Source organism: Methylophaga sp. (genome assembly GCF_030651745.1).
In genome coordinates this window covers 1-55877 of sequence record NZ_JAUSCC010000127.1, presented here as the reverse complement: position 1 = coordinate 55877, position 55877 = coordinate 1, and the positions used below count along the sequence as shown (strand labels likewise).

The following is a 55877-nucleotide window of genomic DNA, read 5'->3' as shown; positions in this document are numbered from 1 at the left end:
CCACTGGCCTGTTTTGTATTATGACTGCCTATTCCCACAGAGGCGTATGGAGTTGGATCCTGGTTTTTCCCTTGTCGGGTAATAATATGAATAACACCCCCGATAGCTTCCGATCCATATAAACCTGAGCGAGGTCCGCGTACGATTTCTATACGTTCAATTTGATTTACTGGGAAGTCTTGAAAGGCTGCTGTTCCTGATGTTGCAGAATGCCATTTCACCCCGTCCACCAGCACTAAAACATGTCCTGCATTGGTGCCACGAAGATAAATACTGCTGGCTTTACCTAGCCCTCCGCTATTGGTCATATCAATGCCAGGAAACCGTGACAGCAAGGTTGGTAAATCATTGATTTGCAATCGATCAATATCCGCACGGGTAATAACAGTATTGGGTGCCAACGCATTTTCGGTGGGCATACGGTTTGCCGTAATGGTTATTGCATCAAGAGATTCCTGTTCAGCCAGAGCTGCCACAGAGAAGGTGGAAGTAGCCAGTGCAGCCAAAGTCAGCCGTGCACAAACACGCAAAGGCATGGCCTTTGTTGAAGATTTCATATTGTCTCCTAGGGATACGCTCACCCGCGATCCGGATTAATAAAGTCACACAACGCGATTCGGTTGTGATTAACTTCAGGCCGGTCTCCGGACTCACGTTGTGGCTTGCGCCAGTACATCCGCCTTCCCACGATTAATCGCAGTGGCTGATTGGATGTATTTTCAACGTTTACCGTTGCGGGGGCAGTGTTGGTTTTGCACCAACTTCCCGTTTAACTCTGATGGATATCAAAGCACCTGAAGAGGCGCGCATCTTAAATCTCTCTTGACTTATCGTCAAACCTGATAAGGGCAATAAATGATTTCCAAATTGACAATATAGCTTGCTAATCCTTATTCTGTCGGCAGTTTCAGGTGTCGCGAAAGTGATGAAACGGGAAGTCGGTGCAGCCACACATTGGATAAACCCGACACTGCCCCCGCAACGGTAAATGAGTTTATGCTGAACGTTTAAGCCACTGTCTTAGGGCTTGTTGCTCTTTCACAACCCGCAGGGCTGGGACTATTTTTCCGCCCTACGGCGTTGGAAATGACTTATGTAGAACAACTACATCGCATCATTTCCGCCTTGTTGGACGAAAAAATAGCCTCCAGCAGTGGTGGCTCTGAAAGATCAACAAGCCCTAGTACGGGAAGGTGTTCAGCGGGTGACAACGCCACTCATGAGTCCGGAGACCGGCCTGAAATGTACTTGCCTTGCGGCGAAAAAATGCAATTAACCATGTTGTGCGGGTGGGCACATCGGAGAACTCAATGTCGTTATTATCTCAACGTCAGCAACTGATCGTGGCTGCGCTTCTGGCTTTACTCATGGTGATGACTCGCGGTCATCATTTTGCCGATATCAATGTATTACCCAGCGCTTCCTGGGCGGTATTCATGCTGGCAGGCTTCTATCTGGCTTCTAAACTATGGTTTCCAGCGTTTTTGGCGCTTGCTGTTACGCTCGATTTGATGTCAGTTTACATAGGTGGTGCGAGTAACTTCTGTGTCTCCCCTGCCTACGGCTTTTTATTACCGGCTTACGGCAGCTTATGGCTGGCAGGTCGCTGGCTTCAATCCAAATACCAATTTAACTGGGCCGCTCTGTTTACGCTTGCACTGACAGTGGTGACCGTTACTGCAGTTGCCGGCCTGTTCAGCGGCGGTGGCTTTTACTGGTTCTCCGGTCGTTATACCGACCCGACTCTGGTAGAACATATGTCACGCTTTGTGCAGTCCTATCCAGGCAACCTGAGTAAATTGAGCTTTTACATTGCCGTTGCCGCGGTGATTCATATCAGCTTCCGTTTTGCTAATTTGAGCCAACGCAGCAACCAGCCACATTAATGTCGATGCAGTCGCATACCTGCGCTGCGCTGATAATTGCTGCACCCGCCTCGGGGCAAGGTAAAACCACTATTACCGCCACTTTGGCATGGCATTACCGGCGTCAGGGTAAACAGGTTCGGATATTCAAAGTGGGTCCAGATTTTCTGGACCCAATGATTCTGTCCTACGCCTCGGGTTTTCCGGTTTATCAAATTGATTTATGGATGGTTGGTGAAAACCACACCAGACAGTTGCTTACTGACGCCGCTGTACAGGCAGATATCATTCTGATTGAAGGCGTGATGGGCTTGTTTGATGGTGCGCCATCCACCGCCGATCTGGCAGCCATTTTGGATATTCCGGTCTTAGCCGTAATCGATGCCAGTGCCATGGCACAGACATTTGCTGCGCTGGCGTTTGGCCTGGCCAACTTTCGTCAGGATGTTCATCTGGCAGGCGTTCTGGCGAACCGTGTCGGCAGCAGCAGACATGCTGAAATGCTCACCGCTGATTTGCCTGTCAACCTGCCTTGCCTGGCAACCATGCCTCGTCAAACCGAGAGTCTGCCAAGCCGATATCTGGGTTTGGTTCAGGCAGATGAACTCCATGATTTAAGTCAACGGCTGGATAGCCTGGCCGATAGTCTGGTCACTAATCCTGATTTTGCTTTACCTCAATGCGAGATTCACATCGAGCCAGCTGAGGCTCTGCCATTACTGTTAAAAGGCATTCGGATTGGCGTGGCAAAGGATGCCGCATTTGCTTTTATCTATCAGGCCAATCTGGATTGTTTAACAGCGATGGGCGCTGAATTGGTGTTTTTTTCACCGTTAACTGATTCAACACTGCCTGATGTAGACAGCCTTTATCTACCCGGCGGCTATCCCGAATTACATCTGGAAACGCTCAGCCATAATCTGTCGATGCGTCAGGCGATCTGTGAGCACATTAGCGCTAACAAACCGGTTCTGGCTGAATGTGGCGGCATGCTTTATTTATGTAAATCATTGACCGATAAACATGGTCATCAAGCGGAAATGTGTGGTGTGCTCGATGCCACTGCCAAATTACAAGCCAGGCTGACCGCACTGGCGTTGCAAGAAGTCAGAATCGATGCACACACCCTGCGTGGCCACACTTATCATCATTCGTTATTGGAAAACCAGCCAGCAGCTGCCGCCTATAGTGAGTGTCCAAACAGCAATAAAGTCAGTGAAGCGGTGTTTCAACAACAACGGCTGACCGCCAGCTATATCCATTTTTATTTCCCATCCAGCCCAGCACTTATCGCCCAATGGTTTAAGCCATGAGCCTTGATAAATATCAGTTTAATAAACAGGATCGGGCAGCGGTGTACCGCGCCATTGGTGAAAGACGCGATATGCGGCATTTTATTGCTGATCCTATCGATCCAGATATGTTGCAACGGCTATTTCATGCGGCCTGGCAAGCACCCAGTGTCGGGCTGATGCAACCGTGGCGGATGATTCGTATTACTGATCAAAATCTACGGCACGCCATTTATCAACTGGTTGAACAAGAACGACTGGAAACGGCAAAAGCGTTGGGTGAACGCGAAACTGAATTTTTGCAGCTGAAAGTTGAAGGCATCAAGGACTGTGCCGAAGTGATTGTTATGTCACTGATGGATAAACGTGAATCGCATATTTTTGGCCGTCGTACGCTACCGGAAATGGATCTGGCCTCTGTGTCCTGTGCTATCCAAAATATGTGGCTGGCCGCACGCGCCGAGGGTTTAGGCATGGGCTGGGTATCCTTGTTTGATCCCAAACAATTAGCGGATTTACTGGCGATTCCTGATGGTGCCTGCCCGGTAGCCATTCTCTGCCTGGGCCATGTTGATAAATTTTATCAACAACCAATGCTGGAGCAAGAAAACTGGCGACAACGTCAGCCGTTGCATGAGCTGATATTTGAGAACCGTTGGGACGTCACAACCAAATCATGAGCTTTATTATCATGTTATCTGCGTTAATTCTGGACTGGCTGGTTGGTGAACCAAAACGCCTGCACCCATTGGTGGGCTTTGGTTTGCTTACAAATAAACTGGAATATCGGTTTAACCAGAGCAATCATCCTGTGTTCAGGCAATTTATTTTTGGTCTGCTGGCCATGTTGCTTTGCGTTGTTCCCTTTGCAGTTATTAGCTTTTTTATCAGCCAGATTGCTGTCTGGGGCACGGTATTTTCCATCGTGGTATTAACCTTGTGTCTTGGCCATCGTAGCCTGTTTGATCATGCGCGGCCTATTCTGCAAGCCATGCAGCAAGGTGATATTGAGCAGGCCAAAACCCTCACCAGCCGCATTGTCAGTCGTGATAAAGAGCATATTGATGTCAACAAAGCGACCATTGAATCAGTACTGGAAAATGGTAATGACGCGGTTTTTGGCACACTTTTCTGGTTTGCAATCGCCGGTGCTGCAGGTGCAGTTACCTATCGTTTGGTTAATACTTTGGATGCTATGTGGGGCTATCGGACACCGCGATTTTTCTACTTTGGCAAAGCAGCTGCCCGACTGGATGATGCTCTCAATTATGTTCCAGCCAGACTCACCGCGCTAAGCTATGCATTGCTGGGCAATAGCCGTAAAGCTTTGGCTTGTTGGCGACAGCAAGCCCCTTTATGGGACAGTCCAAATGCCGGACCGGTGATGGCTAGTGGTGCTGGAGCATTGAATGTACAACTTGGTGGGGCTGCCTGCTATCACGGTGAATGGCATCAACGTCCACAGCTTGGCACATCAAATCCGGCTGAAGCGATCGATATTCAACGTGCTTTAAGTTTAGTGTTTAAAAGTGTGCTGTTGTGGCTGACCGTTACAGGCATTATTACGGGAATCATTTATGCTTAATCATGGTGGTCGAATTCATGCCTATGCCAAACAATATGGCATCGCGACCAATGATTGGCTGGATCTCTCTACCGGCATAAATCCGCATGGCTGGCCGGTACCGGAGTTTATTCCGGCAGCACTGTGGGCCAGACTGCCTGAAAATGAAGATGATTTAGTTGCTAAGGCCATGGCTTATTATCAATGCCAGTCTATTCTGCCGGTTGCCGGCTCTCAGGCTGCCATACAGGCATTACCAAGCTTAAGATCTGCTTGTCGCGTCGCTATTGTCTCACCTGCCTATGAAGAGCATCGCCACTGTTGGCAACAGGCGGGCCACGAAGTCGTGGCACTGGAAAGCATTGAACTGGATCAACAGATCGAGCAGTTTGATGTGGTTATTGTCGTTAATCCCAATAATCCGACAGGAGAAACCTTCAGCTCAGACCGTTTATTGGACTGGCATAAGCGCTTGCAAACGCGTGGAGGCTGGTTGATTGTGGATGAGGCATTTATCGATATCACGCCAGATCAGAGCCTGGCACAGTTTCCGGTTCAGCCGGGATTAATCGTTTTACGTTCATTAGGAAAGTTTTTTGGTCTGGCCGGTTTGCGTGTCGGCTTTGTCATCACCCATCCCGAGTTATTATCCCTAATCGCTGAAAAACTCGGACCATGGCCCATTGCTTCAGCATCTCGATGGATTGCCAGTCAGGCGCTGGCCGATAAAAGCTGGCAGCAGCAATCACGCCAGTACCTGCCCCAAAATGCCCAACGCCTGGAAGAACTGCTGCGTACATATCAACTCCCCCCCACCGGTGGCGGTGCTTTATTTCAATGGGTTAAAACGGATAAGGCTTCGCAAATCCATCATCAGTTAGCTGAACAAGGCATCCTGTGCAGGTTATTTGATAAGCCATCCGCTATACGCTTCGGGCTGCCTGCTACTGAAGTCGACTGGTTACGACTGGAAACTGCTCTGCAACAGGTCATGCACTCATGATAGCTAAAACTCTGATGGTGCAAGGTACAACCTCTGATGCCGGCAAAAGCACCTTGGTCACAGCGCTTTGCCGTTGGCTGGTGAATCAGGATTATTCGGTTGTGCCTTTCAAACCGCAAAATATGGCCTTGAACAGTGCGGTCACGGCTGATGGTGGGGAGATTGGCCGTGCTCAGGCGGTACAGGCACAAGCCTGTCATCTGCCGCCACATATTGATATGAATCCGGTATTACTGAAACCCAACAGTGATACCGGCGCGCAGGTGATTATCCATGGCAAGGCTATCGCTAATATGGATGCGCGGTTTTATCACGACTATAAACAAACCGCGATGGCCGCGGTGCTGGAATCACATACTCGTCTGTCAAAACAATATGATGTGGTCATAGTGGAAGGTGCCGGTTCTCCGGCTGAGATCAATCTGCGGGATCGCGATATTGCTAATATGGGCTTTGCTGAAGCGGTGGATTGTCCGGTGATTTTGGTCGCCGATATCGATCGCGGTGGTGTATTTGCCCATTTGGTCGGCACGTTAGATCTGCTCTCAGCCTCTGAGCAGCAACGGGTTAAAGGCTTTGTAATTAACCGCTTTCGCGGTGATATCAGCCTGTTGCAGTCTGGTCTCGACTGGCTGGAGCAACGCACCGGTAAACCGGTATTGGGCGTTTTACCCTATCTGCATGGCCTGCATCTGGAGGCCGAGGATGCGATTAATACTACACAGGTGAAAAAAGCTGAAAATGTTTTAAACGTTATCGTGCCTGTGCTGCCACGTATCAGTAACCATACCGATCTGGATCCGTTGCGGTTGCACCCCCAAGTGAATTTGCAGTTTATTGGCCCGGATTCGCCAATTCCGCCGGCCGATCTGATTATTCTGCCGGGTAGCAAACATGTCAGTGCTGATCTGCTTTGGCTGGAAAAACAAGGCTGGCCAGAAGCAATTGCAAAACACCTGCGTTATGGCGGCAAGCTACTCGGTATCTGTGGCGGTTTTCAAATGCTGGGGCAACAGATTGACGATCCGCATGGCGTTGAAAGTGCGCCCGGCAGCTCGAAACAAGGATTGGGGTTACTGGATATGCACACTACCCTGCACTCTGAAAAACAACTGCGGCAGAATCAGGGGCAACTGCTATTAAATAATGCGCCCATCAGTGGCTATGAAATTCACGCAGGTGTCAGTGAAGGCAAAGCCTTATTGCGTCCGCTGCTACAGTTGTCACATGGCCTGGATGGGGCGATAAGTGACGACGGGCAGATTATCGGCACCTATCTGCACGGCTTGTTTGAACAACCACAGAGCTGCAATGCCTTGTTGCAATGGGCTGGGCTAAATCATGTCAGCAGCCCGGATTATCATGCCCAGCGTGAAGCAGATATCGAACGGCTGGCAGCAATGGTTGAACAACATATGGATACAACTGAGTTATTGAATATTTTAAAGGCAGACCATGGCTAAAACCCTGATCCTTGGCGGTGTAAAATCCGGAAAAAGCCGGTTGGCCGAACAACGTGCCATTCAAAGCGAATTAGCTGTTTGCTACATAGCCACGGCGCGCGCTGAGGACAAAGAAATGCAGCAACGCATCGCGGTTCACCAACAGCAGCGCCCTGCTCACTGGACCACTGTTGAAGTACCGCTGCATCTGGCCGCTGTCCTACAACAACAGGATGACGAGAATAAATGCATTTTGGTGGATTGTCTGACCTTATGGCTGACTAATTTGCTGCTCGCTGATGACGAAAGTTTATTAACTACTGAAATCCAAAAATTACTTGAAACTCTGCCAACTCTGCAGGCTGACATCATTCTGGTGAGTAATGAAACCAGTATGGGCATTGTGCCGATGGGCGAATTGACCCGCCGTTTTTGTGATGAAGCTGGCCGCCTGCATCAACAGCTCGCTGTGCTGATGGATAATGTCATCCTTACCGTGGCAGGTTTGCCGCACGCTTTGAAAGGAAACTGAATGATCGACTTCACCCAATGGTTAACATTACCTGCCAAAACGATTGACCAAAATGCTGCAGATGCAGCGTTAACTCGCCAAAGCCAGCTGACCAAACCGGCGGGCTCATTAGGTCAACTTGAACATTTGGCTGTGCAGCTTGCAGCCATGCAAGGCACGCCACCACAAGCCGATCATGTACATATCACCGTTTATGCCGCTGATCATGGTGTGATGGCAGAAAATATTTCGGCCTATCCACAATCGGTAACGTCCGCGATGATTCGTAACTTTGCCTCCGGTGGCGCAGCTATCAGCGTATTGGCCAAGCAGTTAACAGCGTCACTTGATGTGATCAATGTCGGCACTGTTACCGAGTTGGAAGCAATCAAAGGCGTGCAGGATCAACGCATTGCCAATGGCACGGCCAATTTTCATCAGCAAGCTGCAATGAGTGAGGCCGAATGCGAACAAGCCTTGCTTATTGGCCAACATAATGTGGAATGCTGTCTGCAGAACGGCACGCAGCTTTATATCGCCGGTGATATGGGCATTGGTAATACCACGGCAGCCAGTGCTATGGCCTGTGCATTATTGAATCTACCCGCAGAACAATTAGCCGGCCCCGGAACAGGTTTAAATGCTGAAGGTGTTTCACATAAAGCCAAAATCATCAGCGAAGCCTTGTTATTACATAAAGACCATTTGGATTCGCCCTTAAGCATATTGCGTTATCTGGGCGGTTTTGAAATTGCTGCAATGGTGGGCAGCTATCTGCACTGTGCCAAATTAGGTTTGCCGGTGATTATTGATGGATTTATCAGTAGCGTCGCCGCTTTATGTGCAGAACGGATTTGTCCGGGAAGCCAGGCGTGGTTTCTGTTCAGTCATCATAGCGCCGAACCAGGCCATGGCGTAGTCTTAAAAGCACTTGAAGCACAACCCTTGCTGAACTTTCAAATGCGGCTTGGCGAGGCCAGTGGCGCAGCGGTGGTGGTGCCGTTATTAAGAATGGCCTGTGCTCTGCACAATCAAATGGCCACTTTTGAAGAAGCCGCGATTGCCGGAGCGATCAGCTGATGTGGACACCGCTGCTGATAGCCATTCAGTTTCTGACTATTGTGCCGGTCAGATTGCAGGATACATTTTCAGAGCAAGATATTGGACGCTCACTACTATTTTATCCAGTGGTTGGCTTGCTGATCGGTATTGTTTTAAGCATTTTGGCATGGAGCCTTAGCTCTCAATCGCCTATGGTCACTGCCATTCTGGTATTAGCAGTCTGGGTAACCATCACTGGAGCCTTACACCTAGATGGCTTGGCTGACAGTGCTGATGCCTGGCTGGGCGGCATTGGTAATAAATCCAGAACCTTAAGCATTATGAAAGATCCGGCAGCAGGCCCGATTGCCGTTGCCACCCTTGTGTTGGTGTTGCTGCTGAAATTTGTCATGTTGACTGTTTTACTCACGCAGCAGAACTGGGCGGCATTAATCTGGTCTGTGATACTGGCTCGCACAGCTCTGCCATTATTGTTTTTGACTACTGATTATGTGCGCCCGCAGGGTCTTGGCAGTATTCTCAAACAACAACAGTCGGCAACGTATACCCGAAGGCTATTACTGGCAGTGAGCCTGATAGCATTCTTTAGCATTGGCTTATACGCCCTGCTGTTTGCCTTGGCCGTGTTTTTACTGCTGCGTTATATGATGGAGCGACGTTTAAACGGTTTTACCGGCGATACCGCAGGTGCAATGGTTGAACTGCTGGAAACCGTCTTGCTGATATTTTTTGTTTTATTTTAGGAAAGTTATGACTGATTCAGAGAAAAGCCAACGCCATAAAGATCGCATGCAGCGCCATAAAGAAGTCGTCGATCAGAAAATTCAGAAAGCCACCAGAGATAAAGGCCTGTTGTTGTGTATAACTGGTAACGGCAAAGGCAAAAGCTCATCCGGTTTTGGCATGATTGCCCGGGCATTAGGCCATGATATGAAGACTGGCATTGTGCAATTTATCAAAGGTGCAATGAGTACCGGTGAAGAAGCCTTTTATCGTCGCTTTCCAGAGCAGGTTAGTTATCACGTAGTCGGTGATGGTTTTACCTGGGACACCCAGAATCTGGAGCAGGACAAAGCCTCTGCTGAAGCCGGCTGGGAGATCGTGAAAACCATGTTACAGGACGATAGTATTAACGTAATTCTGCTGGATGAACTGAATATTGTCCTGAAAATGAAATATCTCGATGCCGACAAAGTGCTGGCCGATATCGCTGCACGTCCCGCGATGCAGCACGTCATTATCACCGGTCGCGGCGCACCCGATAGCGTGATCGAAGCCTCAGATACCGTCAGCCGGATTGACGATGTTAAACATGCGTTTCGCGATGGTATTCGCGCTCAGAAAGGTATTGAACTCTGAAGCATTTACAGTGGTTTTGGCGTGGATTTTGCTGTGTCATCAAACGGTAAAGTTACTCACAATTTCTGTGGATAACTCTGTGTTTAACTTTGGAGTTAGTCGCTAAGCTGTTCATATTTAAGGACTCTGCTCAAAATGGTTAAAAAACAATCAGATCGTTTTATTCGTTAAATTTCAACGAGTTACCAATAGAGCAAACAGAATCAGTTAGTTAGCGACATATGTTATATGTAGATGTGAAGAATTTGTGAAACAAGTGAATAACTTGCATGATTTAATTCACCAAATTTCCGGGATTCTCAAAATTCAGGCATAAAAAAACCCGGTAGCCGTAACTACTGGGCTTCATCGTGGTTTTAGACAGATGCTGTTTCTTTGACAATATCCAACACCAGCTCATCATTTTTCAGAATAACTCGCACATGACCACCGTCGCTTAACTGACCAAACAATAACTCATCAGCCAACGGACGTTTGATTTTTTCCTGTACCAGTCGTGCCATTGGTCTGGCTCCCATCTGTACATCGTAGCCATGCTCCGCCAGCCATTCACGCGCATCATTATCAATTTCAATGGTGACGTTTTTATCCTGCAATAACATCTCCAGTTCAAGCACCGCTTTATCTGCAACCCGCAGAATCGCTTCTTTGGTGAGTGGTTTGAATTGAATAATGCCATCCAGACGATTACGGAACTCTGGCGAGAAAGCACGTTTTAATGCTTCCGTACCATCCATATGATGTTCCTGCTTAGTAAAGCCAATCGAACTACGCCCCATTTCCTGAGCACCGGCATTACTGGTCATCACCAATACCACATGGCGGAAATCGGCTTTACGGCCGTTATTATCCGTTAAGGTTCCGTGATCCATGACCTGCAATAACAGGTTAAACACATCAGGATGGGCTTTTTCAATCTCGTCCAACAGCAATACCGCATGTGGTTGTTTGATAATCGCGTCGGTCAACAATCCGCCCTGATCAAAACCCACATAACCAGGAGGCGCACCAATCAGGCGAGACACCGTATGCGGTTCCATATATTCAGACATATCAAAGCGAATCAGTTCAACGCCAAGAATATGCGCTAACTGACGGGTGACTTCCGTTTTACCCACCCCAGTTGGTCCGGCAAACAGGAACGCACCGGTTGGTTTTTCAGGATGTCCTAAACCGGAACGAGCCATTTTAATGGCTGAGCTTAATGCCGAAATCGCATCATCCTGACCGAAAATAACGTGTTTCAGATTTGGCTCAAGATTACGCAGATTGTCTTTATCGGCATTACTGACCGTTTTGGCAGGAATGCGGGCAATCTTGGCGACGATCTGTTGTACATCACTGACACCAATCATTTTTTTGCGTTTGGACTTTGGCAAAATACGTTGCGCGGCACCAACTTCATCCAATACATCAATCGCTTTGTCCGGCAAATAACGGTCATTGATATGACGGGCAGCCAGTTCTGCAGCCTGTTCAATAGCTGCATTTGAATAACGCACATTGTGATGCAGCTCTAAACCTGGTTTGAGGCCTTTAAGAATTTCAATGGTTTCAGCCACTGATGGTTCAGGCACATCAATTTTCTGAAAACGACGTGCCAAAGCACGGTCATGTTCAAAAATATTGCGATATTCCTGATAAGTGGTAGAGCCAATGCACTTCAACTCACCATTAGCTAATAAAGGTTTCAGCAAGTTGGCTGCATCCATTGCACTGTTGCCGGCACTGCCAGCACCAATCATGGTATGGATTTCATCAATAAACAGAATGGCATGTTCCTGCTGTTTAATTTCACGCAGCAGACCTTTCAGTCGTTTTTCAAAATCACCACGATATTTGGTTCCGGCGACCAGTGCGCCCATATCCAAAGAATAAACAACCGAGTGTTCCAGCACTTCAGGTACTTCACCATCGACAATACGTTTGGCAAGACCTTCCGCCAATGCAGTTTTACCGACACCAGCTTCACCGACAAATAATGGATTGTTTTTACGGCGGCGGCATAACACCTGCAAAGTCCGTTCAATCTCATTGGCACGGCCGATTAACGGATCAATACGACCCAATTTGGCTTCAGCATTAAGGTTTGTAGCGTATAACGCCAACGGGCTTTTACTTTCTGAATTGCCGTCTTCAACTTCAATCTTTTCACTTTTAGTTTCTTCGGCCAGGTTCTCAATGCTGCCATGACTGATGGCATTGACCACATCGAGTCGACTGACATCCTGCTTCTGCAATAAATAAACCGCTTGAGATTGCTGCTCGGAGAAAATTGAAACCAGCACGTTGGCTCCGGTCACTTCTTCGCCACCAGAAGATTGTACGTGCATTACTGCCCGTTGCAGAATCCGTTGGAAAGCCAGAGTTGGCTGAGTTTCACGATCACTGTCTTCAGCCAAGGTTGGCAGGTTATCAGCGAGAAAATCGGTCAGGTCCTGACGCAAGGCGTTGATATCCACCTCACAGGCCTTGAGCACCGCCAGCGCCTGTCCATTTTCCAACAGGGCTAACAATAAATGTTCAACAGTCAGAAATTCATGGGATCTTTGTCGAGCATAGTTGAATGCCTGACTCAGCGTGTGTTCAAGTTCTTTACTCAGCATATTGCTATCCGCCTATTGTCGTTGCAGCCATCTCAATCCTGTTCCATGGTGCACTGTAAAGGATGCCCATGTCTTTGGGCATAACTGTTCACTTGTTCCACTTTGGCCTCAGCAATCTCGAATGTAAAGATACCGCATAAGGCCTGTCCTTCTGTGTGCACTTGTAACATGGTTCGTGTGGCACGTTCACGCCCCATATCGAACAAGGTTTCCAACACTTCCACCACAAAATCCATTGGCGTGTAGTCATCATTCATCATGATCACCCGATATTTGGGTGGCTGTTTTAATTCAGGTTTAGATGGCGCAACCGCAAAATCGTGCTCGGCCTGCCAATCTTGATCACGTTTGTTTGCCATGGCAAAAATCAACTCGCTGCTTCGACCATTTGTTTGAGCTCGCCGTTCTCGTACAGTTCCATAATAATGTCACATCCACCGACTAATTCACCGTTGATATATAGTTGTGGAAAGGTTGGCCAGTCAGCATAACGGTGAAGATTTTCACGTACTTCCGGGTCAGCCAGTACATTGACATAAGCAAATTCTGCGCCACAGGCAGTCAGTGCTTGCGATGAGCGACTGGAAAATCCACATTGTGGAAACTCGGGGGTTCCTTTCATAAACAGGATTACCGGGTTTGATTCAATAGCCTGTTTAATACGCTCCATAATATCCATCGTTGTTACCTCTTCATTGGTTAGTTTTAGCAGATGGGGGCATCTGCAGTTAATTCAAGATTACGCTTTTGATTAAGCTTGTTGCAATAGCCCCAACACTCCGTCAAGACCACAGAAATTTAATGCGGTATCTGCCGCTTCCTGCACTTTGGGTTTGGCATGATAAGCGACACTCAATCCTGCACAGGCCATCATTAACAAGTCATTTGCACCATCACCCATAGCAATCGCTTGCTGAGGACTAATGCCAAGTTCATCGCAACGTGCCAATAAAAAATCGGCTTTGGCTTGTGCGCCACATATAGCACCGGTTATTTCACCAGTAAGGTATCCGTTTGCCTCAGACAATACATTAGCCTGAGTAAAGTCGAGATTCAGCCGTTTTTTAAGCTTATCGGTAAAAAAAGTGAAACCACCCGATACCAACGCTGTTTTAATTCCAGCCTGTTGCACCGTTTTTAACATCAGCTCTGCACCAGGATTGAGCATCAGCCGTTCGTTATAAACTCTATCCAGCATTTCTACAGGCAAACCTTTTAACAACGCTACCCGTTGTTTGAGCGAGGTTTCGAAATCAATTTCGCCTCGCATGGCAGCTTCAGTAATCGCTGCTACTTGTGGCTTTATCGACATAAAGTCAGCAATTTCATCTATGCATTCGATATTGATCAGGGTGGAATCCATATCCATCACGATCAGCCGGCAATCCTCGGCAACAAACTCTGCCGGCAACACATTAATATCTACCGGATACTGCTGCCGTAACATCGTCAAATCGGCATGCTGGGTATTTTCAATCAATGCATAACGATTCTGCCAATGGCATTCACCGGCTAATTTTTCAGCAATTTCAACAGCCAGTTCCCGAGTTAATTGAGGACCCTGAACAATTATCTGTGTCATGTTTTTTCCCAATCGTAAAATGACAAACGGCGAACTGACTTACGTCAGCTCGCCGCATGCAAAAACAGGTTGATCAATTGATTCAATAATCGTTATTTCGCATCATTTTGGTAACGTGTAACACTGTCGAGAATTTCCTGTTTAGCGGCATCAATTCCTGCCCAACCTTCAATTTTGACCCATTTGTTTTTTTCCAGGTCTTTGTAATGTTCAAAGAAATGCGCAATCTGATTCAGCAAAAATTCAGGTACATCGTTGATATCTTTAACATGGTCATACATTTTGTCGTGTGGAACAGCAACGACTTTGGCGTCTTCGCCCTTTTCATCGGTCATTTTCAACATACCAACCGGACGGCATGCAACCACACAACCATTAATCAATGGGAATGGCGTGATGACCAATACATCAACCGGATCTCCATCATCAGACAAAGTATTCGGTACATAGCCATAGTTGGCTGGATAGAACATGGCCGTGTTCATAAAACGATCAACAAACAGCGCACCGGTTGCTTTATCAACTTCATATTTGACCGGATTAGCGTTTGCGGGAATTTCGATGATGACATTGATATCTTCAGGCAGGTTGCTGCCAGGGCCGACTCGGTCGAGGTTCATAAAGCGATTGCTCCAATATAATGATTAGGATAGAAACGAAACCCGGCAATTATAAAAGAAACCACGCCGCCATCAAAGCTGAAGTCACTTTTACTATCGACTGAAAAAATACACGGCCACACTAATCAGCAACAAAGAAAACATACGACGCAGCCAATGTGAAGGTATTTTTTTGGCGATTCTTGCTCCGATTTGGGCAAAAAATATGCTGGTGATAATAATGCCGATAAATGCCTGCCAATGCACAAATCCTGTTTGCCATCCTGCTTGTTGGTTTAGTTCATCGGGAGCAAACACGATAAAACCGATAACCCCTGCAATGGCAATAGGCAAACCACTGCACGCTGCAGAACCAATCGCCTGTTGAATACTGAGACGAGCCATCAGCAGATAAGGGACAATTAATGTTCCGCCGCCAATACCTACCAAGGCACTGATAATGCCACTGAATAAACCACAAACCGTTGCAGGCAGCCTATTCAATAATACGGGATAGGATGCTTTTGAATTTGGCAACCAGATGCGTATCGCCATGAGCAAAGCAAATATGGCAAAGAATGTTTGCAACTTTTCGCCACTGATAACACTAGCCAGTAATGCACCGCTAAATCCGCCAATAATCAGTCCAGGTACTAATCTGCGCACTGCCAGTGGTGAGATATTACCCATCCGCCAGTGAGCAAATATCGACGACATCGAGGTCACGATAATCGTCATCAACGAAGTCGCCACCGCTATATGAATCAGATATTCATTGGGCAAACCCTGTTTGCTGAACAACCAGACCAACACAGGAACAATGACTAGTCCGCCACCAATACCAAAAAGCCCGGCAAGGGTACCTGCCACCATGCCAGCAGCGGCATAACTCAGCCATTCAATCCACATTGGCTTCACATTCATGGGTTATGCTGCTTTTTTTCGCTAAAATCATGCTGCTTTCCAAGCTGAAGATTGTTTAAAGCCTAACCCGACTACACTAAACGGGTCTTTTAACGGATATTAAATTGTCGAATCACACTGTAACCCACCGCCAAGTTTGGCATATTGCCGGCCCAATGATCATTGCCAATATCTCTACCCCGCTGCTGGGCATGGTAGATACCGCCATGGTTGGTCACCTCAGTGCAGCCCATTATCTGGGTGCCGTGGCGATTGGCAGTATGATTTTTACCTTTGTTTTCTGGGGTTTTGGTTTTCTTAGAATGGCCACCACCGGTCTGACTTCACAGGCCTACGGCGAAAATAGTAGTGCAAAAATGCAGGCTGTATTAATGCAGTCCATCTGGCTGGCTTTGATGATTGCTCTGATCTTACTGCTGATACAAGTCCCCATTCGCGATTTGGCTTTGCATCTGGTTAGCAGCAGCGATGATGTCGAATATTTTGCCGCCGTGTATTTTGACATCCGTATCTGGAGCGCCCCAGCGACATTAATTAACTATGCCATTTTAGGCTGGCTTATCGGTCGCGAAGCATCAAAAGCCGCTTTGTTGATGGTGCTGGTGATTAACATTACCAACATTGTGCTGGATGCCTTGTTTGTCATGGGCTTGGGCATGGATGTTGATGGTGTTGCATTGGCATCGGTTATTGCTGAATACACTGGCTTGCTGGTCGGACTGCTTTTACTCAGACATTATGGGCTGAATAAAGCCGGTATTCGGTTATCGCTGACTAAAAAGGTACTGCAACAAAGTCGCCATGGCTTACATGTGCATGGCAATGTGATGATCAGAACTTTTTTATTGATCAGTTGCTTTGCGCTGTTCACCACCCAGGGAGCACGTCAGGGCGATACCGTATTGGCTGCCAACAGCGTATTGCTGAACTTTATAACCTTCATGGCCTTTGTTTTGGATGGGTTTGCCAATGCGACAGAGGCATTGACTGGTAAAGCTATAGGCCGTAAATCACCGGCCATGTTGAAAAGAGCACTTATTTTGACAGCGTTCTGGTCAATATTGATGGCAATACTGTTTTCGCTGGGCTATCTATTGTTCGGTCAATGGATTATTCGACTGTTAACCGGTATTGATGCGGTGATCGAGTTTGCCAGCATGTATCTTGTCTGGGTGATTATCGCGCCGCTGATTGCCGTCTGGTCATATTTACTGGATGGTCTGTTTGTCGGAGCGACCCGCAGTCGGGAAATGCGTAATACCATGCTGTTTGCAGCATTCTGTTGTTATCTACCGGCTTTTTATCTGCTGCAGCCTTATGGCAATCATGGACTTTGGGCAGCTTTAATTATTTTCCTGGCCGCCAGAGGTATCTCTCAAAGTATTTACATTGGCCGCATCATGCGATTAGCTGATCCGTCTTAATGCTATTTCCCTGTTCCGTTCTGCTTACCAGGTATGACTCGGCGATCCTGACCTGATCGTCGTTTAACGTGATTTAAATCAAAACGTATCAGTTCTCGCCGTTCTTTCTTCTGACGACGCTGGTAGCGTCGGCGATCATCATCACCATCAACACAGCCATGCTCGGGCTGCTGGACACGCTGTGGTTCAGAAAAGCTCATCTGAAATCTCCGCTGAAGTCGATAGCAGATCTTTACGCCGCAAAAAAATCACTGTCAACGTAATTAACAACTAAAGCTTTGTTTTTTAAAGGTAACTGGACAGTTAAATGCCAGTCGACAGGCTTTCAGCTGCAACCCATCATCAGTCTTTTTACCATACCGAGTATCACCACTAACCGGATGGCCTATTGAGGCACAATGACGGCGAATTTGATGCATCCGACCCGTTTCTATAGACACATCCAGCAGTGTCCGGTTTCGCCCGGCATCATATGTACGTTTTTCAAAATGGCTGACGGCGTGCTTGCCATCCAGAGGGGTATTCACCATCAGTTTTTGCCATTCAACCTCACCGTCGACCTGAATCTCATAGTGCTTTTCAATCTTTCGCTGTTGAAACAGCGTGGATAGCTGTGCCGCTGCTTTTTGCTGATGAGCGATAATCATCAATCCAAACGCTTCCCGATCCAGACGTTGCACCAGAAAACTTTGTCGAGGTTTATCAAAAGCTAATTCGGAGACACGCAGCAAACTGCAGTGATCGCCCCACTCTGTACCTTGCGCCAGCATGCCTGCCGGTTTAAACCACACACTGTAAACACCAAAATCATGCAACAGCGTTGGCGGCTCAGGAATTTGATCCAATAAACGCTTATCGTAATAAATACTTAACACTTCCCCCGCAGCCAAGGTTTTGGTGGCCCGTCTTAAGCGTTGCGTTCGCTTGCCTTTCTGTAACCAGACGGCACCTTTGCTCATTGCCAGCTTGATTTGCTGTCGCGACAATTCACAGCGTTCCGCCAACAAATCGATGGCATTTGCTGAGCCTTGCTGCACTGGGATTTTCAACTCGAAACGAACAGATTGATCAGACATTTTATGAAATGATGCTTTGGCGTAGAATAATGATTTATTTGATTAGGTATCCGTGATGTTTATACCGCAATTAAGCAGTTGCTGTCTTGCTTTAGTATTTGCCATGGCAGTTCAGGCGGATGCTTACAAATGGATTGATGATGATGGTGAGGTTATCTATTCACAAACCCCTCCTATCGGCAAACCTTATGAAAAGATGGATACCCCGCCTCCTCCATCAATGAATCCTGAAGCGGCGCAAAAAGAAATTGAGTTACTGATCGAACAGCAGCAGGCGACAGATAAAGCCCGTTCTGAAGAGCAACTAAAACAACAACAAGCGCAACAACTGGCCGCCATTGTGGAAGAAAACTGTCGTGTTGCCCGATACAATTTACAGCAGTATCAGGATAACCCCGGCAGACGTGTAATGGACCCACAAGGTAATGTTACCCGTCCTACCGAAGTCGAAAGACAGGAAAAAATAAGCACATTACAACAGCAAGTTAAGCAATTCTGCGAACAGGAGAATTAACCATGCCCTACTTAAATATTGTGACCAATCAGCCTATTAATGATGAAGCAGGCTTATTAAAAGCCGCCAGCAAAACCGTCGCACAGGCCTCTGGCAAACCAGAGAGTTATGTGATGATCGCAGTAGAATCGAAAACAGCCATGTCATTTGGCGGCAGCACCGAACCTACAGCGATTTTGGATTACCGGTCCTTAGGTTTGCCCAGTGATCGTAAAGCCTTTTCAGATGCTTTATGTTCAATGATTGAAGATCAAATCGGTGTCAGTGGCAGCCGGATTTATATCAGCATGACCGACTCCGAACGGCAAAACTGGGGCTGGGATCACAGTACTTTCTAACCAAACCTGACTGCGCCGCGATATTCTCGGCGCAGTTTTTAATTCAATAACAACAAATAACAGGAATCACGTTTTCCATGCGTACTTCGAAGCTTCTTATTTCCACCTTAAAAGAAACCCCTGCAGACGCCGAAATCGTCAGCCATCAACTGATGCTTCGCGCCGGGTTAATACGCCGACTCGCATCGGGTCTGTATACCTGGTTGCCGATGGGCTTGCGGGTGTTGCGTAAAACCGAAGCGATTGTACGCGAGGAAATGAATAAAGCCGGTGCTCAGGAAGTATTGATGCCTTCGGTGCAACCGGCTGAATTGTGGCAGGAAAGCCAGCGCTGGGAAAAATATGGTCCTGAATTATTACGTATTACCGATCGTCATCAACGTGAATTCTGCTACGGCCCGACTCACGAAGAAGTCATTACTGATCTGGTGCGTCAGGAAATTCGCAGCTACAAGCAATTACCAGTCAATTTCTATCAGATCCAAACCAAATTCCGTGATGAAATCCGTCCACGTTTTGGCTTGATGCGTGCCCGCGAGTTTCTGATGAAAGATGCCTATTCCTTCCATGTGGATCAGGCATCTTTGCAGCAAACCTATGATGATATGTACGCGACTTACACGCGTATTTTTCAGCGTATTGGTTTGAATTTCCGTGCAGTGCTGGCCGATACCGGCAGTATTGGCGGAAATGCTTCACATGAATTCCACGTGTTGGCCAGTTCCGGTGAAGATGCCATTGCATTCAGTAACGGTAGCGACTATGCCGCTAATGTCGAATTAGCTGAAGCTGTCAAACCAACCGCTGCTCGTCCTGCAGCATCTGCCACTATGCAAAGTGTCGATACGCCGCAAAAACATACCATTGAAGATGTCAGTAACTTTTTGAAAGTACCCGCATCTCAATGTTTGAAAACACTGCTGGTAGAAGGCGCTGAGAAAAACAGCGTTGTCGCTTTGGTATTACGAGGCGATCATGAACTCAATGAAATCAAAGCAGAAAAACATCCATTAATTGCTGCTCCTTTGACCTTTGTCACTCCGGAACAGGTTCATGAAGCCACTGGTGCCAATATTGGTTCTATCGGTCCAGTCGGGCTGACCATTCCGATGGTGGTTGATCATGCGGCTGCACATATTGCTGATTTTGTTTGCGGTGCCAATGAAGATGAAAAACATCTGACCGGCGTGAATTGGGGACGTGACTGCCCGGAACCTGAAACAGCCGACTTACGTAATGTTGTGGCAGGCGATCCTAGTCCTGATGGTCAAGGCACTTTGGAAATTGCCCGCGGTATTGAAGTCGGTCATATCTTCCAGCTCGGAGAAAACTACAGCAGTAAATTGAATGCCGTGGTGTTAACCGAAACCGGACAATCCCAGGTGATTACCATGGGCTGTTACGGTATTGGGGTTTCGCGTGTGGTGGCTGCAACCATTGAACAAAACAACGACGAAAATGGCATTATCTGGCCACAGGCGATTGCACCATTCGAAGTGGTATTGGTACCGGTCAATGCGCATAAATCACAACGTGTACGTGACAAAGCTGAAGAAATATATCAGCAGTTATTGGCTGCCGGTGTTGATGTGTTGCTTGATGATCGTGGCTTGCGTCCTGGTGTGGCCTTTGCCGATATGGAGCTTATCGGAATTCCACATCGTCTGATTCTGGGCGAACGCGGTATGGACAACGGGGTGATTGAATATAAACACCGTGCTTCAGGCGAAGCGGATGAGTTCGCTTTGGACAATGTCCTTACGGCAATTCAACAAAAGTTAGCACAATAAATATGACTGTGATTCACCAACAGGACTTTGTGCAAAGCATCGCTGATGCGCTGCAATTTATTGCCAATTATCATCCCAGGGATTTTATTCAGGCGATGAGCAAAGCCTATGAGCGTGAGCAATCTCCGGCTGCCAAGGATGCTATTGCACAGATTCTGGTGAACTCGCGTATGTGTGCCGAAAACAACCGACCGATTTGTCAGGATACCGGCATCGTTAATATCTTCCTCAAGGTCGGCATGCAAGTGCAATGGCATACCGACCAAAGTCTGGAAGATATGGTTAATGAAGGTGTACGACAAGCTTATCAACATCCGGATAATGTGCTGCGTGCCTCTATCGTTGCTGATCCAATTGGCAGTCGTAAAAACACCGGCGATAACACACCTGCGGTGATTTATACTGAACTGGTGCCGGGCGATAAGATAGAAATTGATATTGCCGCCAAAGGTGGCGGCAGCGAAAACAAAGCCAAATTCACCATTTTGAACCCAAGTGACAGTCTGGTGGACTGGGTGCTGGAAACCGTTCCCCAAATGGGTGCGGGCTGGTGTCCGCCGGGTATGTTGGGTATTGGCATTGGTGGTACTGCCGAAAAAGCCATGCTGATGGCCAAACAAAGTCTGATGGAAGATATTGATATTCAGGACTTGATTGACCGCGGCCCGCAAACAGCCACTGAAAAGCTGCGTGTTGAATTATATGAAAAGGTCAACAATCTGGGCATTGGTGCACAAGGTTTAGGTGGTCTCACCACTGTTCTGGATATCAAAATCAAGGACTATCCAACGCATGCCGCCTCATTACCGGTGGCAATGATTCCCAACTGTGCTGCTACCCGACATGTGCATTTCATGCTGGATGGTTCTGGCCCGGCTACTTTTACCCCTCCCTCTTTAAATGACTGGCCACAAATTACCTGGCAAGCTGCGGAAAACACCCGACATATCAATCTTGATACGGTGACGCATGAGGAAATTAAACAATGGCAACCGGGTGATACATTATTACTGACCGGCCATTTTTTAACCGGTCGTGATGCCGCACATAAAAAAATTGCCGACCTGTTGGATCGAGGTGAGCCGCTGCCTGATGGCCTGGATTTTCATAATCGATTTATTTATTACGTTGGCCCAGTGGATCCGGTTAAAAATGAAATTGTTGGTCCAGCCGGGCCCACCACAGCAACCCGGATGGATAAATTCACAGAAACCATGCTGGCTAAAACCGGTCTGTTAGGCATGATAGGTAAAGCTGAGCGTGGTGAACAAACTATCGATTTGATTAAAAAATATCAATCAACCTATCTGATTGCCGTGGGCGGCGCTGCTTATCTGGTTTCAAAAGCGATTAAATCTTCACGATTGGTCGCCTTTGAAGAACTTGGCATGGAGGCCGTTCGTGAATTCTATGTTGAGAATATGCCAGTCACCGTGGCAGTCGATAGTCAAGGCCGCTCAATACACCAAACCGGTCCTCAAGAATGGCAGCAGAGAATTGCTGGCATTCCCATTAGAACGATAACAAATTAGAGAGATTATTATGGGCATTGCAATAAGTTTACATTTACTGGCTTCAGTCATTTGGGTGGGCGGATTATTTTTCGCTTTTATGTTTTTACGCCCTGTAGCCGCCACATTACTTGAACCGCAACAACGCTTTCCGCTATGGGCCAATGTTTTTAAACGGTTTTTTCCATGGGTCTGGGCATCCGTGGTAACCATTTTGATTACCGGATTCGGAATGCTGTTTATGATGGGTGGTATGGGTGCGGTCGGAGTTCATGTGCATATCATGCTGTTACTTGGCATATTTATGATTTTATTGTTCATGCATGTGTTTTTTAACCCATTCAGAAAACTTAAATGGGCAGTTGCCGAACATGATTGGATTGCTTCAGCCAATGAACTGGATAAAATTCGTAAATTTGTACGAGCAAATCTCATTCTTGGTTTAATTGTGATTGTCATTGGCTCGGCTGGACGTTATTTTTAGATCCCATGATTGCTAAGCATTTTTATATTCCGCTGTGTTCACTGCTGTTAACCAGCAGTGTGCTGGCAAATGATATCAGGCAGGTTCGCAACAGCGATGGCGTAGTGGAATTTAGCAATGCTGACATAGATGTACGCAAACCGACGTCGATAAACAGTAATAAAACTATTGTCTACAAGTCACTTTCCAATGATGGTGAAAGCTTTAGCTTTTCCGATCAAAGACCTATCAGTGGTGAGTTCGAAGTGCTGGCTTATGATTGTTATGCCTGTAATCCGACCTCTAAAATCAATTGGTATACCATCGGTCTCAATACAGCGGATTATGCTGACACGGTAAAAGCCATGGCCCGCAAATATAAAGTGGATGCCGCGCTGGTGCGTGCGGTGATTCATGCCGAGTCCGCATTTAACTCCAAAGCATTATCGAAAAAAGGTGCACAGGGTTTGATGCAGTTAATGCCAGGTACCGCCAAAGATCTGGGTGTCACCAATGCATTTGATATTCAGCAGAATATTGAAGGTGGTGTGAAGTATCTGGCAGGTTTGCTGCAGACATTCAACGGTGATATCAAATTGGCTACCGCCGCTTATAACGCTGGTCCTGGTGCCGTGAAACGCTATAAAGGGATCCCACCGTTTGCCGAAACTGAGGTTTATGTCGAACGGGTGGGTATTTTACATCAGCGTTATGGACAGGAAGGCTGAGCCAGACAAGCTGGATTAATTACCATCGTTATTATTAGCAGGGATAGTTTGTTTGCCTAAAATTGCCTTATTCCGAAAGCGTGAGATGTGGTTTCCGACAGTATGGGGGGGGCTGATTTTTTTACTCCTGCTGCTAATTGGCGGACTGTTTTTATTAAAACAACTTGCAGTAATTCTTGCCCCTAATGATCCGCTAGCAGAGCGTACTTATCTGGTGGTGGAAGGCTGGCAGGAAGAAGACAGCTTATTATCCGCATTAGCTATATTTAACGCCGAGGGCTATCAATACATGATCACTACCGGCGGCCCCAATCGGCGATTTTTAAGCCCGGCACATGCTTCCTACGCTGAACAAGCCGGGGCATTTATGCTGGAACAAGGCCTGGATGGGGAAAAACTGATTGTGATCCCCGCCCCCGAATCGGCACAGGAACGTACTTATCTGAGTGCCGTGATGGTCAGAGATTGGCTGGCATTAAAAGGTGCTAACTTAACGGAACTGAATGTTCATACCAGCCATGTGCATGCCAGACGAACCCGTTACCTTTATCAACGGGCTTTCAGGGACGTTAAAATCGGTATTTATGCCGCTGCCCCGCAAAGCTTTGAACTGAAGCAATGGTGGAAAACCAGCGACGGTGCAAAGTCGGTGATTACCGAATTGATTGGCAATGCCTGGGTTACCTGTTGTTTTCACCCCGGAGAGCCCGGATCACATTATGAAAAATGGGCGGTAGAAAAAACCGGCCAATCTTCAGATCTCCGGTAATCGCAACGTCAGCGTTCCTTCACGCTGTGTCATATCCAGATGCTTCATAAAACTCATGCCAAGTAAAACAATATCGTCCGACATATGTGGGTTGATATGGGCAGAGATATTCTGCAATTTGATTGCTCCGAGCTGTACCGTATCCAACTGTGTAGCATAAACCGACACCACACCGTTTGCCGTCATAACCATTGCCTGTCTACCTTGTTTCAGTCCAGCTTTTCTGGCAATTCCTGCGGGGACACTGATATTGGTTGCGCCAGTATCCAGTAAAAACGTTACTTCATGGCCATTGATAAGACCCGGTGCCACATAATGTCCGGCCTGATTTCGCCGTAACACCACATCGGTACCGAGCCCGGCTTCCATTTCCACCAGATGCCGGTTGGGATTGTGTTTCTGCTCAATAAAACCATTAAAAAACAATGTCATCGATCCCATTAACAATAACCAGAAAACTATGGTAAATAATTTGGATGAACCAAGTTGAGAGCTGCGATAGGTATTCATTTCATGTATTTCAGTAAATGGTTGATTGTGACAACGAAAGCAGGTTGCATTATGCGGACTTGAATAATTAATGCCTAGTTTTAGCGTATTAAGCAATTCACTATGATTCAGAAGACACAATCCCACAGCACAAAAATTCTGCTGGCACGTGTTATGCTTTAACTCATGTCTTTATTATCTCAAATCCTCATTATCTTTCTGAGCATGATTTATGCTCAACAAAACGAATATAAAGAAATCAGCGAGTGGGATGCAGAACAAACACAGCTCACTACCGGCAGCTGTACTGATTGCAATTTATCACCGCAGGCAAAATGGTATTTTGAAAACGAAATCATTGCTCCAATCCCAACAGCACCCTCTTCCGCAGTAACCTTACCTAAATGGTTGGAAGTTCTACCAACGATTAATGATGATATTCCGCTTTGGATTGCTTCACCTGACTTAATAGACCAGGCCAATCTCGACGACTCAGGCCAGTCAATTAGCATAGCTGATGGACAACAAATCGGTTTTAAAACTGTTCCCAGGATTCCCCAAAACCAGTCTTTCTGGAATCAGGACACTAGCGAGTTCTTTAAAAAACGTGACATCCGCCTGCGCGGCGAAATCATTGCAGATGAGTTCATCGCACGAACGGTATGGCCGTTGGATTTTGCCATAACCAATTACCAGCTCTTACCGCTTAGTCAGGATGAGGATTTGCAAACGCTGGTACAAGCTGATGATGGTGGCGTCCAGCAACCACATCAAAGTCGTTTGTTATGGGAACGCGAACCTGGAGCAGCCTTGGAATCTACCGGTAAGGCTGTATTTGGTTTAATGCTGAATGGTGCTCAGGGAGACGATGATGAAGCCTTAGCCGGTCATTTTGCTGGCGTCACCGGAAAATTTAACGCTGATGGCAGCTACCATGACTGGTTAGTAACCAATTTTTACAATCTGGATACTGTCAGTGAGAAAGCCATTATCGCTGCAGTGACCCCGATGGATAACTATCTGGCAGATTTAAATGCAGGGCAGAACTATTACCGCCCGTCATATATGCTGTTTGCGACGCTCAAAGATGGCCAACCTACTGCTGAATTTCAGCAGTCCATTAATCAGGTGATGAACCATTTCTATCGGCATAATTTCATTTATAACCATGCAGATGCAAACTGTACCGGGATCACCATTGATACCTTGCGTGCTTTGGGTTGGAAAGTGCCGACACGTGGCATAAACGGCTATGTTATGGCGATTGGTGCCTATTTTTATACTGCAATAACCGAAGCAGATCTGGATGCGGCAAGACAAATCTACGACTATCTGACAACAGAAACAACGCGGTTATTACCCGCCGTTGCTTTTGATGCTATCGGCGAAGATTTACTACGATTAACCGCTACTGAGCCTCCCCGCTCCCTCACTGACTATGAACAGAGACTTACAGAATCAATAGAAGCCATCTGGTTTGTACGAATTCCACAAATCCCGTCCAGTAGGGCGTTAGGTGGGGCACCGATATATAGTTTTAGTGAATATCTGGAAACCGCTCCGGCAGATCGAGATGATTGGGTCACTATTGAATTAGCCGATCGTGATATTCCGCCAGCACTTAAAGTCGATAAACCGGTCAACCCAAAACCACATCCTCTACCCTGGACGATTGTGGTGATTCTATTGGGTTTAACCGGTCTCTTTATAGTATTGCTACGCTGGTTATTAAAGGCATTTTTCAGTAGAAATAAAACCCTGCGTTAACCATCACACCTGCCGCCGCAAACGGCACCAATTCCAGATTAACTCTACGATGTTGTACCCCGAATGCTGGCAAAATAACTGGCGCAACCCCCAAACTGTTAAAAGGGATTTTGTCCTTATATTCACCGCGATAACCATATAAAAAACCTGCTGTCAGCTTGGCATAAGCTTTGGTATTTTCGCCTAAAGCATAATCATAGCGCCCACCGCCATAGAGATAAGTACTTTGCTGGTCATAGCTGTTTTTAAATGTCGCTCCGCCCACCAACCAGCGAATATCATCCCGCCAACTGACTTGCTCAGGATTCACAAACAGCTTCACCTCATCATTGAAATAATATTCAACATTAATCATTTTCTGATGGTTATTGTGATCTGGCTCGGGGTTGTAGTGTTTGGTCCAGACAGAGGTTTGCACTAACAACTCATCCCCCTCGGTAAATATACCTGTGGCATGAACCGGACTGACGACAAGTAAAGACCATATCAGTAACTTTTTCATTGAGTATCACTTTTCACTTAGTTGGTGGTTGGGGTTTGATGATGTCAGGTCAAGCTACGGCGTAACCATTTTTCAAGTTCCGAATCAAATACATGACGACACCTACCGCGATAATTTCCATATCATGGCCTAACTGATAGGAATTGTTTCAAATAGCCTGCTCATAAAAGGCGCGTCGGTAAAAATCAGTTGCAAGATTATAACCAAAGCAATCGACATAAATACGATATAAGAAGCGAACCATTGTTTTATTGACCATGAAGCACCGCCTAAACAGCATTCATTGAATAAAACACCTCCATCACTACCAGAGTATTGACCGCATAAGTTAGGAATTGTTCGGTTGAAGCTCTTAGGGCCAGTTGAGCTTTCATAGCCGACTCTGTTGTGGCTGAAAATGCGCTGCACAGGCCCGATGAGTGTAGTTTGATACATCCATGTATCTCCCCCTTTAGGTCTTTGCGTTCAAATCATTAAGATACGTGACTTGGAATTCATCAGCCATTTTTCACGATTGTTATGTCAAATCAATGTCTTAACAGACGGCGCAGCAGATACTTTTCTGCTTCGATAACCAGAAACACCAAGATACCAACGGCTACAGGTATCAGCCAGTGACGTAATTCAACCGGTGCTGTTCCAAACCAAAGTTGCATGAAAGGAGCATAAACAAAGAGGAGTTGCAGAAACAGCAGAACAGCAACAGCAATCCAGACAGCACGATTACTGAACAGTAAAGACAGGCGCAACGCTGATTCCTTCAAAAAACGACTGTTAAACAAATAAAATAGCTGACCCAATACCAGCGTATTCACCGCCATGGTGCGTGCAACATCCAATGGCATCCCCATCGCCAATTCATACTGAAACACCGCCAATGTAGCGCCCCCGATTAAAACAGAGACAAAAGCAATACGCCACAGGAAGGTGACATCGACTATTGAGGCCCTGGGATCTCTTGGTGGCCGATTCATCACACCCGGCTCAGCAGGTTCAAAAGCCAGTGCTAGCGCCAACGTTACAGCGACGACCATATTGACCCAGAGGATTTGTACCGGCGTTAAAGGCAGTACCATGCCAAACACGACTGCCGCCAGCATCACCAGTCCCTGAGCACCATTGGTGGGCAGAATGAACAGGATCGCTTTTTTCAGATTGTCGTAAATGGTGCGACCTTCTTCGACTGCCCGCTCAATCGAACTGAAATTATCATCCGCCAAAACAATATCCGCGGCCTCTTTGGTTGCCTCTGTGCCCTTGATGCCCATAGCGACACCCACATCAGCCCGTTTAAGGGCAGGCGCATCATTAACGCCATCACCGGTCATCGCCACCACCTCACCACGTGCCTGCAATGCCTTGACCAGTCGCAATTTATGCTCGGGACTGGTTCGGGCAAAAATATCATTGTCATGAGCCAAAACTTGCAGTTCTTCATCAGACGCTGCTTCAATTTCGGCACCGGTGGTTGCATTCAGGCCATCACCAATGCCCATTTCACGACCAATAGCTGTTGCTGTGCCGGCATGATCGCCGGTAATCATTTTGACCCGGATCCCGGCTTGATGACAGACACGGATCGCTGCGATTGCCTCGGGTCGTGGCGGATCGATAATGCCAATCAGTCCCAGAAACACCATGTCCTGTTCGACATCTGCCATCTTTAATTCGCTGTGCTCAGCATCAACATCCCGCGCCGCAGCTGCAAGTACCCGTAAACCTTCTGCGCCAAGTGCATCAATTTCCGCTTCCCAAAATGCCTTGTCCAGTGGTTCATCACTGCCATCGGCAGCGCGCTGCAAATGACAGCGTTCCAACAAACGATCCGGTGCACCTTTGAGCAAAATACGCTGCTTGCCTTCCGGCAGACGCTCAAGAGTCGCCATAAACTTGTTTTCCGACTCAAAGGGAATAGTTGCCAGGCGCTGATAGGCTTCACCGTTGAAACCACTTTTCAGTGCCAATGTGCACAAGGCTCCTTCTGTGGGTTCACCAGTCAAGGTCCAGCTCCCATGCTGCTCTGCAACATGGCTGTCGTTGGCAATACTGACAACTTCAACCAGAGCAAGCAGATCCTCATGCTCACTGAGGCTGACGGGTTTGCCATCCGTGGTGATATCTCCTTCGGGCGTATAACCTGTTCCGCTGACATCATAGCGGGCCGCCCGCGTTATCACATGACGCACCGTCATTTCATTTTTGGTCAGGGTGCCGGTTTTGTCTGAACAAATCACCGTCACTGATCCAAGCGTTTCCACCGCATTCAATCGGCGGGTAATGGCATTGCGACCAGCCATGCGCTGCACACCCAGCGCCAGGGTGATAGTCAGAATCGCTGGCAGTCCCTCTGGAATTGCCGCTACAGCAAAACCGATTGCCGCCAGAAACAGTTCGTTCATGCTGAAGTCATGAAACAGCCAGCCAATAGCAAACATGGCCAGCGCCAAGCCGACAATGACCGCGGATAGAATCTTGCCAAACTCGGTCATCTGTCGGGTTAGCGGTGTTGCCAAAGTCTCGACTTCACCAATCATGCTATTGATTTGGCCGAGCTGAGTCACCGGGCCAGTCGCAGTGACTACGCCAAGTCCCCGGCCGGCTGCAACCAAAGTGCCTGAATACGCCATACCGTGACGATCACCAACTCCCGCGTCGGCCTCCACTGCATCAGTTGTCTTGTCCGCGGGCATTGATTCACCGGTCAAAGCGGATTCTTCAATTCGCAGATCGGTGACCTTGATAAGCCGTAAATCTGCAGGTACTCGGTCGCCAGATTTGAGGCGTACAATATCGCCCGGTACCAGCGACTCAGCTTCAATTTCATGCCAGCTGCCATCACGATGCACATGTGCCAGCGCTGACAACATTTTTCGAATGCTGGCCAGAGCCTGCTCCGCCTTGCCTTCCTGAATAAAACCAATAATGGCATTGATCACCACCACAGCCAGAATCACCCCGGTATCAATCCAGTGCCCGAGCAGTGCCGTTACCACAGCGGCAACGATCAGTACGTAAATCAGTAAATCATGAAAATGCTTAAAAAAGCGTTTGATAAGGCTTTCTTTTTCTGGTGCTGGCAAGCTGTTTGGCCCGGTTTCATCAAGCCGCCTACCGGCTTCGTCACTGCTCAGACCATGTGCGGAACTGTCCAGGGCCTCCAGCACGTGATCGCTATGCTGGGCATGTGCAGATTCGATGACTTTACGATAATCCTTAGGCATATGTATTCCAGTATCCTGATATGTTTATTCAAAAATTCTGACTGAGAACAACTCAACGATCAAGGTAACACACCACCTGTAATCTGTTTGTTGGAAAAGCACGTGAGTTTGTTACAACGAATCAGATCTGTTTTGTCAGTGCGTTACTGAATATGTTTTGCACTACTGATAGGTAAATTGGCTGTCTGGTCGGAGGGCGAAATTATCCGTCCTATGTTGCCAATGTTATATTACGCATTAGGGCTTGTAGCCATCTTACTTTTCTCTTAAGTGAACGATTCAATGGATAACACCATCAGCATTCTCGGCAGTGGCTGGCTCGGCCTGCCGTTGATTCAACAATTTGTCGCCCAGGGTTGTGTGATCAAAGCATCCACCCGTCAGCCGGAAAAACTGCCAATCCTGGAACAGGCTGGCGCAGAAGCATTTAGCGTCGATATCAGCAAACAGATCCCGCCTGAGTTTCTGGTAAGCGAAATTCTGATTATCAATATCACCTCTAAAAATCAAAACGGTTTTGCCGATCTTATCCAGCAAATTGAAAAATCACCGATTGAAAAAGTATTGTTTATCAGTTCTACCTCGGTATATCAGAATCTGAATCGTGAAGTCACTGAGGATGAAAATGCCGAAGACCACCACAGCGAGTTATGGCAAATCGAACAGCTGTTTCAGAACAATTCACATTTCAAAACGACAATATTACGTTTCAGTGGTTTGATTGATAGTCGTCGCCATCCCGGGAGATTTTTTCGTAATGGTAGTAGCGTGCCGCAAGCCGATGCACCGGTTAATCTGATTCATCTGGAGGATTGTCTTGGACTTATCGATGCCATTTTGCAGCAGGGGGCCTGGGGTGAAGTTTTTAATGGCTGTGCAGACACTCATCCCAGCAAGCGTGAGTTTTATAGTTATGCCAGACAGTTAATGGGCGTATCACCGCCGGAATTTGATACCGACAGTGATATTGAGTACAAAATAATCAGCAATCAAAAAGTTAAAATAAAATTAAACTATACCTTTCAATACACTGATTTAATGAAGATTACATTTTAATGACCACCCAAAACTGCCCTTGCCAGAGTGGCAAGATATATCAAAATTGTTGTGGCTTATTGCATCAAGGTGAGCAGACAGCGCATAGCGCAGAACAATTAATGCGTTCTCGTTACAGCGCCTTTGTAATGCAGAATAAAAGCTATTTACTGGCAACTCTGCATGCATCACAACGACAGACAGATGATGCTGACAACTTGCAGCAAACCATGAACTCCACCCCGTGGCTGGGTTTAACGATTGTTGATCACACTGAAAATGGTGATGAGGCCGAAGTGGAATTTATTGCCTATTATGTGGATAAACCTATTGGTCAGTTACACGAACGCTCACGATTCAGTCGACAGCAAGGTCAGTGGTTTTATGTCGATGGCGAGTTTTTAGCCCCTGTAAAACTGGGCCGGAATGATAGCTGTGTTTGTGGCAGTGGCAAAAAACTCAAACGTTGTCACGGTTAATTAGCCCAGATAACGTTTACGTTTGGCTGGTTTTAACTGCTGCAGATCCACCATCACTAATCCATCAATACAACTGCCGAAGTTGGCATCGATATTAAAATCAATAAACCGCACCCCGCTCGGCTCACAGATATCAGCATACTGTTTATACAGCGTTGGCACGCTCACATTCATATGTGCCAATTGCTCACGCATAGCAGTAAAGTCAGTATCGGCATCCTGATTAAATAACGTTGAATTAACCCGTTGTTGTATTTCAGTATCAAACATATAGGGCACTCTGGCACTTGCCAGTGTTTCCGCTTCAGAAAAATGTTTTTGATAAAAACTGACAATCAATGCCTTGGCAAAATCAGGATAGGTATTACTAAGACTAACCGGGCCAAACAGATAACGGATATCCGGATAACGTTTAAGATAAGCGCCGATGCCATACCATAGATAATCGAGACTGCGCTTACCCCAGTATTTAGGGCTGACAAAGCTACGGCCTAACTCAATACTCACCGGAAAGTATTTCTGCATTGCCGGATTAAATTTAAACAGTTCGCTGGTATAGATATCACGACCGGCAGCCATTATTCGAGCCACTTCACCAATTCGGTAAGCTCCGGCAATCTCAAGTTCTTGTTCGTCCCACAGAATTAAGTGCCGATAATCGCGATCATAATGATCGATATCACGTTTTTTACCTGTTCCTTCGCCGACTTGTCTGAAGGTGATTTCCCGCAGCCGGCCAATTTCCTGTATCACTGCTGAATTCGCCTGATAATCAAACAGATATATCTTCTTGTTATCTGCCGTTTCACCTAATAATTCGGCTTGCTGCAATTCTTTTTTTATCGCCCGACGCTCTTGTGGATGAGCAATAGTCTGCTCCGTCACAAACAACGGCTTTTTACCTTTTGCCAGCCGATATAAATGGCGACGTAATAATTTGGCTTTTTCTGCTTTAACCAACGGTAACTGTTCAATCTGTTGATAGGCGATTGGCTCACCAACTCGCATACCGATAGTTTTAGAGTTTTTATTGAACATTTCATGCGCCAGCATCATGCCGGACAAAGGTTTGTAGACCATGGAGGCACTGTAAAACAGTGACGAATTTCTGGCCTCAACATAAATCGGCAAAATAGGCGCCTGGGTTTTCTTGGCAAAATTTAGAAAACCGCTGTTCCATTTACCATCCCGAACGCCACCAGGACGAATCCTCGACACCTCACCGGCAGGAAACACGATAACGGCTTCATCATTATTCAAACACTCAACAATGCGCGCCACACTGCTTTTACGAGTGGATTTAGACAAATTATCAACTGGCAGAAACAATGAGCTTAATGCCGAAAAATTCAGCAACATATCATTGGCAACAATTTTCACATCGCGCCGTACTTCACCGACCAGTTTTAGTAAACATAATCCATCCAACGCACCTAACGGATGATTGGCGACAATCACAACGCGCCCAGTGGCAGGAATATTATTGCGGTGGCGATGATTTATGCTGTAGCTGAAGTTAAAGTAATCCAATACTTCATCAATGAAATCAAAACCTTCGAGCTGCTTATGCTGTTCGAGGAAACGATTAACTTCTTGTTCATGGGTGATTTTTCGGAGAAAGCCTAAAGTCGGTATTCTGACCCAAGGTTTTTGATGCTGGAAATTGGGAAATTTTTGTTGAACAGCTTGTTCAATATTGAGCATACAAATTCTCTGGTAACTTCATGCTGCAAAGTCTAGAGAATACATATGACAAAAAAATAACGGTTTGATGACTGTTCGATGACAGTCTCGCAAACCGTTATATCTATAGCGTTTTAATTAAGCTGCTTGGACAGGAATAGCATGACGCATATGGGTAATATCATTATTTTCATTCAGATATACCAGCGTCGGTTTGAAGCTTTTTACTTCTTCCGCATCCATAGCGGTATAAGCGCAGATAATAATGCGATCGCCTGGAGAAGCTTTATGGGCAGCGGCTCCATTAACTGAGATGATATTGGAACCATCTTCAGCACGAATCGCATAGGTTACAAAACGCTCGCCATTGGCGACGTTGTAAATATGGATTTGCTCATACTCATGAATGCCGGCGGCTTCGAGTAATTTGCCATCAATCGCACATGAGCCCTCATATTCCAATTCGGAATGGGTCACGCAGGCACGATGTAATTTAGCTTTTAACAGTGTCAGATGCATAGCAGGCAAATTTCCGTCAGTAAGCCGTGTATTATCGCTTTTAAAGAATTTTCAAGCAAGGTTGCAGGCAATATTGTCAATCAAGCGTACACTGCCAAGCCGCCCTGCCGCCAGCAAACGCAATTCTTTATCCACCGCCAGATCGGCTATTTGCAGATCATCTGCCCGGCGGATATCAATATAGTCCAGCGTAAAGCCCGCCTGACTAAGATTGGTATGAGCTTGCTGCAATAAAGCCGAAAAGTCTTCAGCTCCCGACTCCAACCGCTGTTTAAGTTCCAGCAAATTTGCATATAACGCCGCGGCCTGTTGTTTTTGGGCTTCGCTTAAATGCTGATTACGAGAACTCATCGCCAGACCATTGTCGTCTCTGACAATAGCTGCACCAACGATTTTCACTGGTAAATTTAAATCATTAACCAGTTTTTGAATCAATAATAACTGCTGATAATCTTTCTCGCCAAACACCGCGACATCAGCTTGCACCATATTGAATAACTTAGTGACTACCGTCGCCACCCCATCAAAATGGCCTGGGCGTTCCAGTCCGCAGAGTTTGTCATCCATACCCGGCACATGCACAAAGGTATGGGAGTCAAAACCTTGGGGATAGATCACTTCTGTATCCGGCGTAAATAATAGATTGCAGCCAGCCTGCATCAACTTTTTCACATCAGCCTGCAAAGTACGTGGATATTTCGCTAAATCCTGTTTGTCATCAAACTGCAATGGATTAACAAAAATACTGACCACGACTTTATCTGCCAGAGTCTGTGCTTTTTTAACCAGTGAAATATGTCCGTCATGCAGATTTCCCATAGTGGGAACAAAAGCAATGGTTTCACCGGTGGCACGCCAGGTTTTTATCTGGCCACGCAGGCTCAGAATCGATTCCACAATTTGCATTAATATTGTTGCTCAACAGTCGGGAAATCACCGTTTTTAACGGCTTCAACATAACGACTTATTGCCGCGGGAATATGACCACAATCAGCCAGAAAGTCATGACTGAAACGTGGACGTTTACCGGGAGTAATACCCAACATGTCGTACAACACCAGCACCTGACCATCACAATCGGCACCGGCACCAATGCCAATTACCGGAATGGAAAGTGCTTCACTTATTTTTTTAGCCAATTCTGCGGGTACGCATTCCAGCACCAGCATATCGGCACCAGCCTGTTCCAGACTGATAGCATCCTGCAGGATTTTCTCCGCTGCCGATGCCTCTCGGCCTTGAACCAGATAACCACCTAACTTATGAACAGACTGTGGCAATAAACCGAGGTGACCACATACCGGAATACCACGCTGGCTCAAAGCAGAGATTAATTCAACCAGCTCCGCCCCGCCCTCCAGCTTGATCATTTGTGCCCCGCCTTCAGCCATCAACCGTGCAGCATTATGCAAAGCCTGATCGATATTGGCGTAACTCATAAAAGGCATATCGGTGATAACAAACAAGCGATCACTGCCTCGAATCACATTCGCTGTATGGTAAATCATATGATCTACTGTGACTGGCAAGGTGCTTTCCTGCCCCTGGATCACCATTCCCAATGAATCACCCACCAGAACAATATCAACCCCGGCCTGCTCCAGTACATGGCTGAAACTTGCGTCATAGGCTGTCAAAACAGCGATTTTGTTGTGTTCAGCTTTCATTTTACGCAGCTGATTGAGGCTCAGACGACTCATGCTTTTTTCTCTTTCACCGGCAACGGGTTGTAGTACTGACGACCACTTTGGATGGTGCAAATCTGATCCAGAAGCTGTTGATAATCGGCTTCACTTTTCACCAGATCAATCTGCTCGGCATTAACAATAAGTAACGGTGACGCATCATAATAATGAAAAAAGTCAGCATAGGTATCTGCCAGACGTTTCAGGTAAGCGTCTTCTACATGCTGTTCATAGCTGATTCCACGTTGTGCAATCCGGGTTTTCAAAGTCGGTAAGGAAGCTTGCAAATAAATCACCAGATCCGGCGTTCTATGATGCAGGGTAAGGTTTTCATAAACCATGTTGTACAAAGCCAGTTCATCATCATCCAGCGAGATCTGTGCAAATAAGCGATCCTTTTCCAGCATGAAATCCGCCACATGCAGCGAAGTGAATAAATCGTCCTGTTGCAAGGTTTTGGCTAACTTGACGCGTTGCATCAAAAAACTTAACTGCGTTGGCAAAGCTGATTGTTTGGGATGCAGATAATAACGCTCTAAAAATGGATTTTGTTCCGGGGCTTCTAATAATGTGCTTCCAAAAAAGCTCTCTGCCAATCGTTTTACCAGATGGGTTTTGCCGACACCAATCGGGCCTTCAACAACAATATAGCGATGCGACAATGTTTTCATAAGCTAATCTGTTCCACTTGTTGTAAATCACCTTGCGGACATAATGGCAAGATTTCCTGCAAGGCACCAATACCCGGAATAAGAATATCCGGTGCTATTTCGGCTAACGGATATAATACAAAAGCCCGTTCCCGCATGCCTGGATGCGGTACTTGCAGTCGTTCATCATCCAATATTTGATCACCATAGAGCAAGATATCCAAATCCAGCGTCCGCTCTCCCCAGTGACGCTTTCGTACACGACCATGCAGTTGTTCTACAGATTGTAAGGCGTCTAATAATTGATGGGGATTAAGGCTAGTTTCCAATGCTAATACCGCATTGATGTAGTCCGGTTGATCTGCCGGTCCCATTGGTGGGCTCTGGTATAACGAAGAGACTGATACGATGTTGATATCGGCTACTGACTGCAAATCCTCTATGGCAGTTTTAATCTGCTGCAATGGGTTTTCCAGATTACTGCCAAGTCCTATATAAGCGAGCATTATTCCACTTTTTTTATAACGGGTTTACGGCGGCGGCGACGTGGTTTGCGTTTCTCAGCTTCTCCGCCAGTTCCAGTCCCCAGAGCATTCACCATATCGGATTGAGTGGTAGCAGATGCCTGTTGGAAGGTAGTCCACCAATCCGTCAATTCCTGCAAAGGTTCACCAGATTGGGCGCGCAAAGCCAGAAAGTCATAACCCGCCCGGAATTTTGGATGTAACAATAAAGCAAAGGCGCGTTTGCCCTGACGACGTGTCAGTCTTGGCTGCATAGTCCATATATCGCGGGTTACAAGGCTGAAACGCTTGGGAATCGCCACGATTTGAATCTGCTCTGATAAGACTTCGCCAGCGGCGCGTTGCATGGCCGGAATCTCAGGCATTTCCTTGCTTAGTTGCAGCCAACGTTGACGTAGCGGTTCCCACAACAAGGCAGCAAACAAAAATGCCGGAGTAACCGGTTTGTTATCAGCCAGACGTTTATCGGTATTTTCCAGCGCTTTCATCAGCAATGTTCTTGGATAACCGTCTTTTTCCTGATGCAATAACGCCGCTGTTTGCGGATAAAGATGATCAAACACACCGTAGTGACAAAGCAGCTCGTGAGTCACAGCAGCCTGTCCACTTAAATACAGTTTTAAGGTTTCATCAAATAATCTGGCCGGAGGGATATCGCCGAGTAATGGTGCCAAATCAATAATCAATTGCTCGGTTTCGGCTTCCAGCTTGAGACCTAACTTGGCCATAAAGCGTAAAGCCCGCAACATTCTCACCGGATCTTCACGATAACGAACCGGTTTATCACCAATTAATCGAATCAAACCAGCTTGCAGATCAGCAATCCCGCCCGTGTAATCGACAATTGAAAAATCACGGATGTTGTAATACAGCGCATTGATGGTGAAATCCCGCCGCCAGGCGTCCTGCTCTAATGTGCCATATACATTGTCCTGCATGATGCGGCCTTGATCATCGACATGATTTTTCGCTTCAGGCGGTGCACGAAATGTTGCTACTTCAATAATTTCATCACGACCGAACCGCACATGAACCAGTTTAAAACGTCGGCCAATTAACTGGCTGCGACGAAATAAACGGTGGACTTGTTCTGGCAACGCATTGGTGGTGATATCAAAATCTTTAGGTTCATAGCCAAGCAACAAATCCCGTACACAACCACCCACCAGATACGCCTCGTAACCTGCATCCTTCAGGGTATAAAGCACTTTTAATGCACTGGGACTGATGAGATCTCGGGAAATATTATGGTCGGAGCGCGGCACGATGAGTGGTGCGGCTCCCTCGGCTGCTGCGCGGCTTTTTTTGCCGGCTTTGATCCGTTTGAATGAGTTAATGAGTGAGTTTATCGACAGCATAAGGTGCGAATAATACCATGCTTGCAGGCGATAACTGGAAAATGCATAAATTTATCTTATTGCCCGGCGAACCGGTGCAAATGAACGCCGATGAATTGGCGAAGGACCTAAATCCATTAACGCCTGTTGATGCTGTGCCGTCGGATAACCCTTGTGTTTCGCCAGACCATAGCCGGGATAAAGCTGATCCAGCACTAGCATTTCACGATCCCTTGCTACCTTGGCCAATATGGAAGCTGCCGCGATAGCCGGCTCACTCATATCACCTTTAATAATCGTGGTGACTGCACAAGGCAGCTTTGGCGCATGATTGCCATCGACCAACGCATGCTCCAGCTCAAATGGTAAAGCAGCCACAGCACGTTGCATCGCCAGTAAACTGGCTTGCAGAATATTTAACTGATCAATCTCTTCCACTTCCGCCCGGCCAAGCGCCCAGGCATAAGCATATTGCTCAATAATTGGCACCAACTGCTCACGACGTTTTTCACTGAGTTTTTTGGAATCGGTCAGACCCTGAATAGGCTTATTCGGGTCCAGAACTACGGCAGCAGTCACGACTGGACCCGCTAGTGGGCCTCGCCCAACTTCATCGATACCGGCAATTAAGACTATCGACTTCATGACAGCAGACTGAGCACAAGTTTCGCTGCATTATCTGCACCGCCGGGTGGTCCCAGTGCTTCTCGCACCTGCTGACGAATTTGTTCAGCATTTTTCAGACGTTGGGGATGTGTCAGTAAATCCATCAATTGTTGTTCAAGCCGGACAGCTGTGACCTCATCTTGCAACAATTCTTTGATAACCGGTTGTTTTGTCACAATATTGCATAAGCCCACATAGGGAATTTTCACCAGGCGTTTCAAAATCCGATAACTCCACGGTGAAACCTTATAGATAATAAAATGCGGCACACCTATCAATGCTATTTCCAGTGTCACGGTGCCTGATGCTGCCACGATAACGTCACAGGCTTTAATAACCTCGTAAAAATCGTCTTTAATAATGCTGATAGATAAAGGTGAGCCTGCTAAAAACTGTTGCAGATAAGCTTCATCAATTCCCGGAGCCTGAGGGAGTATTATCTGGATCGGAAAATGTCGTGTTTGTATTCTTTCTGCCGCATCCAGCATTATCGGCAGTAAGGCTGAAATCTCACTACGCCGACTGCCTGGAAACAAACCAATCACTCGAACATCATTATCCAGAGAAAATTTTTCTCGTGCAGCCGACTGGGAAAGCTCCGTATGAACCGCGTCGACTAATGGGTGGCCGACACAAGTCACCGCAACACCAGCAGTTTCGTATATTTCCTGTTCAAACGGAAATAACACGGCCATATGATCAACATCACGTTTGATTTGCTCAATGCGTCCTGCCCGCCAGGCCCAGATTTTCGGACTGATGTAATACAGCACTTTAATGCCAAGCTTTTTAGCTTGTTTCGCCAGTTTCAGATTAAAGCCGGGATAATCCACCAGAATCAGCAAATCAGGTAGCTGACGGCGTAATTCGGCCACAACCTGATTAAAAATACCTTTGATTTTTGGATAACGTTTAATGACTTCAACCAGGCCCATCACCGCTAGTTCAGCAAAATCGATATTAATATCAGCACCGGCAGCGCGCATTTTCTCACCACCGATACCAGTAATATATATAGTGGGTTGCTGTTGTTTTAATGCAGTGACTAGGCGAGCAGCATGTGCTTCACCCGATGCCTCACCAGCAACAATATAAATATGATTACTCACCTATCCTGATCCCGGCTCAGTCTTCTAAATAACCGGTTAATTCGAGACCAAATCCAGACACACCGGTCAGTTTAGTCGGCGTGCCGATAACCCGCATTTTACGCACGCCAAGATCCGCCAGAATCTGTGCGCCGACACCGAAGGTTCTTAAATCCCAACTGGCTTTGAACGGTGCGGCTTCACCTTGATCCTGCTGCTGGTAACGGGCAATTTTTGCGGCCAGCTGTTTATTCTGTTCAGGTTGGCGCAGTACCACTAAAACCCCTTTACCCGCCTGCTGAATGCGACGCATCACATCAGGTAAAGGCCAATGAGTAGGTTCGCGTTTTGATGCCAGTAAATCACCCAAGGGATCGGCCATATGTACTCGCACCAAGGTTTCCTGTTCGGCCTCAATATCACCGTAAACCAGCGCCAGATGGGTCTGGCCGTTTACATCATCCTGATAACTATGCAAGGTGAAATCACCATATTCTGTCGGAAACTTACAGGTCGACATGGCTTTGATAGTCATTTCATTTTGCAGGCGGTAGCTGATTAAATCCGCGATAGTGCCGATTTTCAGCTGATGTGTTTCAGCAAATATCTCCAGATCCGGGCGTCGTGCCATACTGCCATCATCATTAAGTATTTCAACGATAACGGCCGCTGGCGTGCAACCAGCCAAATATGCCAGATCACAACCGGCTTCAGTATGACCAGCGCGAGTTAATACCCCACCCGGTTGCGCTTTTAATGGAAAGATATGTCCGGGTTGCACCAGATCTTCCGGTTTAGCATTGGTAGCAACTGCTTTTTGGATCGTTAAAGCACGGTCAGCTGCAGAAATACCGGTAGTCACCCCTTCAGCAGCTTCAATCGAAACAGTGAAATTGGTAGCATACGGGGTTTGGTTATCAGTCACCATTAATGGCAAACGCAACTGACGGCAACGATCTTCCGTTAATGTCAGGCAAATCAGTCCACGACCAAATTTAGCCATAAAGTTAACAGCTTCAGCACTCACCTTATCGGCAGCCATTACTAAATCGCCTTCGTTCTCGCGATCTTCGTCATCCATAATGATGACCATTTTGCCTTGTTTCAGATCATCTATGATCTCTTGGGTACTATTGATTTGCATTAACGGATATAACCATGTTGTGAGAGAAAATCCCGGCTGATGTTAGTGCCGGTATGAGGCTGTAAACGCTCCAGATAACGGGCAATCAGATCGACTTCCAGATTGACCTTGGTACCTGTTTGATAATGTTTAATGATGGTTTCTTCGAGAGTATGCGGAATGATATTGATATCAAAACCACCCTCAAAAACGCCATTGACTGTCAGACTGACCCCATCAATGGTAATAGAGCCTTTTTCTGCAATATAGCGTTCCAGTGCTGCAGGCACTTTTATTTTGTATTGCCATGAGCGCGCCGAGGCTGTTTTACTGATTACTTCACCTAAACCATCGACATGCCCGCTAACCATATGACCACCTAAACGATCCCCAACGGCAAGGGCTTTCTCAAGATTGGCTTCACTACCCGTTTTTAATTGTCCCAAACTGGTACGCTGCAACGTTTCCTGGGAAACATCAAACTGTACACTTCTGGCCGCCATTTCCACTACGGTCAAACACACTCCGTTCACCGCGATGCTATCGCCCAGTTTGACGTCCGACAGATCCAGTTTCGCAGAATCAATATGCAAGCGAATATCGCCGCCTACTGATTGCAGTGATTTGAGCTGGCCGACAGCCGCAATAATACCTGTGAACATGAATTAAAAAGCCTCGTTGTATTGGGGTTTAGCGGTAATCCGCCAGTCATTTCCAACGGCACGAATATCGGTGATCTGCAGTTGAATATTCTGTGCCATATATTCCATACCCGGTAGATGAAAAACCGCCCGAGCAGCATCTCCCATCAGTTTAGGAGCAACATAAAAAATCATTTCATCAATTAATTGTGAGCGTAACAATGCGCCGTTCAATACTGCCCCAGCTTCAACCATGACTTCATTAATTTCTCGCTTGGCTAATACCGATAGCATGCCACTTAAATCCACCTGATTATTTGGCGCAGGCAAAACAATGGTCTCAACATCCTCACGCACCATGCGATCGCAGGCGGTGAACAGCAATACTTTTTCATCATTAAGAATTTGTGCATTGGCTGGCATACGCAATTCACTATCAACGATGACTTTTAACGGTTGGCGTATAGCCTCTCCATCAGGATACCAATCACCAACATGTCGAACATTTAACAATGGGTCATCAGCGATAACCGTGCCAACACCGGTAACAATCGCTGAACTGCGGGCTCTGAGTTTTTGCACATCAGCCCGCGCTTCGGGACCTGTTATCCATTTGCTTTCGCCTGAAGCCATTGCCGTGCGCCCATCAAGGCTCATCGCCATTTTACTTCGCACATAAGGTCTGCCTATGCGCATACGTTGAATAAAACCCGGATTTAATTGTTCAGCCTGAGAGGTCAGAATTCCGAGATGGACTTCAATACCAGCTTGCTTAATACGCTGCAGCCCGGTACCAGACACAATTGGATTGGGATCAGTCATTGCCACAAATAAACGTTTAATGCCGGCTCGTATCAGTGCATCGGCGCAAGGTGGGGTGCGGCCAAAATGGCTGCAGGGTTCCAGAGTCACATAACAATCTGCGCCCTCCGCATCATGTCCTGCATCGTGTAAAGCATTGATTTCTGCGTGCGCTTCACCGGCGCGATGATGCCAGCCCTGGCCGATCACCTGATCATTTTTGACAATGACACAACCTACCCGCGGATTGGGATCTGCGGTGTATAAACCTTTCCAGGCCAGTTGTATTGCCTGTGCCATAAATTGTTCGTGTTGGCTCATTGGGTTTGCCTCCACAGATGATCTTTTACATTGATTGTAATCGCATTCGAATGATGCGTTTGCATAAACTGCAGCTGACTTTTAAATTCAGCTGTCTTTATCAGATAAAGCACGATTTTCCATACGTTCGATCTCTTCCCGAAACGCATTCACATCCTGAAAACTACGGTAGACAGAAGCAAAGCGCACATACGCGACTTCATCAAGTTCACGTAACGCATCCATGACCCAGTCTCCCACCAGACGGCTTTGCACTTCTCTTTCACCCGTGGCCCATAAGCGCCGGGTAATGGCTTTTACTGCATTATCAATAGCATCAATACTGACCGGACGTTTTTCAAGTGCACGCATAATGCCGGCACGTAATTTATTTTCGTCAAACGCTTCCCGGGTTGCATCACGTTTGATCAACCGTGGCAGACTCAGCTCAGCCGTTTCGTAAGTGGTAAAACGTTCATTGCATTCCTGACACATGCGACGACGTCGAATCGCATCCCCCTCGGAAGAGAGACGCGAGTCGACGACTTTTGAGTCTTCAGCTCCGCAAAACGGGCAGCGCATCAGTCAGCACAAACTTATGAGTAAACTGGCAGACGTTTGCAGATAGTCGTTACTTTGTCACGAATAGCCGCGATCACTTTTTCATCACCATGGCTGTCAATGACATCACACATCCAGCCAGCCAACTCGGTGCAATCCTGTTCACTAAAGCCGCGAGTCGTTACTGCAGGCGTACCGACACGAATACCAGAAGTAACGAACGGTGATTGTGGATCATTCGGCACGGCATTTTTATTGACCGTAATGTGCGCATCTCCCAACCATGCATCGACTTCTTTACCGGTCAGACCTGCTTCAATAAAGCTGACCAGAAACAGATGGTCATCGGTACCTTTAGATACCACGTCATAACCCCGAGCCATAAAGACTTTAGCCATGGCTTGAGCATTCTTGATAACTTGTTGCTGGTAAGTCTTGAACTCAGGCAACATGGCTTCTTTGAACGCAACAGCTTTGGCTGCGATCACATGCATCAACGGACCACCCTGGAAACCCGGGAATACCGCTGAGTTTAATTTTTTCTCAATTTCGGGATTCGACTTGGCCAGAATCAGACCACCACGCGGGCCTCTTAAGGTTTTATGGGTTGTTGTGGTTGTCACATCAGCGATCTGTACTGGATTTGGATAGAGCCCTGCAGCGACCAGTCCGGCGACGTGCGCCATATCAACCAACAGATAAGCGCCGACTGAATCCGCGATATCGCGGAATTTTTGCCAATCGATAATACGTGAGTATGCAGAAAAACCAGCAACAATCATTTTTGGCTGGTGTTCTTTGGCCAGTTGTTCCACTTCACTGTAATCAATTTCGCCGGTATCACTGCTAATGCCATAGGCAAAAGAATTATAGATTTTGCCTGATGCACTGACTTTAGCACCATGGGTTAAATGACCACCATGTGCCAGACTCATGCCCAGAATCGTATCGCCGGGTTGCAACAGCGCCAGATAAACCGCAGCATTGGCTTGTGAACCAGAATGCGGTTGCACATTGGCGTAATCAGCACCAAACAAAGCTTTCGCCCGTTCAATCGCCAGATCTTCCGCTGTATCAACGTGTTCACAACCGCCATAATAACGTTTGCCGGGATAACCTTCTGCGTATTTGTTGGTTAACAATGAGCCCTGAGCTTCCATTACCCGTGGGCTGGTATAGTTCTCAGAAGCGATTAATTCGATATGATCTTCCTGACGTTGTTCTTCAGCAGAAATTGCCTGAAACAACTCGTCATCAAAATCAGCGATGCTCATGTTTTTTTTGTACACAGTTTTCCCCTGTAGCGGCTGTAAATGCCCGCATATTGTATCCCACAACGCACGCAGCATCTATGTAAGAATAGATTTTTTAGTGAAACAAAATCGGAGTCCGATATGAAAATAGCCATTCTTGGTGGTGGCCTGATGGGCAATGCTTTGGCAGAACACCTCCTCAAGCAGAAATGTGAGTTGAGCATCTACAACCGAAGTATTGAAAAGATCACAGATTTAAGCGCACAAGGTGCACGAATCTGTACGACGGCCAGCGAAGCTGTTCAGCAAAGTGAGCTGGTTATGTTGCTGCTCAGCGATGCCGATGCCATTGCCAGCGTATTGGACAATGTGGATCCTGCCGCTTTTGCTGACAGACTGTTTATCCAGATGGGTACCATTGCGCCAGAACAATCTCAGCATATTGAAACTCAGTTGAACAGTGTCGGCGCAAACTATCTAGAATGTCCGGTATTAGGCAGCTTACCGGAAGCGCGTAGTGGCAAACTGATTCTAATGGCTGCGGGACCAGAAGATAGTTACCGTTCAGCCTTGCCGCTATTGAAGTTAATAGGTGAAACACCACGTTATATCGGTGAAACCGGACAAGGCGCTGCCGTTAAGTTAGCAATGAACCAGTTAATTGCCGGACTCACTGCGACATTTTCGCTCAGTCTGGCCATGATTGAAGAACATCAGATTGATGTTGAGCAGTTTATGCAGATTGTGCGTGAGAGTGCGCTTTATGCTGCGACTTTTGATAAAAAACTGGAACGTATGCTCAATCGCAACTTCAGTGATCCGAATTTCCCCACCAAACATCTGGCAAAAGATACTCGTTTGTTTCTCGAAGTCGGTGAAAAGCTGCGACTGGATACCACTGCTTTGCAAGGCATTAGTCGATTACTGGATAAAGCCATGGCTATGGGTATGGAAAATACCGACTATTCAGCACTCTATGCCGCAATTTCGCCGGACAGAAAATAACCCGTAAACAAAAACGCCCTTGTTACGAGGGCGTTTTAATCTGACTGTTTTTTTAATTAAATACTGAATAAATCCCGACGAATAATCGTTTCACAACGATCCGGGCCAGTCGAAATAATATCGATCGGTACGCCAGCCAGCTCTTGTATTTTATTGATATAGTTCCGCGCATTCTCTGGCAATGCATCAAACTCGGTAATACCCAAAGTTGAATCCTGCCAACCAGGCATATCAATATAAACCGGTTCACAACCTTCAAATTCATCGGCGCTCAATGGCAGAATAGTAACTTCTTCGCCATTACGTTTATAGCCTACACATAAACGAATGGTTTCCAGCCCATCCAAAACATCAAGTTTGGTCAAGCATAAGCCAGTAATACTGTTAATCCAACTGGCGCGGTTTAAAGCCACCATGTCCAGCCAACCACAACGGCGATCACGTCCGGTAGTCGAACCTTTTTCATGCCCTCTTACCGAAAGATGTTTGCCAATACCACAGCTTAATTCTGACGGGAATGGACCAGCACCAACGCGGGTTGCATAGGCTTTGGTAATGCCCAGTACATAATCAATATGACAAGGCCCGACACCAGCACCGGTGGCACTGCCACCGGCAGTAGTATTAGATGAGGTTACATAAGGATAAGTACCATGATCGATATCCAGCAATGCACCTTGTGCACCTTCAAACATCACTCGATCCCCATTGAGATAATACTGCTGCAGCATCGCCGGAATATCGGCAATCATCGGCAGCAATACATCACGCATAGCGAGCGTTTCGTCACGTACCTGCTCAAAACTGACTGGCGCTGCCTGATAGTAATTAATCAGGGCAAAGTTATGGAAACTCACAACTTCACGCAGTTTTTCCACAAACTTTTGTTCGTTAACCAGATCACCGAGACGCAGGCCCCGACGTGCCACTTTATCTTCATATGCTGGGCCAATACCACGACCGGTCGTGCCGATCGCATCTTTACCACGACGTGATTCTCTGGCAACGTCTAAAGCGACGTGATAAGGCAAAATCAGCGGACAGGCAGCACTGATTTTCAGACGCTGACGTACCGGAATACCATTGGCTTCCAGCTCGTTCATTTCCTTGATTAATGCCTCTGGTGACAGCACGACGCCATTACCAATCAGGCATTGAACATGTTCACGTAAAATGCCTGAAGGAATCAGGTGCAGAATAGTCTTCTTACCTTCGATAACCAGAGTATGCCCGGCATTGTGTCCGCCTTGAAAGCGCACTACAGCGGAAACACTGTCGGTCAGCAAGTCAACGACTTTACCTTTACCCTCATCACCCCATTGGGAACCGATTACTACAATATTTTTAACCACGCGTGTTATTTCCTGTATCGACCACTTGCCAGCGGCCATCTTGTTGAACCAATGTTTTTTCGGTGTGTATTGTGCTGCCAGGTAAAGCAAAAACCACAATATTACCCTGTTCCCGTAAGCTTTCAACCATATCCAGCTGAGTTTGATCGGAAGACCAATTAGCTGTAATCAACTGCCGTTTTTCTGTGGGTTTGGGAAAGCTGGTAACCAGTTTTTTCAAATCCAGACTAAATCCGGTAGCAGGCTGGGCATGACCAAAATCTTGTCCGATATCATCATATCGTCCACCCAGTGCAATGGCTTGTGCTGAATTTGATTGATAGGCAGCAAACACCACACCAGTATGGTAGTGATAGCCCCGTAGCTCAGCCAGATCAAAATTCAAATTAATACCAGATAAGCGCTGTTGCGACATATCAGCCAAGCTGTTTAATGTTTCCAACGCCTGTAAAACCGATGCCGGTGCATCTTTCAGGATCTGCTTTGCCTTATCCAGCACTTCCACGCCACCATTCAATTCAGATAATGCCAGCAGCATGTTTTTCGCTGGTTCATCAATGGCATAGCTGGACAATAAACTTTCGATTTCTGGCAATGCCTTGCGTTGCATCGCAGAGAAAAGTGCTTGCTCCTGTTCATCATCCAATTGAGCAAAATCGGCTAAACCACGGTAAATGCCTACATGGCCTATATCTAAAGAAATAGATCCGGCAACACCACTGATTTTGAGTAATTCAAGCATCAGCTGAATGCTTTCCATATCACTTTCCGGCCCAGCATGGCCGTAAATTTCAGCACCTAATTGGATCGGATTCCGCGAACTCGCCTGGCCCGCAGGCAAGGTATGTAAAACACTGCCGATGTAGCATAGTCGTAAAACATCTGAATTATCCCGCAGGCGATGTGCTGCGATTCTAGCCACTTGTGGCGTCATATCGGCACGGATACCAAGCAAGCGTCCAGATAGCTGGTCAATCAGTTTAAAGGTTTGTAAATCGAGTGTTTTAGCGGTACCTGTAAGTAATGAATCCAGGTATTCAACTAAAGGCGGGACCACAAGTTGATATCCCCAACTTTGCATGCGATCCACTAACAGGCGATGCATTCTTTCCAGCTGGGCAGCTTCTTCCGGCATTAATTCATCGATGCCCTCAGGGAGCAACCAACTTTCTTTTAATGTCATGTAAATTAATTAACCCAATATAAAATCAGCAAACCTGACACCATGCTGAGCAATCCTGTTATGCGCAATTGCTGATCAGTCATGGTGACAATTTGCAGTAAGGCCCGCCTTAATGCTGCGGGATTAATAAAAGGTAAAACCCCTTCAATAATCAGCATTAATGCGGTGGCGAGCCATAAGCTGTGGATTAGCGACTCACTCACTAGTCCAGTATATTCAAGTCACTGAAACTGCTGAAAAAATCACCTTTTGGTTCAATGACCAGCAAATCATCCCCTTGGAAAATATGCTGATAGGCGCCTAAACGACGATAGAAAGAATAAAACGATGTATTCTGACCATAGGCATCTGCATAAATTTGGGTAGCTGTAGCATCACCTTCACCACGCAACATTTCAGACTGACGATTGGCTTCTGCCAAAATAACGGTTCTTTGTCTGTCAGCATCTGAACGGATTTTTTCAGCTTCTTCCGCACCACGCGAGCGTAGATCTTTAGCAACCCGTTCACGTTCAGCTTCCATACGGGTGTAAACGGATGAACTGACTTCGGTAGGTAAATCGATACGTTTAATACGAACGTTGACGACTTCAATACCAAATTCATTGGCAATGCGATTTGCCTCGTCCATCAAGCCACTGACCATGACAGAACGTTCACCGGAAACCACTTCCTGAATGGTGCGACGACCAAATTCTGCACGCAGTCCGTCTTTGATGATTTGCGATAAACGCAGCTTAGCGCTTTCTTCATCTCCACCCATTGAGGTGAAGTAGTCTGCGACATTAGAAACACGCCATAAGATAAAGGAATCGACGATAACGTTCTTCTTTTCACCTGTCAGATAACGAGCAGGTGTGGCATCCAGACTCAGAATCCGTCCATCAAAACGGCGCACTTCATTTACAAAGGGAATTTTAAAATGAATACCGGGTTCAAAGTCAGCTTTTTCAATTTGACCTAAACGCAGCAAAATCACGCGTTCACGTTCATCAACAAAAAAGATGGCAGAACTTAGCGTGATCAGTGCCAATACAATAATAAAGATCATTGCTGTAAATCTAGAACTCATGATTAACGTCCTCCCCTGCTACGTGAGCCATCTTGAGCTGATGAGCTCGATGACGTTTGGGGGTTATTGGTAGTCGGATAATTTAAATTATTTAAATCTACGCGGGGTGCGCTACTGCCACGCATTTTATCCAGTGGTAAGTAGAGAACATTATTACCGCCACTATCCACGTCAACCATGACTTTTTGACTGCGACTGTAAACAGCTTCCATCGCATCAATATATAGACGTTCCTGAGTAATTAAAGGCGCTTTTTCGTATTCGGTCATAACCTGCACGAAACGACTTGCTTCACCGTTTGCCTTGGCGACAACCTGACTTTTATAAGCCTCAGCTTCCTGAATAACACGGAAAGCCTGACCACGTGCACGTGGAATTATATCGTTGGAATAGGCTTCTGCCTCATTCTTGGCACGAACTTCATCTTCACGAGCTTTAACCACATCAGCAAAGGCATCTTGAACCTGCTCAGGTGGCTGAACATCCTGCATACTGACGCTGGTTACTGTTAAGCCTGTTGCATGGGCATCCAACATTGCTTGCAAACGTTGCTCAGTACGGGTTGCCACTTCACTACGTCCTTCAGTTAAAACAAAGTCCATAGTTGATTGACCAACCACTTCACGAACAGCACTTTCCATCATCTGACGCAAAATGGTGTCAGGCGTACGAACGTTGAAAAGATATTCTGCGGCATCGTTGATTCGGTATTGACCAGCAATTTTCAAATCCACAATGTTTTCGTCATTGGTCAACATCAGCGACTCAGACAACACATTGCTTTCTGGACGTCCGCCGCTTGAGCGATAACCGATTTCGACAGAACGGATTTTTGCGACATCAACCACTTCAACCCGATCTATAGGGTAAGGGAAATGCCAATGCGGCCCTGGCATGGATGTATGGCTATATTGGCCAAAACGCAACACAACGCCTCTTTCCGCAGGTTCAACAATGTATATACCGGAAAGCAGCCATACCAACAAAATAATGGCGGCAATTAATCCTGCTCCAACTGAGCCTGCCTTATTGCCACCTTCTGGAGGTGAGGTATTATTACCACCGCCACTATTGCCTCCAAACATTCCGGCAAATTTACGCTGCAGATTTTTTACAACTTCATCAAGATCGGGGGGGCCATCATTACCACCACCACGCTTACCCCAAGGGTCTTTATCACCACTACCGGGTTCGTTCCAAGCCATGTACCGCTCCAAAAATTAATTTATGATTTTCAATATGGGAACCGAATGAATCTATTTTACGGACATGGGTGCCGATAGCAACCAAAAGTCCTCTTAATTGACTGATTCAATCGCTGAGAGTTGCTCCGGAAAATATTCTTGTAATGCCAATCTAAGCAGATCTAAGCCTTCACCCGTTTGGGCAGAAAGCCAAATGCGCCGAATTTTTCCTTGCTGATCTCTTTCAAGTTTTGGCTGAACGTTTTCTAAGCGGTCAATTTTATTATAAATAATCAATTGCGGCAGTTCATCAGCGCCAATTTGCTGTAACACATCATCAACATGCTTCATCAATTCGTCTCTATCTAGCGCTGCAGCATCAACCACATGCAACAGTAACGATGCATCGCGGGTTTCTTCCAGAGTTGAACTGAATGACTCAACCAAATCATGCGGTAATTGACGGATAAATCCCACCGTATCAGCTAAAATCAAAGGCTCTGTATCGGCTATCCGGAATCGACGTAACGTGGGATCCAAGGTGGCAAATAAACGATCATCAGCATAGACATCGGATGCTGTCATTCGGTTAAACAACGTAGATTTCCCCACGTTGGTATATCCCACTAAAGAGACAACCGGGACACCGGCACGTTGTCTGGAACGTCGCCCCTGGTCACGTTGAGAACGGACTTTTTCAAGTCGCTTTTTAAGTGATTTAATACGTTGACCTAACAGTCGTCTATCGGTTTCCAGCTGTGTTTCACCAGGACCACGTAAACCAATACCACCTTTTTGTCTTTCCAAGTGAGTCCAACCACGCACTAATCTGGTAGAAAGGTGTTGTAACTGTGCTAACTCGACCTGCAACTTACCTTCATGCGATCGCGCTCTGCGGGCAAAAATATCCAGTATCAGACCAGTTCGGCCTAAAACACGGCATTTAAGACGTTGTTCGAGATTACGTTCCTGACTGGGAGAAAGTTCATGGTTAAAAATAACCACAGCCGCATCATTTGCAGCAACTAATTCAGCTATCTCTTCCACTTTACCGGTACCAGCAAAATATTTGGAATCCGGCCGTTGACGTTTACCATGTACCACGGCTGAGATGTTGGCCCCTGTTGAATTAACCAGTTCAAGAAATTCTTGCTGGGTTTCATCAAAACCGCGGTCATTAAAATCGAGATGTACTAAAACTACCGATTCTTGTTCGGCATTTTCTTCAAAAGCAGCATTGCTATCGGGCCTGTCAAACAATCAATAAACTCCCTTATTCATCTTGAGTTATCTGAACATTTCTTGCAGGAACAATGGTTGAAATTGCATGTTTGTAAACCATCTGATTAACGGAGTTTTTCAACAAAATTACAAATTGATCAAAAGAGTCAATTTGACCCTGTAATTTAATACCGTTTACCAGATAAATTGAAACTGGAACATTTTCGCGACGTAATGCGTTCAAAAAAGGATCCTGCAAGGATTGGGCTTTAGCCATTGTCGACTCCATCATTGTTATTATTGTTAAAACGCTAAGGTGTAACAGGCATTCTAAAAGGCTGCGCGGAATCGTCAAGCATTATCGGATTCTGCTAATGTCGAGCGAACAAATTCCAATACTTGTTTGCCCGGCAAATCTTTACCACTATCAAACCAGACACCATCATTTTGGGCACGCAACCAAGTTAATTGGCGTTTCGCCATTTGTCTGGTGGCGATGATGGCTTTTTCAATAAAAGTTGTTTCATCATAGTCACCATTGAGAAAAGACCAAGCTTGTCTATAACCAACTGCGCGAATTGATGGAAGTGCAGCATGCAAATCCCCGCGTGCTCGAAGTTCTTTCACTTCTTCAATAAATCCTGCATGCATCATCATCTGATAGCGTTTTGCTATGCGTTGATGCAGGATTTTCCTATCAAATGGCGACAGAATAATTTTAATAACTCTGTATGGCAGCACAAAGTCTGAATGTTGCGTTAACTCCGTAAGCGATTTCCCTGAAACCTCATATACCTCCAACGCTCGTAACAATCGCTGTGGATCATTGACATGGATCCGCATAGCAGAGACAGGGTCAACTTCACTTAACCGTTGATGCAAGTATGGTAAACCGAATTGCTTAAGTTCTTGCTCAAGCCGTGCTCTGACATTAGGGTCGGCTTCTGGTAATTCAGCAATACCATACTGTAATGTTTTGAAATACAGCATGGTGCCGCCCACAAGTAAGGGAATCTTGCCACGCTTGGTAATATCAGCCATTAAAGCTAATGCGTCTTGACGAAACCGACCTGCCGAATAGCTCTGTTGGGGATCAATAATATCAACTAAATGATGCGGAAATTGCTGCAGCGTCTTTGCGTCAGGCTTGGCCGTACCGATATTCATTTGCTTGTATATAAGCGCTGAGTCGACACTAATAATTTCTACTGGCAGGTTCTGAGCCAGAAATATTGCCAAATCAGTTTTACCAGCGGCCGTTGGGCCCATCAAAAAAATTGCCGGAGGTACTGCGGCCAAGCCTTTCAACAAATTTATATTTAACCTTGTTTCATTGAGTCAAAAAACTCAACATTGGTTTTAGTTGATTTCAGGCGATCCATAAGGAATTCCATCGCTTCGATTGGTTCCATTGGTGCAAGGATTTTCCGAAGGATCCACAGTTTCTGCAAGTCTTCTTCATTGGTCAGTAACTCTTCACGACGAGTACCTGAACGGGTGACATTAATAGCAGGGTAAATACGACGGTCGGCTAATTTACGTTCGAGCAATACTTCCATATTACCCGTGCCTTTAAATTCTTCGAAAATAACTTCATCCATCCGCGAGCCAGTTTCAATCAATGCGGTCGCAATAATCGTCAGACTGCCACCTTCTTCAATGTTTCTGGCTGCACCGAAGAAACGTTTTGGACGTTGCAACGCATTTGCATCTACACCACCGGTTAAAACCTTACCTGAAGAAGGTGATACCGTATTGTAAGCCCGCGCCAAACGTGTGATTGAATCCAGCAGAATAACCACATCATGTTTATGTTCTACCAAACGTTTAGCTTTTTCGATAACCATTTCTGCTACTTGCACATGACGCGTTGCAGGTTCATCAAAAGTACTGGAAACCACTTCGCCTTTAACAGACCGTTGCATTTCGGTTACTTCTTCAGGGCGTTCATCGATTAGTAATACGATTAATGTACTTTCAGGATAATTACTGGCAATCGACTGAGCGATTGATTGTAAAATCATAGTTTTACCGGACTTTGGTGGTGCAACAACCAATCCGCGCTGGCCTTTACCAATTGGTGAGGCCAAATCGATTATACGAGCAGTTAAATCTTCAGTGCTGCCATTACCACGCTCGAGATTGAAACGTTCGTTGGCGAATAGCGGCGTCAAATTTTCAAATGGGACTTTATTGCGTGAATTCTCAGGTTTTTCATAGTTGATTTCATCAACTTTTACCAAGGCAAAATAACGTTCGCTATCTTTTGGAGGACGAATTTTTCCCTTTATTGTATCGCCAGTTCGTAAGTGAAAACGACGAATCTGACTTGGAGATACATAGATATCATCAGGGCCGGCAACGTATGAGTCTTCAGGGGATCGTAAGAATCCAAAACCATCTGGTAATAATTCCAAAACACCGGTGGTATATACATCATCACCCTGTTTGGCATGCGCTTTAACCAACGCAAAAATAAGTTCTTGCTTTCGATTTCGGGCTAAGCCCTCGAGATTCATGGAGAGAGCGAGTTCCATTAATTCAGCAGCGGACTGCCTTTTTAGTTCTGTCAGATTCATGTATTACCTAAAATGGGTTTTTATCAGAATTGCCTTGAATGCGCGTGGAGAACGCGTATGTATGAAGTTTGGGAGATTAAACTGGAAAATTGCCAGCAAGAATATCAGTAATAATTAAACCCGTCCAGCATTTTTGGGAAAAACATCCCTAATCTGCAAAAGTAAATATTTGTAAATGATTAATCAATGAAACTTATACTATAGGTGATGTGTTCTAATTGACTAAAAATCACTTTTAATGAGGTCATTAATGAAATTACTATCCGGGTTTGTCATGGCAAATCTATTGCTCGTTCTTTTGTCTGGCTGCAGTAATGTTCCCAAACAAATCAGTACGGCACCAGTCGATGATCTTCAGCTTAACGAAATCAAAGGCCAAGTTGATAGTTTCTCTAATCGGCAAGTTCGTTGGGGCGGTGAAGTAGTCAGCGTTGAAAACAATAATGACGCTTCAATCATACAAGTCGTTCAATACCCACTTAATCATTACGGCAAACCGATTACCAATCAATCCAGTGATGGTCGATTTCTAGCTAAAACAACCGAGTTCATTGATCCCGTAGTTTATAAGGAAGGGACATTATTGACTTTCAGCGGGACTTTGGACGGAGAAGCGGTACGCATGGTGGATAAAAAAGAATTAACCATGCCAGTGCTTAATGTTTCAAATATGTACAAATGGCAGCCATATCGTACTGTACAAAGAGATCCATTTTATGACCCTTTCTACTATAACGGTTTCTCCCCCTATTACGGCTATTATAATAGGTATTGGTACCATCCAAGATTTGGTTATCGGTATTACTATTAAATTACCTCGATCTGGCTAACAGGACACAGATGTAGTTGTGACTACTTGTAATCGCTTATAGCTTTTGAGAAGTAAAAACAGACCACTGCGTTCAAGCAGATCACCCACTCACTCCAGATAATAAAAAAGGCCAGCCCTGAGCTAGCTCTCTGTTTCGAGCTACTTTGATGAGGTGCATCCATGCACCTCACTCTTCGGGCGCCTTCGCGTCCAAAAACACTTATCTCCATGGATGGAGTGTATGCAGAAGCAATGCCGGGAGCATTACCTGTCCCGGTGTTTTTGTCACATGGGTCGTTCCCCTGCTCAAGAAAGAGCAATCCCAAACCTCAAGACAAAAAGATACCCGGGCCTCTATGAGGACCGGGTATCTTTTCGTATTAAAGCCTGGCAGTTATTCACATGGATGTGATGTATGCCGATAACGCAGGATGCAGTTATCGGTGACCTACTTAGATGAAGTGCATCCATGCACTTCACCCTGCGGGCAGCTAGCGCTGTCCATTTTTGCTCCTGGTAAAAATGTCACATGGGGTGTTGCCATGCTCAGGCAAGAACACCACCAGTGTTAAATATAAAAAAAGCCACCCCTATCGGAGTGGCCTTTTCTATTATATTAAAGCCTGGCAGTGACCTACTTTCACATGGGAACTCCCACACTATCATCGGCGCTGAGCTGTTTCACTTCTGTGTTCGGGATGGGAACAGGTGGTGCCAACTCGCT

At 46.3% G+C, this 55877-nt stretch carries 59 protein-coding genes, 1 rRNA gene and 2 riboswitches; of the genes, 23 read left to right on the top strand and 37 right to left on the bottom strand.

The features are described from left to right. A partial coding sequence (locus Q7V21_RS15105) for a TonB-dependent receptor plug domain-containing protein (RefSeq protein ID WP_304918075.1) occupies positions 1-557 on the bottom strand: 557 nt, incomplete at its 3' end. Positions 558-617: 60 nt separating this feature from the next. Beyond that, positions 618-813: riboswitch (cobalamin riboswitch) on the bottom strand. A 79-nt stretch (positions 814-892) separates the two neighbouring features. Continuing rightward, positions 893-1256, top strand: a riboswitch (cobalamin riboswitch). A gap of 54 nt (positions 1257-1310) precedes the next feature. Here Q7V21_RS15105 and Q7V21_RS15100 point away from each other — a divergent pair. Genes Q7V21_RS15100 through cobO form a run of 10 tightly spaced genes read left to right on the top strand, consistent with a single transcriptional unit; the run spans position 1311 to position 10098 of the window. After that, a complete protein-coding gene (locus Q7V21_RS15100) occupies positions 1311-1886 on the top strand; it encodes a hypothetical protein (protein ID WP_304918074.1) in 576 nt (191 codons plus the stop codon). Continuing rightward, positions 1886-3178 (top strand): cobyrinate a,c-diamide synthase, encoded by a 1293-nt coding sequence (locus tag Q7V21_RS15095; RefSeq protein WP_304918073.1) that lies wholly within the window; start codon positions 1886-1888, stop codon positions 3176-3178. The genes Q7V21_RS15100 and Q7V21_RS15095 overlap by 1 nt, the downstream gene beginning before the upstream one ends. Next, positions 3175-3837 (top strand): 5,6-dimethylbenzimidazole synthase, encoded by a 663-nt coding sequence (gene bluB, locus Q7V21_RS15090; protein WP_304918072.1) that lies wholly within the window; start codon positions 3175-3177, stop codon positions 3835-3837. Before Q7V21_RS15095 ends, bluB begins: the two co-directional genes overlap by 4 nt. Further along, positions 3834-4742, top strand: coding sequence for an adenosylcobinamide-phosphate synthase CbiB (gene cbiB / locus Q7V21_RS15085; protein ID WP_304918071.1), 909 nt, complete (start codon positions 3834-3836; stop codon positions 4740-4742). Before bluB ends, cbiB begins: the two co-directional genes overlap by 4 nt. Then, the gene (gene cobD, locus Q7V21_RS15080; protein WP_304918070.1) at positions 4735-5724 is read left to right on the top strand and encodes a threonine-phosphate decarboxylase CobD; all 990 of its coding nucleotides are present in this window, start codon (positions 4735-4737) and stop codon (positions 5722-5724) included. Before cbiB ends, cobD begins: the two co-directional genes overlap by 8 nt. After that, positions 5721-7187 (top strand): cobyric acid synthase, encoded by a 1467-nt coding sequence (locus tag Q7V21_RS15075; RefSeq protein ID WP_304918069.1) that lies wholly within the window; start codon positions 5721-5723, stop codon positions 7185-7187. Before cobD ends, Q7V21_RS15075 begins: the two co-directional genes overlap by 4 nt. Next, on the top strand, positions 7180-7698 hold the full coding sequence (cobU, locus tag Q7V21_RS15070) for a bifunctional adenosylcobinamide kinase/adenosylcobinamide-phosphate guanylyltransferase (RefSeq protein WP_304918068.1): 519 nt from the start codon (positions 7180-7182) through the stop codon (positions 7696-7698). The genes Q7V21_RS15075 and cobU overlap by 8 nt, the downstream gene beginning before the upstream one ends. Then, entirely contained in the window at positions 7699-8757 is a 1059-nt protein-coding gene (cobT, locus tag Q7V21_RS15065) for a nicotinate-nucleotide--dimethylbenzimidazole phosphoribosyltransferase (RefSeq protein WP_304918067.1), read from the top strand. It begins immediately after the preceding gene. Further along, positions 8757-9482, top strand: a complete 726-nt coding sequence (locus tag Q7V21_RS15060; RefSeq protein WP_304918066.1) for an adenosylcobinamide-GDP ribazoletransferase — start codon at positions 8757-8759, stop codon at positions 9480-9482. The genes cobT and Q7V21_RS15060 overlap by 1 nt, the downstream gene beginning before the upstream one ends. 7 nt (positions 9483-9489) lie before the next feature. Then, positions 9490-10098 (top strand): cob(I)yrinic acid a,c-diamide adenosyltransferase, encoded by a 609-nt coding sequence (gene cobO / locus Q7V21_RS15055; protein WP_304918065.1) that lies wholly within the window; start codon positions 9490-9492, stop codon positions 10096-10098. Positions 10099-10454: 356 nt separating this feature from the next. On the opposite strand, the gene clpA is transcribed toward cobO, so the two are convergent. The 6 genes from clpA to Q7V21_RS15025 all read right to left on the bottom strand — a co-directional run bounded on the left by clpA (position 10455) and on the right by Q7V21_RS15025 (position 15809). Further along, entirely contained in the window at positions 10455-12704 is a 2250-nt protein-coding gene (gene clpA / locus Q7V21_RS15050; RefSeq protein ID WP_304918064.1) for an ATP-dependent Clp protease ATP-binding subunit ClpA, read from the bottom strand. A 32-nt stretch (positions 12705-12736) separates the two neighbouring features. Next, positions 12737-13063 (bottom strand): ATP-dependent Clp protease adapter ClpS, encoded by a 327-nt coding sequence (gene clpS, locus Q7V21_RS15045; protein ID WP_304918063.1) that lies wholly within the window; start codon positions 13061-13063, stop codon positions 12737-12739. Between the two features lie 8 nt (positions 13064-13071). Further along, positions 13072-13383 carry a Grx4 family monothiol glutaredoxin gene (grxD, locus tag Q7V21_RS15040; protein WP_069296039.1) on the bottom strand — a complete coding sequence of 104 codons (312 nt, stop codon included), beginning with the start codon at positions 13381-13383 and terminating at the stop codon, positions 13072-13074. A 72-nt stretch (positions 13384-13455) separates the two neighbouring features. Beyond that, the gene (gene serB / locus Q7V21_RS15035; protein ID WP_304918062.1) at positions 13456-14286 is read right to left on the bottom strand and encodes a phosphoserine phosphatase SerB; all 831 of its coding nucleotides are present in this window, start codon (positions 14284-14286) and stop codon (positions 13456-13458) included. A gap of 92 nt (positions 14287-14378) precedes the next feature. Beyond that, positions 14379-14906: an inorganic diphosphatase gene (gene ppa, locus Q7V21_RS15030; protein WP_304918061.1), complete on the bottom strand. Its 528-nt coding sequence runs from the start codon at positions 14904-14906 to the stop codon at positions 14379-14381. Between the two features lie 93 nt (positions 14907-14999). Next, the gene (locus Q7V21_RS15025) at positions 15000-15809 is read right to left on the bottom strand and encodes a sulfite exporter TauE/SafE family protein (RefSeq protein ID WP_304918060.1); all 810 of its coding nucleotides are present in this window, start codon (positions 15807-15809) and stop codon (positions 15000-15002) included. A gap of 104 nt (positions 15810-15913) precedes the next feature. On the opposite strand from Q7V21_RS15025, the gene Q7V21_RS15020 reads away from it, so the two are divergent. Then, positions 15914-17233 carry an MATE family efflux transporter gene (locus Q7V21_RS15020; protein WP_304918059.1) on the top strand — a complete coding sequence of 440 codons (1320 nt, stop codon included), beginning with the start codon at positions 15914-15916 and terminating at the stop codon, positions 17231-17233. 2 nt (positions 17234-17235) lie between these two features. Here the strand turns inward: Q7V21_RS15020 and Q7V21_RS15015 are convergent, their stop codons facing one another. Further along, positions 17236-17433, bottom strand: coding sequence for a hypothetical protein (locus Q7V21_RS15015; protein WP_304918058.1), 198 nt, complete (start codon positions 17431-17433; stop codon positions 17236-17238). A 63-nt stretch (positions 17434-17496) separates the two neighbouring features. Beyond that, a complete protein-coding gene (locus tag Q7V21_RS15010; protein ID WP_304918057.1) occupies positions 17497-18309 on the bottom strand; it encodes an RluA family pseudouridine synthase in 813 nt (270 codons plus the stop codon). 55 nt (positions 18310-18364) lie between these two features. On the opposite strand from Q7V21_RS15010, the gene Q7V21_RS15005 reads away from it, so the two are divergent. The 7 genes from Q7V21_RS15005 (at position 18365) to Q7V21_RS14975 (ending at position 24422) form a co-directional block, all read left to right on the top strand. Continuing rightward, positions 18365-18823, top strand: coding sequence for a DUF4124 domain-containing protein (locus Q7V21_RS15005; protein WP_304918056.1), 459 nt, complete (start codon positions 18365-18367; stop codon positions 18821-18823). Between the two features lie 2 nt (positions 18824-18825). Next, positions 18826-19161 (top strand): phenylpyruvate tautomerase MIF-related protein, encoded by a 336-nt coding sequence (locus Q7V21_RS15000; protein WP_304918055.1) that lies wholly within the window; start codon positions 18826-18828, stop codon positions 19159-19161. Positions 19162-19238: 77 nt separating this feature from the next. Further along, positions 19239-20951: a proline--tRNA ligase gene (locus Q7V21_RS14995; RefSeq protein ID WP_304918054.1), complete on the top strand. Its 1713-nt coding sequence runs from the start codon at positions 19239-19241 to the stop codon at positions 20949-20951. Between the two features lie 2 nt (positions 20952-20953). Continuing rightward, positions 20954-22483 (top strand): fumarate hydratase, encoded by a 1530-nt coding sequence (locus Q7V21_RS14990; protein WP_304918053.1) that lies wholly within the window; start codon positions 20954-20956, stop codon positions 22481-22483. 10 nt (positions 22484-22493) lie between these two features. Continuing rightward, positions 22494-22946: a CopD family protein gene (locus Q7V21_RS14985; protein ID WP_304918052.1), complete on the top strand. Its 453-nt coding sequence runs from the start codon at positions 22494-22496 to the stop codon at positions 22944-22946. Positions 22947-22951: 5 nt separating this feature from the next. Continuing rightward, on the top strand, positions 22952-23653 hold the full coding sequence (locus tag Q7V21_RS14980; RefSeq protein ID WP_304918051.1) for a lytic transglycosylase domain-containing protein: 702 nt from the start codon (positions 22952-22954) through the stop codon (positions 23651-23653). Positions 23654-23738: 85 nt separating this feature from the next. Then, complete coding sequence (locus Q7V21_RS14975; protein WP_304918050.1) at positions 23739-24422, top strand: ElyC/SanA/YdcF family protein; 684 nt, start codon at positions 23739-23741, stop codon at positions 24420-24422. Here the strand turns inward: Q7V21_RS14975 and Q7V21_RS14970 are convergent. Further along, positions 24408-24932, bottom strand: a complete 525-nt coding sequence (locus tag Q7V21_RS14970; protein WP_304918049.1) for a TIGR02281 family clan AA aspartic protease — start codon at positions 24930-24932, stop codon at positions 24408-24410. The genes Q7V21_RS14975 and Q7V21_RS14970 overlap by 15 nt on opposite strands. Before the next feature lie 165 nt (positions 24933-25097). Here Q7V21_RS14970 and Q7V21_RS14965 point away from each other — a divergent pair, with 165 nt between their 5' ends. After that, positions 25098-26678 carry a hypothetical protein gene (locus tag Q7V21_RS14965; RefSeq protein WP_304918048.1) on the top strand — a complete coding sequence of 527 codons (1581 nt, stop codon included), beginning with the start codon at positions 25098-25100 and terminating at the stop codon, positions 26676-26678. Here the strand turns inward: Q7V21_RS14965 and Q7V21_RS14960 are convergent. The 3 genes from Q7V21_RS14960 to Q7V21_RS14950 all read right to left on the bottom strand — a co-directional run bounded on the left by Q7V21_RS14960 (position 26653) and on the right by Q7V21_RS14950 (position 30401). Then, positions 26653-27180, bottom strand: a complete 528-nt coding sequence (locus Q7V21_RS14960) for a hypothetical protein (protein WP_304918047.1) — start codon at positions 27178-27180, stop codon at positions 26653-26655. The two genes, Q7V21_RS14965 and Q7V21_RS14960, sit on opposite strands and share 26 nt — an antisense overlap. A 129-nt stretch (positions 27181-27309) precedes the next feature. Continuing rightward, complete coding sequence (locus tag Q7V21_RS14955; RefSeq protein WP_304918046.1) at positions 27310-27615, bottom strand: hypothetical protein; 306 nt, start codon at positions 27613-27615, stop codon at positions 27310-27312. Positions 27616-27707: 92 nt separating this feature from the next. Continuing rightward, positions 27708-30401 carry a cation-transporting P-type ATPase gene (locus tag Q7V21_RS14950; RefSeq protein WP_304918045.1) on the bottom strand — a complete coding sequence of 898 codons (2694 nt, stop codon included), beginning with the start codon at positions 30399-30401 and terminating at the stop codon, positions 27708-27710. A gap of 282 nt (positions 30402-30683) precedes the next feature. Here Q7V21_RS14950 and Q7V21_RS14945 point away from each other — a divergent pair, with 282 nt between their 5' ends. Next, positions 30684-31457, top strand: a complete 774-nt coding sequence (locus Q7V21_RS14945) for an SDR family oxidoreductase (RefSeq protein ID WP_304918044.1) — start codon at positions 30684-30686, stop codon at positions 31455-31457. Then, a complete protein-coding gene (locus tag Q7V21_RS14940; protein WP_304918043.1) occupies positions 31457-31915 on the top strand; it encodes a YchJ family protein in 459 nt (152 codons plus the stop codon). The genes Q7V21_RS14945 and Q7V21_RS14940 overlap by 1 nt, the downstream gene beginning before the upstream one ends. Here the strand turns inward: Q7V21_RS14940 and Q7V21_RS14935 are convergent, their stop codons facing one another. From Q7V21_RS14935 to glyA, 14 genes are all read right to left on the bottom strand, one after another. Continuing rightward, positions 31916-33619 (bottom strand): lysophospholipid acyltransferase family protein, encoded by a 1704-nt coding sequence (locus tag Q7V21_RS14935; RefSeq protein ID WP_304918042.1) that lies wholly within the window; start codon positions 33617-33619, stop codon positions 31916-31918. Positions 33620-33736: 117 nt separating this feature from the next. Then, on the bottom strand, positions 33737-34117 hold the full coding sequence (gene panD, locus Q7V21_RS14930) for an aspartate 1-decarboxylase (RefSeq protein ID WP_069296020.1): 381 nt from the start codon (positions 34115-34117) through the stop codon (positions 33737-33739). Between the two features lie 51 nt (positions 34118-34168). After that, positions 34169-35023, bottom strand: coding sequence for a pantoate--beta-alanine ligase (gene panC / locus Q7V21_RS14925; RefSeq protein ID WP_304918041.1), 855 nt, complete (start codon positions 35021-35023; stop codon positions 34169-34171). Next, a complete protein-coding gene (panB, locus tag Q7V21_RS14920; RefSeq protein ID WP_304918040.1) occupies positions 35023-35817 on the bottom strand; it encodes a 3-methyl-2-oxobutanoate hydroxymethyltransferase in 795 nt (264 codons plus the stop codon). The genes panC and panB overlap by 1 nt, the downstream gene beginning before the upstream one ends. Further along, positions 35814-36473: a deoxynucleoside kinase gene (locus Q7V21_RS14915; protein WP_304918039.1), complete on the bottom strand. Its 660-nt coding sequence runs from the start codon at positions 36471-36473 to the stop codon at positions 35814-35816. The genes panB and Q7V21_RS14915 overlap by 4 nt, the downstream gene beginning before the upstream one ends. After that, complete coding sequence (gene folK, locus Q7V21_RS14910) at positions 36470-36958, bottom strand: 2-amino-4-hydroxy-6-hydroxymethyldihydropteridine diphosphokinase (RefSeq protein WP_304918038.1); 489 nt, start codon at positions 36956-36958, stop codon at positions 36470-36472. The genes Q7V21_RS14915 and folK overlap by 4 nt, the downstream gene beginning before the upstream one ends. Further along, complete coding sequence (gene pcnB, locus Q7V21_RS14905; RefSeq protein ID WP_304918037.1) at positions 36958-38334, bottom strand: polynucleotide adenylyltransferase PcnB; 1377 nt, start codon at positions 38332-38334, stop codon at positions 36958-36960. Before pcnB ends, folK begins: the two co-directional genes overlap by 1 nt. A gap of 51 nt (positions 38335-38385) precedes the next feature. After that, the gene (gene rnhB, locus Q7V21_RS14900) at positions 38386-38958 is read right to left on the bottom strand and encodes a ribonuclease HII (RefSeq protein ID WP_304918036.1); all 573 of its coding nucleotides are present in this window, start codon (positions 38956-38958) and stop codon (positions 38386-38388) included. After that, complete coding sequence (gene lpxB, locus Q7V21_RS14895) at positions 38955-40088, bottom strand: lipid-A-disaccharide synthase (RefSeq protein ID WP_304918035.1); 1134 nt, start codon at positions 40086-40088, stop codon at positions 38955-38957. Before lpxB ends, rnhB begins: the two co-directional genes overlap by 4 nt. Before the next feature lie 16 nt (positions 40089-40104). Beyond that, on the bottom strand, positions 40105-41211 hold the full coding sequence (gene ribBA / locus Q7V21_RS14890) for a bifunctional 3,4-dihydroxy-2-butanone-4-phosphate synthase/GTP cyclohydrolase II (protein ID WP_304918034.1): 1107 nt from the start codon (positions 41209-41211) through the stop codon (positions 40105-40107). After that, positions 41211-41852 (bottom strand): riboflavin synthase, encoded by a 642-nt coding sequence (locus Q7V21_RS14885; RefSeq protein ID WP_304918033.1) that lies wholly within the window; start codon positions 41850-41852, stop codon positions 41211-41213. The genes ribBA and Q7V21_RS14885 overlap by 1 nt, the downstream gene beginning before the upstream one ends. Before the next feature lie 3 nt (positions 41853-41855). Further along, positions 41856-42953 (bottom strand): bifunctional diaminohydroxyphosphoribosylaminopyrimidine deaminase/5-amino-6-(5-phosphoribosylamino)uracil reductase RibD, encoded by a 1098-nt coding sequence (gene ribD / locus Q7V21_RS14880; protein WP_304918032.1) that lies wholly within the window; start codon positions 42951-42953, stop codon positions 41856-41858. A gap of 87 nt (positions 42954-43040) precedes the next feature. Further along, a complete protein-coding gene (gene nrdR / locus Q7V21_RS14875; protein ID WP_292361435.1) occupies positions 43041-43514 on the bottom strand; it encodes a transcriptional regulator NrdR in 474 nt (157 codons plus the stop codon). A 14-nt stretch (positions 43515-43528) separates the two neighbouring features. Further along, complete coding sequence (gene glyA / locus Q7V21_RS14870; protein ID WP_304918031.1) at positions 43529-44782, bottom strand: serine hydroxymethyltransferase; 1254 nt, start codon at positions 44780-44782, stop codon at positions 43529-43531. Between the two features lie 105 nt (positions 44783-44887). Here glyA and Q7V21_RS14865 point away from each other — a divergent pair, with 105 nt between their 5' ends. Beyond that, complete coding sequence (locus Q7V21_RS14865; RefSeq protein WP_304918030.1) at positions 44888-45751, top strand: NAD(P)-dependent oxidoreductase; 864 nt, start codon at positions 44888-44890, stop codon at positions 45749-45751. A 56-nt stretch (positions 45752-45807) separates the two neighbouring features. Here Q7V21_RS14865 and Q7V21_RS14860 read toward each other — a convergent pair whose 3' ends face one another. The 9 genes from Q7V21_RS14860 to rho all read right to left on the bottom strand — a co-directional run bounded on the left by Q7V21_RS14860 (position 45808) and on the right by rho (position 54342). Continuing rightward, positions 45808-47103, bottom strand: a complete 1296-nt coding sequence (locus Q7V21_RS14860) for an adenylosuccinate synthase (RefSeq protein ID WP_304918029.1) — start codon at positions 47101-47103, stop codon at positions 45808-45810. After that, complete coding sequence (locus tag Q7V21_RS14855; RefSeq protein WP_304918028.1) at positions 47096-48286, bottom strand: ATP phosphoribosyltransferase regulatory subunit; 1191 nt, start codon at positions 48284-48286, stop codon at positions 47096-47098. The genes Q7V21_RS14860 and Q7V21_RS14855 overlap by 8 nt, the downstream gene beginning before the upstream one ends. A gap of 5 nt (positions 48287-48291) precedes the next feature. Next, the gene (locus Q7V21_RS14850; RefSeq protein WP_304918027.1) at positions 48292-48489 is read right to left on the bottom strand and encodes a DUF2065 domain-containing protein; all 198 of its coding nucleotides are present in this window, start codon (positions 48487-48489) and stop codon (positions 48292-48294) included. Continuing rightward, positions 48489-49358 (bottom strand): protease modulator HflC, encoded by an 870-nt coding sequence (gene hflC / locus Q7V21_RS14845; RefSeq protein WP_304918026.1) that lies wholly within the window; start codon positions 49356-49358, stop codon positions 48489-48491. The genes Q7V21_RS14850 and hflC overlap by 1 nt, the downstream gene beginning before the upstream one ends. A gap of 2 nt (positions 49359-49360) precedes the next feature. Then, positions 49361-50563 (bottom strand): FtsH protease activity modulator HflK, encoded by a 1203-nt coding sequence (hflK, locus tag Q7V21_RS14840; protein ID WP_304918025.1) that lies wholly within the window; start codon positions 50561-50563, stop codon positions 49361-49363. 93 nt (positions 50564-50656) lie between these two features. Continuing rightward, the gene (hflX, locus tag Q7V21_RS14835) at positions 50657-51802 is read right to left on the bottom strand and encodes a ribosome rescue GTPase HflX (RefSeq protein ID WP_304918024.1); all 1146 of its coding nucleotides are present in this window, start codon (positions 51800-51802) and stop codon (positions 50657-50659) included. A 13-nt stretch (positions 51803-51815) separates the two neighbouring features. Next, positions 51816-52040: an RNA chaperone Hfq gene (gene hfq, locus Q7V21_RS14830; RefSeq protein WP_226070451.1), complete on the bottom strand. Its 225-nt coding sequence runs from the start codon at positions 52038-52040 to the stop codon at positions 51816-51818. Between the two features lie 74 nt (positions 52041-52114). Continuing rightward, complete coding sequence (gene miaA / locus Q7V21_RS14825) at positions 52115-53032, bottom strand: tRNA (adenosine(37)-N6)-dimethylallyltransferase MiaA (RefSeq protein WP_304918076.1); 918 nt, start codon at positions 53030-53032, stop codon at positions 52115-52117. 50 nt (positions 53033-53082) lie between these two features. Further along, entirely contained in the window at positions 53083-54342 is a 1260-nt protein-coding gene (gene rho, locus Q7V21_RS14820) for a transcription termination factor Rho (RefSeq protein WP_069295999.1), read from the bottom strand. Between the two features lie 250 nt (positions 54343-54592). Between rho and Q7V21_RS14815 the strand changes: the two genes are divergently transcribed. Continuing rightward, a complete protein-coding gene (locus Q7V21_RS14815) occupies positions 54593-55153 on the top strand; it encodes a Slp family lipoprotein (protein WP_304918023.1) in 561 nt (186 codons plus the stop codon). Between the two features lie 621 nt (positions 55154-55774). On the opposite strand, the gene rrf is transcribed toward Q7V21_RS14815, so the two are convergent. After that, positions 55775-55877: ribosomal RNA gene (gene rrf / locus Q7V21_RS14810) — 5S ribosomal RNA — on the bottom strand; the annotation flags it as partial.

Coding starts and splice junctions, on each gene's coding strand:
- hfq (WP_226070451.1), bottom strand. CDS start 52,040: ATGGCTAAAGCCCAATCCTTGCAGGATCCTTTTTTGAACGCATTACGT.
- pcnB (WP_304918037.1), bottom strand. CDS start 38,334: ATGCTGTCGATAAACTCACTCATTAACTCATTCAAACGGATCAAAGCC.
- ribBA (WP_304918034.1), bottom strand. CDS start 41,211: ATGCAAATCAATAGTACCCAAGAGATCATAGATGATCTGAAACAAGGC.
- Q7V21_RS14915 (WP_304918039.1), bottom strand. CDS start 36,473: ATGAAAACATTGTCGCATCGCTATATTGTTGTTGAAGGCCCGATTGGT.
- Q7V21_RS14980 (WP_304918051.1), top strand. CDS start 22,952: ATGATTGCTAAGCATTTTTATATTCCGCTGTGTTCACTGCTGTTAACC.
- Q7V21_RS14885 (WP_304918033.1), bottom strand. CDS start 41,852: ATGTTCACAGGTATTATTGCGGCTGTCGGCCAGCTCAAATCACTGCAA.
- Q7V21_RS14965 (WP_304918048.1), top strand. CDS start 25,098: ATGTCTTTATTATCTCAAATCCTCATTATCTTTCTGAGCATGATTTAT.
- Q7V21_RS15075 (WP_304918069.1), top strand. CDS start 5,721: ATGATAGCTAAAACTCTGATGGTGCAAGGTACAACCTCTGATGCCGGC.
- cobO (WP_304918065.1), top strand. CDS start 9,490: ATGACTGATTCAGAGAAAAGCCAACGCCATAAAGATCGCATGCAGCGC.
- Q7V21_RS14955 (WP_304918046.1), bottom strand. CDS start 27,615: ATGTATCAAACTACACTCATCGGGCCTGTGCAGCGCATTTTCAGCCAC.
- hflK (WP_304918025.1), bottom strand. CDS start 50,563: ATGGCTTGGAACGAACCCGGTAGTGGTGATAAAGACCCTTGGGGTAAG.
- panC (WP_304918041.1), bottom strand. CDS start 35,023: ATGCAAATTGTGGAATCGATTCTGAGCCTGCGTGGCCAGATAAAAACC.
- panB (WP_304918040.1), bottom strand. CDS start 35,817: ATGAGTCGTCTGAGCCTCAATCAGCTGCGTAAAATGAAAGCTGAACAC.
- Q7V21_RS14990 (WP_304918053.1), top strand. CDS start 20,954: ATGACTGTGATTCACCAACAGGACTTTGTGCAAAGCATCGCTGATGCG.
- clpS (WP_304918063.1), bottom strand. CDS start 13,063: ATGGCAAACAAACGTGATCAAGATTGGCAGGCCGAGCACGATTTTGCG.
- Q7V21_RS14935 (WP_304918042.1), bottom strand. CDS start 33,619: ATGCTCAATATTGAACAAGCTGTTCAACAAAAATTTCCCAATTTCCAG.
- ribD (WP_304918032.1), bottom strand. CDS start 42,953: ATGAGCCAACACGAACAATTTATGGCACAGGCAATACAACTGGCCTGG.
- clpA (WP_304918064.1), bottom strand. CDS start 12,704: ATGCTGAGTAAAGAACTTGAACACACGCTGAGTCAGGCATTCAACTAT.
- cbiB (WP_304918071.1), top strand. CDS start 3,834: ATGAGCTTTATTATCATGTTATCTGCGTTAATTCTGGACTGGCTGGTT.
- rho (WP_069295999.1), bottom strand. CDS start 54,342: ATGAATCTGACAGAACTAAAAAGGCAGTCCGCTGCTGAATTAATGGAA.
- Q7V21_RS14940 (WP_304918043.1), top strand. CDS start 31,457: ATGACCACCCAAAACTGCCCTTGCCAGAGTGGCAAGATATATCAAAAT.
- grxD (WP_069296039.1), bottom strand. CDS start 13,383: ATGGATATTATGGAGCGTATTAAACAGGCTATTGAATCAAACCCGGTA.
- Q7V21_RS15100 (WP_304918074.1), top strand. CDS start 1,311: ATGTCGTTATTATCTCAACGTCAGCAACTGATCGTGGCTGCGCTTCTG.
- miaA (WP_304918076.1), bottom strand. CDS start 53,032: ATGGGCCCAACGGCCGCTGGTAAAACTGATTTGGCAATATTTCTGGCT.
- Q7V21_RS15000 (WP_304918055.1), top strand. CDS start 18,826: ATGCCCTACTTAAATATTGTGACCAATCAGCCTATTAATGATGAAGCA.
- Q7V21_RS15060 (WP_304918066.1), top strand. CDS start 8,757: ATGTGGACACCGCTGCTGATAGCCATTCAGTTTCTGACTATTGTGCCG.
- Q7V21_RS14950 (WP_304918045.1), bottom strand. CDS start 30,401: ATGCCTAAGGATTATCGTAAAGTCATCGAATCTGCACATGCCCAGCAT.
- Q7V21_RS15095 (WP_304918073.1), top strand. CDS start 1,886: ATGTCGATGCAGTCGCATACCTGCGCTGCGCTGATAATTGCTGCACCC.
- Q7V21_RS15005 (WP_304918056.1), top strand. CDS start 18,365: ATGTTTATACCGCAATTAAGCAGTTGCTGTCTTGCTTTAGTATTTGCC.
- Q7V21_RS14855 (WP_304918028.1), bottom strand. CDS start 48,286: ATGACATTAAAAGAAAGTTGGTTGCTCCCTGAGGGCATCGATGAATTA.
- Q7V21_RS14995 (WP_304918054.1), top strand. CDS start 19,239: ATGCGTACTTCGAAGCTTCTTATTTCCACCTTAAAAGAAACCCCTGCA.
- bluB (WP_304918072.1), top strand. CDS start 3,175: ATGAGCCTTGATAAATATCAGTTTAATAAACAGGATCGGGCAGCGGTG.
- Q7V21_RS14975 (WP_304918050.1), top strand. CDS start 23,739: ATGTGGTTTCCGACAGTATGGGGGGGGCTGATTTTTTTACTCCTGCTG.
- cobU (WP_304918068.1), top strand. CDS start 7,180: ATGGCTAAAACCCTGATCCTTGGCGGTGTAAAATCCGGAAAAAGCCGG.
- Q7V21_RS14970 (WP_304918049.1), bottom strand. CDS start 24,932: ATGAATACCTATCGCAGCTCTCAACTTGGTTCATCCAAATTATTTACC.
- cobT (WP_304918067.1), top strand. CDS start 7,699: ATGATCGACTTCACCCAATGGTTAACATTACCTGCCAAAACGATTGAC.
- Q7V21_RS14985 (WP_304918052.1), top strand. CDS start 22,494: ATGGGCATTGCAATAAGTTTACATTTACTGGCTTCAGTCATTTGGGTG.
- serB (WP_304918062.1), bottom strand. CDS start 14,286: ATGACACAGATAATTGTTCAGGGTCCTCAATTAACTCGGGAACTGGCT.
- panD (WP_069296020.1), bottom strand. CDS start 34,117: ATGCATCTGACACTGTTAAAAGCTAAATTACATCGTGCCTGCGTGACC.
- rnhB (WP_304918036.1), bottom strand. CDS start 38,958: ATGAAGTCGATAGTCTTAATTGCCGGTATCGATGAAGTTGGGCGAGGC.
- Q7V21_RS15025 (WP_304918060.1), bottom strand. CDS start 15,809: ATGAATGTGAAGCCAATGTGGATTGAATGGCTGAGTTATGCCGCTGCT.
- folK (WP_304918038.1), bottom strand. CDS start 36,958: ATGCTCGCTTATATAGGACTTGGCAGTAATCTGGAAAACCCATTGCAG.
- Q7V21_RS14945 (WP_304918044.1), top strand. CDS start 30,684: ATGGATAACACCATCAGCATTCTCGGCAGTGGCTGGCTCGGCCTGCCG.
- nrdR (WP_292361435.1), bottom strand. CDS start 43,514: ATGCGCTGCCCGTTTTGCGGAGCTGAAGACTCAAAAGTCGTCGACTCG.
- Q7V21_RS14815 (WP_304918023.1), top strand. CDS start 54,593: ATGAAATTACTATCCGGGTTTGTCATGGCAAATCTATTGCTCGTTCTT.
- cobD (WP_304918070.1), top strand. CDS start 4,735: ATGCTTAATCATGGTGGTCGAATTCATGCCTATGCCAAACAATATGGC.
- Q7V21_RS14960 (WP_304918047.1), bottom strand. CDS start 27,180: ATGAAAAAGTTACTGATATGGTCTTTACTTGTCGTCAGTCCGGTTCAT.
- Q7V21_RS14865 (WP_304918030.1), top strand. CDS start 44,888: ATGAAAATAGCCATTCTTGGTGGTGGCCTGATGGGCAATGCTTTGGCA.
- Q7V21_RS15010 (WP_304918057.1), bottom strand. CDS start 18,309: ATGTCTGATCAATCTGTTCGTTTCGAGTTGAAAATCCCAGTGCAGCAA.
- Q7V21_RS15015 (WP_304918058.1), bottom strand. CDS start 17,433: ATGAGCTTTTCTGAACCACAGCGTGTCCAGCAGCCCGAGCATGGCTGT.
- hflC (WP_304918026.1), bottom strand. CDS start 49,358: ATGAGTTCTAGATTTACAGCAATGATCTTTATTATTGTATTGGCACTG.
- ppa (WP_304918061.1), bottom strand. CDS start 14,906: ATGAACCTCGACCGAGTCGGCCCTGGCAGCAACCTGCCTGAAGATATC.